Source organism: Cricetibacter osteomyelitidis (assembly GCF_004340985.1).
GTDB lineage: Bacteria > Pseudomonadota > Gammaproteobacteria > Enterobacterales > Pasteurellaceae > Cricetibacter > Cricetibacter osteomyelitidis.
Map to the genome: position 1 here is coordinate 115,344 of NZ_SLYB01000003.1, position 48,805 is coordinate 164,148.

The following is a 48,805-nucleotide window of genomic DNA, read 5'->3' on the forward strand; positions in this document are numbered from 1 at the left end:
CTATGGCTTTAAACGCCTAAGATCAAAAGTGCGGTCAATTTGACCGCACTTTCTCATTTTGTCGAATAAATCACACCAAATTCCACCCGCCATTTGCATTAATCTGCAAACATTGCTGATGATGATTTTGTAATGTCGAACGATGTCCCACACTGATAATCGTGGTATGTTTTAACTGTGCCCGAATTAAACGATACATTGCCTCTTCCAGCCCTTCATCCATGCTGGCGGTGGCCTCATCCAAGAAAACAACCTGAGGTTGTTGCAACAGTAATCGGGCAAATGCCAAACGTTGCTGTTCGCCTAACGATAATACGCGAGTCCAATCATTTTCCTGTTCCAGCTTATCGGTCAAATGACCTAATTGTACCGTTTGCAAAGTTTGAGCGGCAGAGGCCAAATCAATATCTTCCGGCACAACTTCCGGATAAAATAACGCATCCAATAATCGTCCTTGCGGAATATAAGGTTTTTGAGATAAAAACAATGCTTTTTCCGGACGTGATACCGAACCTTCGGAATAAGGCCATAATCCAGCAACCGTTCGTAATAACGTGGTTTTACCCACACCGGACGGCCCCTGGATTAAAACGCTACTTCCCTGCTTGAACGTCAAATTCAGATCTTGAATCAAATGTTTGCCATCGGGTTTATTCACCGTCAGATTACTAAAAATCACATCGGTCGGATGGCTGTGAATGTCCGTTTTAGACACTTCTTTTGCTACATCAATCGCTTTATTGAAGCCGGTTAAACGATCTAAAGTTGCCTGATACTCTGCAAACGTATCATACACGTTACGGAAATAAGACAAATTACTGTGTAAACGACTGAACGCCTGTACAGTCTGCATCAAATCACCCAATTTAATTTCTTTTTGAAAATAACGTCCAACTTGAATTAAAAGCGGAAATACTACTGACACTTGAGTCACAATCAGGTTAAATCCGGAAAACTTCAACGTTCTGAAAACAATTGCCCACATATTATCAATCACGCGGTTAAATTGTTTGTACAGAACGTTTTTTTCAACCTTTTCACCGGCATAAAACGCAATGCTTTCCGCATATTCTTTAATGCGAATAAGCGAGTAACGATAGTTCGCATTTAATCGTTCGTTTAAGAAATTTAACGTAATTAACGGTCGTCCTAACCAAAATGCCACTAAGGTGGTAATTAACACGTAAGTGAATACTAAAAACACCATCATACGCGGTATTTCGAAACCAAGCACTTCCATAGGTCCAGATAATCCCCATAATAAAATGGTGAAAGAAATCATAGAAGTGACCGCACTTATCACACCTGTTGCCAGTGAAAGCGAGGTTTTGACATAAGATTGTACATCTTGCTGGATTCGTTGATCGGGATTATCCAACTGATTGAACGTCAATTGTGTTTTGTAGTAAGCCTGATCCGCGCCCCATTTTTCCACTAATTGTTTGTTCAGCCATTCGATCCAATTAATAGAAAAACGTTGTTCAACATAATAAGTAACCAACGCCGTGGTTACCGCCGCTCCGGCGATCGCACAAAACACGACCATTTGCGTCCAAAACGTCGGAGTATCAAACTCTTGCAACGCACTATACATGCTGTTATACCATGTAGAATGAAGCAAGCTGATCCGCACTTCCAGTAATGCCAAACTTACAATCAAAGTGAAAAATAATAACGGCTTTATACTCCGTTTAGGAGAAAGATAGCCTTCCGCCATCGACCAAAACTGTCGTCCCCAACGCGTATGACGAACAATCAACGTCATTGCCAAACCAAATACTATTGAGGTTGCAATTAAGGTACGTAATACCCAAAGAATAGATGCCAGAGGTTCCGGCAATTGATCCATTTTTTCTAATAATTCAGGCCAATTCATAGTTTCAATATTCCGATAGTCATAAAAGAAGTGCTATTGTTCAAAAATTTATTGATAAGTGCAAGTATTTAATGCAAAAATTTGAAGTATCTCAAATTTTTTGCTGATAAAGGTTGTTATAATTCGCAACAGTCAATTTTAAATTTAACTATAAAGAGGTAAATAATGAGTGATGTCGCATTTACCATCAGTCTTCTTGCATTAGTGGCAGTCATCGGGCTGTGGATTGGTCACTGGAAGATTCGCGGTGTAGGTCTTGGCATTGGCGGAGTATTATTCGGAGGAATTATTGTCGCCCACTTCAATACACAATACGGGTCCCATTTAGATGAGCATACGTTGCACTTTATCCAAGAATTTGGCTTGATTCTGTTTGTTTACACTATCGGGATCCAAGTCGGGCCGGGTTTCTTCGCCTCTTTGCGTCAATCCGGTTTAAAACTAAACGGCTTAGCCGTCTTAATCGTATTACTCGGCGGATTAGTGGTTATCGCAATGAATCAATTCGGCGGCATACCGCTCGATGTCATTTTAGGGATCTATTCCGGTGCGGTAACCAACACGCCATCATTAGGGGCAGGTCAACAAATTCTTGCCGAATTAGGCATGACGAACACCACCGGAACCATGGGGATGGCATACGCGATGGCGTATCCTTTCGGTATTTGCGGTATTTTGCTGACTATGTGGATCATACGTTTGGCATTCAAAGTGAATGTGGACAAAGAAGCCTACCGCTTTGCCCGCTCCTCCGGTACAGAGCGAGAAATGTTGGCAACCATGAATATCAAAGTCACTAATCCGAATATTGACGGATTAATGCTTAAACAAATACCAAGTTTTGCCCGTCACGGCATTGTATGTTCCCGTTTAAAACACGAAGATCAAGTTTCCGTACCGCATGCCGATACTCAAGTGCATTTAGATGATCTCTTACTATTGGTCGGTTCGCCGGAAGCATTACGAAAAATGCAGATTATTATCGGTGAACAAATTGATGTGGCACTTACCATCGAAGCCGGTGGCAATTTGCGTTCTGAACGCGTGGTAGTTACCAATGAAAAAGTATTAGGTAAACGCATTCGCGATCTTGGCGTACACCAAAAATACGGCGTAATGATCACGCGTTTAAACCGTGCCGGTATCGAGTTGGTGCCGAGCGGCGAATCTACTTTACAATTTGGTGACGTATTAAACCTTGTCGGCAGTTTGGATTCTATTCAAGCTGCAAGTGCCGTAATCGGAAATGCACATCAAAAATTACAACAAGTACAAATGCTGCCGGTATTTATCGGTATCGGTTTAGGTGTGCTACTGGGTTCTTTACCATTCCATATTCCCGGCATTCCAGTACCGTTAAAACTCGGTTTGGCGGGCGGCCCGCTCGTTGTCGCGTTGATTTTGGCCCGTATCGGCAGTATCGGTAAACTATATTGGTTCATGCCGCCGAGTGCCAACCTTGCATTACGAGAAATCGGTATCGTATTGTTCTTGTCTGTTGTCGGCTTAAAATCCGGCGGTAACTTTGTTGATACGTTAGTCAACGGTGCAGGTATCGAATGGATGGGTTACGGTATTCTTATCACTATCGTGCCATTATTAATTGCCGGAATCCTCGGACGACTGTACATGAAAATGAATTATCTCAGTCTATGCGGTTTACTCGCCGGCTCTATGACCGATCCGCCGGCTCTCGCTTTCGCCAATGCAATTAAAGAAGAAAGCGGAGCGGCGGCATTATCGTACGCAACCGTTTACCCGCTGGTCATGTTCCTACGGATTATCTCACCGCAATTACTGGCCATATTGCTGTGGGCATTGTGATAAATTAATCACAAAAAGTGCGGTGAAATTTTTAAAAATTTCACCGCACTTTTGCATTTCACTACTCTGTTTTTAAATCTTTACGATACGACACCATTAATTGATCGATTTTGAAATTCTCTACATCAATGATTTCAAACTTGTATTTGTCATATAACACAAAATCGGTTTTACGCGGGATTTTACGCAGCATATACATCATAAAACCGCCGATAGTTTCGTAATTTTTCGAATCAGGGAATTCATAAATATCTAACGCACGTTGTACATCTTCCAGTGGCGTGGCGCCGTCAATAAGCCAAGAATCCTCGTCACGACGCACAATCTGTTCTTCTTCGTTAGACACCAACTCCCCCATTACAATACTCATCACATCATTTAACGTCACAATACCCACCACTAGGGCGTATTCATTAACGATCACGGCAAAATCTTCACCGGCGGATTTAAACAGTTCCAGCACTTCATAAAGCGATAAGGTATCGGGAATAAACAATAGCTTACGTAAGATCCGTGGATTTGTCAGCGATACATCTTGTTGCTGTAAATAAAGTGTGAGCAAGGTGTGCGATTCCACATAGCCCAGAATTTTGTCTAACCCGTTGTCACAAATCAATAATTTCGAATGGGAATTTTTTGTCAGCGTTTCCAATACGGTATCGCGATCCCAAGTGCGGTCTAAAAAAACAATATTTTCCCGTGTCGTCATGGTCGACGTAACGGTGCGTTCCTGCATATCGAAAATATTTTCGATCAAATATTGTTCCTGAGCTTTGAGTACACCCGCCTGCGTTCCCGCATCCACTATTGCAACAATATCTTCCGATGTCATATTCTCTTGACGTACGGTTTGAATACGCAATAGACGGAAAAATAAATTGGCAATCCAATCTAAAATCCAAACCAAGGGTTTAAAAATAAAAATCAGAAAGGCCATAATCCGCACAGTGTGAACGGCAACCACTTCAGGTTTAGCCATGGCGAACCGTTTCGGCATTAAATCCGCAAACAGAATAAACGCTAAAGTCACAACGGAAAAAGAAATCCAAGAAGCTGCACTTTCCAACCATTCGGCTTGCGAGTATTGTGCTAAAACTTGTTTAAAATACGGACTTAAAGTACTTTCGCCGATCATACCGCCGAAAATCGCCACCATATTTAACCCGATTTGTACGACGGTGATAAATCGCCCCGGTTGCTCTTGCAGTTTCATCACTTGCAAGGCTCTCAGATCTCCGTTATTCACCATAGTTTGCAGTTTCACTTTACGGGAACCTGCCAAGGAAATTTCTGCAGACGAAATCACTGCACTGATTACAATCAGCAGCAATAATACAAAACTTGCTTCAATTAAACTCATGGTTTACTTCTTATTCTTCGCTATCAAACCAACCGCGGATAAATTGCACACAAAGAATGAAAGACAGTGCAAACAATACATAGAAAATCCAGCTTAACACCGGATAACTCTCTGTTTCTCCGGCACTTACTTCTTTCATAGATGTAGCATTACGGTATTCATCAAACATGACTAAACGCCAGCCGTAGTATTTAATTTGCACCAATTTGTGTTCGTTTTGAAAATTGGAGGCTTGGGCTTGTAAATTTGCCGAGCCGAATTTGAAATAAAATGGAAATCCCCAACGGGTATCTTCATTACGATAAACCATCGGCTTATCGCTACCATCTTTTTGTGTGTAAATATAATACACATCACGAGTCGGGCCGTCCGCCGGATTGGCTTTGGTAATCGGGCCGTCTTTGTCCACTCGTTTTACTTCTACGCCGGTAACCCGAGTCACTTCATAATGGGGAAACACATAGTTCACCGTCGCAAATAACACAATATGGAATACTAAAACAACAATCAGGGCAAAGAACTTGATCCCTTTGCGTAAAGTTGATTTTATAGCCATAAAAATTCCTTAATCAATTAAAAATTGAACCTATTGTACTTGAATTTTAAACAAACGCTCAAAATTTTCTGTGGTGATTTGGGCAAATTGTTCAAAAGGTACGCCTTTTAAGGTAGCGACATACTCGCATACTTCCCGTACATAAGCCGGTTGGTTTTGTTTGCCGCGATAAGGCACCGGGGCTAAATAAGGAGAATCCGTTTCCACCAACAAACGATCTAAGGGCACTTGGCGGATCACATCGCGAATTTCTTCGGCGTTTTTAAACGTAATAATGCCTGAACAGGAAATATAAAACCCTAAATCCAACGCATTTTTTGCCATTTCCCAATTTTCCGTAAAACAATGCAAAACTCCACCGCACTTTTCCGCTTGATTTTCGCGTAAAATCCGAATGGTGTCATCCCGGGCTTCACGGGTGTGAATGATTACAGGTTTATTTAAGTAATTTGCCGCTTGAATTTGTTGGGCGAACACATCTTGCTGCAAGGATTTATTTTCCGCACTGTAATAATAATCCAACCCGATTTCGCCGATGGCAATGACTTTCGGATCTTGAGATAACGCCAGCAGACGATCATAGTCAAAAGGCTCATCATCCAAATCCAAAGGATGCACACCGCAAGCCAAAGAGACATCATCACGATGTTGCAATGCTTCCTGCATTTTTTCAAAACGGTTCAACGTTACCCCGATGGTCAACAAGTGCCGCACACCGCGGGCTTTGGCTTTTTCCACCACATCATCAATATTTTGATGTAGTTTTTCATAATCCAATGCATCTAAATGGCAATGGGAATCGACTATAAACATAATTTATTATCCTTTTATTCTTCCTATGGTAAAACCTAGGCTTAACTTAGTATATTATCCCTTTTCCACCAACATCCGACTCAGTCCATCCATTAAAATCAGTTCCTGATTGACTGCGTTAATTGATCTCAAATCCGACCGCACTTTTTGTATGATATTGCAGTGATTCAACAATGTCAGTATGGACTGACGCTCAGCAAATTGCTGAACGGCAGTAGCGAAATCCTGACAAATCCAACCGCTTTGAATATTGAGTTTGGCTTTCACCGTATCGGATAAAAATCCTGACAGCCAATCCAACTGCTGAAAGAGAATTTCCGTTTCAAAGTGCGGTAGGATTTGTAAAATATCTGAACGGGTGTAGAACCGCCAAAATTGAGCCATTAGGGTTTTACGTTTGCTCAGTAAATCCTGTTGCAAGCAATCCAAAGCGCTGAGCGGTCGATAGTGGCAAATCTGCAGAGCGATAGAAATATCGGCAATATCGCCCTGATATTGCGATTGCAGCCAATTTAAGCTCACATCAGCTTTAGGAGCGTTGAATATCCAAGCCTGACAACGGCTGTAAATGGTTGCCAATAACGGAGCGGATAAATCGGCTTGCAATAAAAAATAGGTATTCGGTCGCGGTTCTTCCAGTGTTTTCAACAAAGCATTGGCAGCGGCTTCCGTTAAACGCTCCGCACCTTGCAGATACACCACTTTGTTGCCGTTTTGTTGGGCGTGCTGGCTGACTTTTTCATTGATTTCCCGCACTTGATCGATGCCGATATCTTTATTTTCGACAGGTGCCAACAAATAAAAATCCGGATGATTTTGTGCAACAAATAGCTGACAAGCATGACAATGCCCGCAAGGTTGCTCTGAATCTGCTTGCCGGCATAAAATACGTTGAGCCGCCACATTGATCAACTGTTCAATGCCTAACCCGCTGTCGGCTTTAAACAGCAGGGAATGATGACCGTGGCCTTGTTGAAAGGCTTGCACGATTTGCTGATACTGTGGCTGTAACCAAGGGTATAACGGGTTCATTATAGTGAATTTATCCAATTTTTGACCGCACTTTGAATATCCGCAGTCACTTGTTCCAAAGTCTGATCCGCTTTGATTAACGCGGCTTTCGGGTTATTTTGCACTAATGCCAAATAACGGGCTCTGGCACGATCAAAAAAATCAATATGTTGTTGTTCGATACGATCCAACGCTCCGCGACCTTTCGCCCGTTCTAAACCGATTCGCGGATCAATATCCAAATACAAGGTGAAATCCGGTTCAAAATCACCCAAAATCGCCTGTTTAAGCTGATTCAACAACCCGATATCCAACCCTCGACCACCGCCTTGATAGGCTTGGGTGGACATATCGTGACGATCTCCGATCACCCATTTTCCGTCGGCTAATGCAGGTTGGATCACAGTTTCCACCAGTTGCGTGCGGGATGCGTACATCATCAACAATTCCGCTTTATCCGTGGTATGTTCGCCATCAATACCTTCTTTCCATAAGGTTCGCAAAGCTTCTGCAATCGGTGTACCGCCCGGTTCGCGGGTGCTGATAAACTCAATATGTTGTTGTTGCAAAATCTGCTGCACCGCTTGTAATGCCGTGGTTTTCCCCGCCCCTTCCAAGCCTTCGATCACAATAAATTTTCCGTTCATTTTATTTTCCATTATTCTGTTATTACTTCTTTTTTTGGCTGCGATACCAACGCAAATAGTCCTGCACGGCACGATTATGTTCATCTAACGTTTTACTGAACTTATGTCCGCCGCTGCCGTCCGCCACAAAATACATAAATGCGGTTTTTTCCGGTTTCGCCACCGCCATTAAGGATTTTTCGCTCGGCATGGCAATTGGGGTCGGCGGTAAGCCGTCAATAACATAGGTATTGTAAGCCGTTGGTGTTTCTAAATCTTTTTTGCGGATATTACCTTTGTAATCATCCCCCATTCCATAAATCACCGTGGGATCCGTTTGTAACTTCATCCCTGTTTTCAAACGGTTTACAAATACGGAAGCCACTTTGCCCCGCTCACTATCAAGGGCAGTTTCTTTTTCCACAATGGATGCCAAAATCAACATTTCATAAGGTTTTTTTAACGGTACATCCTTATCTCGTTGCTGCCAAGCCATATCCAGCGTTTTTTGCATACGATCCGTTGCCCGTTTTAACAAAGCTACATCAGTGGAATTGGGCGTGTAGTTGTAAGTATCGGGATAAATCCAACCTTCCAAACTCGTGGTTTCCGGCAAGCCTAATAAGGTAATGATTTCTTTTGGATTTTTCTCTTTCAAGGTATTTTCTAAGTGCGGTGCGTTTTCTAAGGATTTCAGTACCTGTTTCACGGTTTCGCCATCGGTAAATCGTAAGGCAAATTGCACTTCTTTGCCGGAGTTAAACAATTTCAATAAATCTGCGGTATTTTTCACCGCACTTATATCGTAAGTCCCGGCTTTGATTTGGCTATATTTCGGATCAAATTTGATCACCCAAGGCAACGATTTTTCCAGTAAAGTGCTTTTCGGCAAAATCTGTTGTTCCGCCAAAAGTGCGGTAAGTTTTTTGCCGTTTGTACCTTTTTCAAGAGTGAATAGTTGATCTTTTTGTACGGAAATCGGTTGTTCAAGGGATTGTTGTAATTTATTAAATCCCCAAAGCCCTACGCCTGCAGCGGCAATCAGCACAATCAATAACAGAATACAAAATTTTTTCATAAGGCATCATAAATTAAAAATAAAATCCGCTTAAGTTTACCATAGCTCACTAATTACTAACAGCATGACTTACAGCTTGTTTATATAAATGTTAAGGGCTATAATTTAACCATTTATCGCTTCATTTTGAGTAAATTCATTTCTTTTTTGTTTAGCATTTCAATTAAGGATTATATTTTGGATACCCTATCAGAACTGGTTACTAATCATTCTCTCGCTATTGTCGTCGCCTTATTAGTCATCGCGATCATTTTATTTATGCAAAATAAATTACGCATGGATGTGATTGCCTTAATAGTTTTACTGGGCTTTTCGCTCAGCGGTATTCTTACTACGCAAGAAGTCTTTGCCGGTTTTAGCGATACCAACGTTATTTTGATCGGTTTACTGTTTATTGTGGGCGAATCCTTGGTACGCACAGGAATTGCCTATCAAGTCAGCGAAAGTATTATGCGGCTGGCAAAAAACAGCGAAGTTCGGGTATTAATCTTGCTGATGTTGGCTGTTGCCGGTTTAGGGGCGTTTATGAGTTCCACCGGTGTGGTGGCGATTTTTATTCCCGTTGTTATGGCTATTTGCCGTCAAATGAATGTGTCGCCGAAACGTTTGATGATGCCGTTGAGCGTGGCGGGATTAATCAGCGGTATGATGACTCTGATCGCAACCGCACCGAATCTTGTGGCTAATGCCGAATTAATGAAAGAAACCGGACAACGCCTGCACTTCTTTTCTTTCACGCCAATCGGTTTATTGATTTTATTGTTGGGTATTGGTTATATGCTGCTCACGCGTCATTGGCTCGGTGCGAATGACGAAGCTACTGAATCGCATGATAGAAATCGTTCCATTAACGACCTTATTACCGAATATCAACTTACCGGCAGGAGCAAAAGTTTGGTTATTCGAGCCGGTTCACCGCTTATCGGTAAACAGCTGGATGAGATTCATCTACGCTCTCAATATAATATTAATGTGCTCACCATCGAGCGTTGGCAACATTTTCGTCCCGTGTATATCAGTCCGCTCGGTACCACGGAACTCAAAGAAAAAGATATTTTGCTCATTGATTTCACGAATAGGGAACTTAATTTAGAAGATTTTTGTAATGAATATTCACTTGCTATCGCCCCGCTGCGGAATCATTCCTTTACCCGTCAAGTCAAATCCATCGGTATGGCGGAAATCACTCCGTCACCGGAATCTAACGCTCTCGGCAAAACAGTGCGTGATTTACATTTACGCTCTGAATCCGGTATCAATATTTTAGGTATTAAACGACCGGATGAAATTATTAGCGAAAAACTTTCCGATGCGGAATTTAAAGCCGGTGATTTGATGTTGGTGGTCGCCGAATGGAAACAATTACAACAATTTCGTGCACAAAATAAAGATTTCTTTATCGTCAATTATCCGACGGAAGTCGCCCAGGCATCGCCGGCACAAAGCCAGGCTCCGCATGCTATTTTTTCTATTTTACTGATGGTGCTTTTGATGGTGACAGGATTAGTGCCAAATGTGGTTGCCGCTTTAATCGGCTGTTTATTGCTGGGGAAATTTCGTTGTATTGATGCAAAAGCCGCATATGAAGCGATTCATTGGCCAACGATTATTTTAATTGTGGGAATGATGCCGTTCTCTATCGCACTGCAAAAAACCGGCGGAGTGGATTTGATTGTACAAAATATGTTGCATTTAGTGGGCGAATGGGGACATCATGCGATTCTCGCCAGTTTATTCGCTCTGTGTGCGATAGTCGGATTGTTTATTTCTAACACGGCAACGGCAGTATTAATGACACCTATCGCCATTGCATTGGCAACGCAATTACATTTCTCGCCCGTACCTTTTGTGATGACCATTGCTATTGCCGCATCAGCTGCCTTTATGACTCCGATTTCATCGCCGGTCAATACTATGGTGCTCGGTCCCGGCGGTTATAAGTTTATGGATTTTGTTAAAATCGGCATACCTTTTACTTTTATTGTTATGCTGATCACTATTTTTGTCGTGCCACTATTATTTAAGCTTTAAAGATTAATAAGAATGCCGCAATACGGCATTCTTATCTTAAGTTTCATCCACATCCCCTAACAATCCCGCATAATGAATGGTTTTAGGATTGGATTCCAAGATAATTTTCACTGCCATAGTCAACGGAACGGAGAGTAGCATCCCCACTGTGCCGAGCAGCCAGCCCCAAAATAAAAGGGAAAGAAAAACGACCAAGGTGGAAAGCCCGAGATTCCGCCCCATCATACGGGGTTCTAATATATTCCCGATAATCATATTGATGGCAATCACGCCGATCAATACCACAAAGCCCATAGAAAAGCCATTTAATAATAAGGCTTGTACCACAACAGGCACACCGGCAATAATTGATCCGATATTAGGAATATAATTAAGTAAAAATCCTGTCACTCCCCACAATACCGCATATTGCACACCAAGTGATTCCAATAAAATATAAATACAAAAACCGGTCAGGGCACTGACTATGGTTTTGATCCCTAAATAGTTGATCACGCCTTGCAATACGCGGTCAATATAATGCTCTTCTCTGCTCACTTCCCGTTTATTCGCTCCGCCGATGGCTAATGCCAATTTATGTTTTGCCGTAGGCGCTTCCAATAACATAAACACCACAACCAGCAATAACACAAATACATTGCTGAGCACATTAGAAAATCCTAACAAAGTATTACTGATAAAATTCATCAAAGTGCTCGGATCGAAATGCTCTAACACTGTTTCACGGGAAATATCCAACTGAATATTCCAACGATTGGCTAAAGCGGTGATTTCGCTGATCCGCATATTAAGCAATTCCGAATATTGTGGCAAAGATGCCCGAAATTCCCGCACGGTACTGCCGATCAAGCCGGCTAAAAAGAAAAAGATCAGTAGAATCAACCCTAAAAGCAATGTAATTGCAAGCCATTGCGGAATTTTCCGAGAAGTCATGGCTTTAATGACCGGAGAGCAAATAATAGCGATAAAAAGTGCAAGCAAAAATGGCACAACAATTTCACCTGCCGATTTTACGCCTGCCAAAATAATCACCAAACAGGCTAGCGTGATAAAAATACGATTTACTGAATTTTGCATAAAATCAACCGCACTTTTATTAAATTGCCTCTTCATTTTCTTCGCCGGTGCGGATACGGATCACCCGTTCTACATCATAGACGAAAATTTTTCCATCACCGATTTTGCCGGTTTGAGCGGTATCCATGATGGCTTCAATACATTGATCTATTTGTTCATCAAGCACCACTACTTCCAGTTTGGTTTTCGGCAGAAAATCAATCATATATTCCGCACCGCGGTATAATTCCGTGTGTCCTTTTTGGCGACCGAATCCACGCACCTCGGTGACTGTCATTCCACTAATGCCTATGTCAGATAACGCTTCACGCACGTCATCTAATTTGAATGGTTTAATAATGGCTTCAATTTTTTTCATTATTATTTTCTCGCTGATTTTGGTCTAAAACTGGTAATCACTTCCGGCTTGGTATCAATATAAATTCCATTGATCAACTGCAAACAGTAAGGCACGGCAGAAAAAATACCTTTGACTAATACATTGCCGTTTTCATCTTTCACCCCTTCCAAGGTTTCTTTGATGGCTTTTGGTTGTCCCGGCAGGTTTAAAATTAAACTGTCTTTACGAATCACGCCCACTTGGCGGGATAAAATGGCGGTGGGAACAAAATGCAAGCTCACTTGACGCATTTGTTCACCGAATCCCGGCATTTCTCGATCCGCCACTGCTAACGTGGCATCGGGAGTTACATCCCGTTTTGCCGGTCCCGTTCCGCCCGTAGTCAACACTAAATGGCAATGGCAATCGTCCACCAATTCACATAAGGTTTTCTCAATTTCCGTTTGTTCATCAGGGATCAAACGGGTTTCCAATTCAAAGGGAGCGACTAAGGCCTCTGTCAACCATTTTTCTAACTCCGGAATACCTTGATCTTGATATACGCCTTGCGATGCCCGATCAGACACAGATACCAAACCGATCTTTAAAAGTGCGGTCATTTTTGTTCCTTTTTGCTGTTTGAATGTAAGAAAGGTGGCGTAAGTATAAGGGATTTCGCAGGAAAAAACTAAAAATTTATCAAATAAAAATAAAAGACAGGTGGAGCCTGCCTTTTTATTCGAGATTATTTAATTTGCTTCATGGCATCGGAAATAATTTCCGCTTCCGGTCCTAAAATAACTTGTAAACCGTTATCACCTAATTTTACATTGCCTTTAGAACCCAAGCTTTTTAATTGTGCTTCATTGATTTTACTGCGATCAACCAGCGTCAAACGCAACCGCGTAATACAAGCATCGATATTCGCCAGATTATCTTTACCGCCTAATGCCGCCATAAAATACTCAGCGCGTTCAGCCACGGTAGAAGAAATTTCCTCAGAATCCACCGCACTTTCAGCCTCTTCCCGTCCGGGTGTTTTAAGATCAAAGGCTTTAATTGCGACACGGAATACCACATAATAAATCACCGCAAAAACCAGACCTTGTACAATCAACATATACCATTGCGTTGCTAACGGATTGCGGGAAGATAGCACTAAGTCTACTAAACCGGCACTAAAGCCGAATCCCGCCATCCAGTGCATTGCTGCCGCAATAAATACGGAAAGTGCGGTCAATAATGCGTGAATAACATAAAGCACAGGTGCCACAAACATAAAGGCAAATTCTAGCGGTTCGGTGATACCGGTGAAAAATGAAGATAACGCTGCCGCCATCATAATGGAAGCTACTTGTACTTTTTTCGCCGGTTTGGCACTGTGATAAATCGCTAATGCTGCTGCCGGTAAACCAAACATCATCACCGGGAAGAAACCTGCTTGATACATGCCGGTAACGCCTAACACCGCCTTGCCTTCGGCTAAAGATTTCGCTCCGCCGAGGAAATTAGGAATGTCATTGATCCCAGCCACATCAAACCAGAATACGGAATTGAGTGCATGGTGCAAACCAACCGGAATCAATAGCCGGTTAAAGAAAGCATAAATTCCTGCTCCTGCCGGCCCCATACTGGTAATGGATTCACCGAAAGATACCAAAGAATTAAAAATAATCGGCCAAACATAAAGTAAAATAAAGGCCATTACAATCATCACTAATGAGGTCACAATTGGCACCAAACGTTTCCCGCTGAAAAACGCCAATGCTTTACCCAATTCCACCTGATGGAAACGATTATACAATTCCGCTGAAATCACACCGACTAAAATACCGATAAACTGGTTGTTGATTTTACCGAATGCCGCCGGTACTTGATCCAACGAAATGCCTTTTAATTGAGCGACAGCCCCCGGAGAAAGCAATGTAGTCAATACCAAAAAACCGACTAAACCGGACAATGCCGCCGAACCATGTTGATCTTTTGACATACCGAAAGCAACCCCGACAGCAAAGAGAATTGCCATATTATCAATGATCGCTCCACCTGATTTAATCAGTAACGCTGCAAGTTGACTGTTTGCCCCCCAGCCATCGGGATCAATCCAATAACCTATTCCCATTAAAATTGCGGCAGCAGGCAATGCGGCAACCGGTACCATTAATGCCCGACCTATTTTTTGTAAATAATTGAGAATACTCATATTAACTCCTTTGGGATCAAAAAATTTTTATTATTCAACGATTTAATAAAATACACTAATATTGAACGAAAGTGTATGAAAATTGTTTTTCATATGCAATTTAAATATATTTAATTTGTGATAAACATCACGTATTTAAAGCATATTCTTTAATTATTTAGTCTATTTTTCAATCAATTCCAGCATTAAAACGATAAAAAAGCACCTGTGATAGGTGCTTATTTGGTAGATATTTTTGAATTTCTTTTGTTAGTTTAAGCTTTAATTAGAATATCCGCACTAATTCCCATTTCATGATTGATACGTCTAATCATATTCAATGTTAAAGGACGGGTTTTATTAAAAACTTCGTATACTCAATTAGGCTTGCCTATAATGTTTTCCATATCTTTAACCTGTAATCCTTCCTGTTCCATTCTGAATTTTATTGCTTCGATTGGGTCAGGTGGATCTATCGGGTAGTGTTTGCTTTCGTAGTTTTCGATTAAAGCTAACATAACCTCGAAAAAGTCTGCTTGCTCTGCTGTTAATTCATCTTCAATATCAAACAATGGCTCAATTTCTTTTAATGCTTGTTTATAATCTTGCTCTGTTTTAATCGGTTTAATTGTTAACATTATTTCATCTCCACTGTGTCAGCGCTAATTTTGTCGTATTCTTCATGTGTACCTATAAACTTAATATAGATCGCACCGAATTTAAAAGCTACCGCCACTATTAAGCGGTGTGAATTACCTTTAATATTAAATACAACTCGTCTATTCTTCAAAATACTGGCATTTTTATATTGTGCCTTTATGTCATTGGTTGCATTGGTTGATTGCCAAGGCTGGCTGTCTTTGATGTTTCCCGCGGTCGCAAATGTGTCTAAAATGATACCGCACTTTCCATCAACTATGCGGTGGTCCAAGTAGAAAGTCAGCAGTTTGAAAAGCCATTCAAATAATGGCTTTAGGGTGTTAGATAAATAGAATACAAGTTGGACTAGCATTTTGTAATATAATACCTGTCGGTTCTAAATATCCATTGTCTTCATTAATCCTGAATTCCACAATATTATCACTATCTTCATTGGCACTGTAAAAATAGAGATTATCCGGACTAAGCGTGGTAAATCGTGGAGTTTTGCCTTGGCAATCAAAGTATTGCTCAAATTTCAGCTGACCATTCGCTAATACGTAAAATAATGAAATACTATTGTGTACTCGGTTTGATACATAAAGATATTTGCCGTTATGATGTAGATTGATTTCGCTGACATCATATTTTTGCGTAATCTCATCCGGTAGCGTGCGGAGTTCTTGTAATTGAGTTAAGTGTCCGGTTTGTTGATTAAAAGCAAAGACTGTGACCGTACAACCAAGCTCATTAACACAATAGATAAACCGGTTGCTTGGATGAACACAAATATGTCTTGGCCAACAGCCTTCTATCATTTCTACACTACAAACTAAGGAATATTCCTGTCCATCAATACGATAAACCTGAATCATATCAATGCCATTGCCTGCTTTACGTCCTTGGTTCGGTACAAACATATAGTTTTGTGTACAATCAAACACCATTTGATGAGGTCTGGATAAACTTTTATCGTGATAATCCGGAGAAGATTTGCCAAGAATCTTAATAAAATATTGTGGTATCTGTAGTTTATCATTTGAATCAAAATCCAATTTTGCAATATTACCCGCTTCGTGATTGGCGATAAGCAAGCTTTGTTGATCAGGCGACAATTCTGCACATACCGAATTATTTTTACGTTCTAGCTGTAATTCTTTGTTCGGGTGTCTTGGACCGGTAGAAACGGATTGTAAGCAGGTTAATTTACCGTCTTTCCGATTAAAACGATATTGGGTAACATTCTCTCCGTCCCCGTAAATTACATAAAGCTGTTGGCGTTTGTGATCAAATGTCAACCACGATGGATTATCAAATTCAGGCATCACGGTATGTAGATACTGCCAGTGATTATTTGCTAATATTTCATACACTTCAATACCTTTTCCGCGAGCATTTCGCCACGCTGAGGTGCGACAGCCTGTTAAAACGTATTTTGTCATTATTGTACTCCTTATCCCCATAATCCTAACATATGCCACCAGCTCGGACCGACTAAGCCGTAAATTGCAAGATTAATTACCGAAACAACAAAACCGATTACCCACCAGGTTTTAAGCGAAGTATAACCGGAACCGTAATAAATCGGTGCACACCCCATTGAATAATGGGTTAAACCTTGAAAAATCGGTGCGACAAAGCTGAATGTAAGTACGCCCAACATTGACGGCACACCTGCAGAAATAGATACTGTTAAAAATGGAATATACATTGCTACAACATGGGCCGTACCACTCGCAAAAGCATAGTGAGAATACATATAGACCACAGCTAATGAAATTAATACCATTGGCCAAGAGAAACCTGTTAAATATTCAGAAACTGCGGAGGCAAACCACGGGATTAATCCAAATTTAGTCAATAAGCCAGCTAAACCGATAATACCGCCCATCCAAATGAAGGTATCCCACGCATCTTTATCTGTACAAGCATCTTGTTTCCAATTCAATAATCCGGTGATAATTGATAAAATTACTGCCAGCATTGCAATCGCTGTAATATTGAAACCTATAAGCGAAGCGGTTGACCATAATAAGATCGCTAATAAGAAAATAAATAAGGTAATTTTTTCATTTAGTGATAATGAACCGCATTGTTTAAGCCCTTGCTCCGCTAATTCTTTCGCAAACGGTGTTTTTTTGATATTCGGTGGGTTAAGTTTATAAATTACGAAAGGTACAACCAACACGGCAATCAAACTTGGGATTAATGCAGCCAAGAACCAACTTCCCCAAGAGATAGACACGCCAAATGCATCTTGTGCTAATGATAATGACAGCGGTACACCGGCCATCGCAGTCATAAACATTGCTGAGCTAATACAGTTTCCTTGGAACTCACACAACATTAAAAATGAACCGAAACTACGATTTTCATTGTCCGGTTTGGCATCGAACGCATCACACAAACTGCGTACGATCGGATAGATAGAGCCGGCACGAGCGGTATTAGATGCCATTGCCGGACTTAAAATAATATCCGTAATCACAATGATATAACCTAAAGACAACGAGCTTTTACCAAAATATTTAATCAGCAAATAAGCAATCCGAATACCCAAACCTGTTTTAATAATCACTTTAGAAAACAGGAATGCCGATAATACCAACCATACTGTACTACTGTTATAGCCACTGAGAGCCTCATTCAATTTTAATACATTAGTAAACACTGCAGTAGTAAGTGAAATTAAAATCACTGTTCCCATTGGAAATGGCTGTAAAATAAAACCAAGAATAGTGGAGGCAAAAATTGCAAATAAATGCCATGCTTTTGCTTCAACACCGGTTGGTGGCGGCATAAACCAAATAAGCATCCCTATAAAAATACAAATTAAGGAATGAATGACTTTTTTATTACTGAATAAAGAATTGACCCCCATTATACACCCCATGAATACTTTTTATGCTGAGAGAAAAACAACGTATCAGGATTATTCACAAAAACTTGCTGTCTAATCGCATCGTTATCTAGCCATTCATAAATTTTGGCTAAACAGTATTTATCATCAGGCATTGGTTTATTAGCGGAAATTAAATTCGGATGCGGCCAATCCGTTCCCCATAACAAGCGTTCAGGGGCTAACTGAACCAATGCTTTAGTTATTTGTTCCATATCGGAAAAATCTGTTGTTTTAGAATTATGGTAAAGTGCGGACAGTTTTACCCAAGTTTTACCTTTTTCTAATAAAGCAACCAAATGTTTCCACATAGGATGATTTACCCCTTGAGGTTGCGGAATTCTGGCGAAATGGTCAAACACTAAATTATTTTTAATTTTCATTAAGTGCGGTACGATTTCCAGTAGAAAATCTGCGGGGGCGTGTAGCTGAATATGCCAGTTGTAATCCAATACTCGATCTGCAAGAGAACACAGCGAATTAACATCCGCATAATTACCTGCTCCAAAATTAAAGCGAATACCTACAATTCCTCGTTCCGCTAAGTCGGTAAGCTGTTGATCACTGAATGAATTATCAATCACCGCTTCACCGCGACACTGCTCACCGCCTTGTTGCAGGGCATTTAATAAACAATTGTTATCCACACCGTATGAAGAAGGTTGCACAATAATATGCTTAGAACAGCCCAAATGCTGTTGTAATGCAATATAGTCTTGCACAGTGGCATTAGGTAGATTACGGTCGTCATCGGGAGCATAAGGGAATGCTCGGTTAAAAATATGATGATGTGAATCACAGCTTCCTTCAGGTAGTTGTAGATTGTCAATGTCATATTCTGTTGAAGTAAATTTAATTGATGTCATCGCTTATGCTCCCATAATTACACGAATATCGGTTTACTAGGCAATCAACCCAAATACAATACTAGATAACAGCAACACAATCGCTCCACCAATTCGGGAAGAGATTTGTGCATAAGTCATTAAATCCAGACGTTTACCGGCACTTAGCACTTGCAAATCACCAGAACCGCCGCGGTCAGCCATACATAAACCTGCTGTCATTGCTGCTTCAACAAAGTTGAAACCAACCATATAACCCACTAAACCGGCACCCAATGCTGCACCTAACACAATAAATGCAGAGACAACGAAAGTTTGCCATTGTAAAACTTCCAAGAAATCAGCAAGATTGGTAAACGCAATACCGATACCGCACATACACATACACATTAACGGTTTAGTAAAGAATGCAGAGGCTTGTTTTGCTCCTTGTTTTAATTCATCGGACACAATATTTGATAAATTCAAAATAGCCGTGATCACCACTAAGTAAGCATACATATGTAAGGTAATAGAACCGATATTCGGTAAGATGACGTCGGAAAACAGACGAGCTAAAGTAAATAATCCGCAAGTCAGTAATAAACCACCGGCAATTTCATAAGGACCTAATTTGAATGACGGTTTTTCTTTTTTCTCACTGTCAGTAACATATTTATCAGGATTGCGTAGTAACTCGCCATTACCGGTTAATTTAGGGAATTTTGCACCAAGTGAGTTAAGTAATACTGCACCTAAAATCGCAAAATTATTGGCAATATTAAGAATAGCAAATGCGACGGAATAAAATTCTTCCTTACTTTGTCCAGTGCTGGCTTCCCACATTTCACTAATTGGAATAGCACCGGCTCCGTTACCACCGCCCATAATAGGTAATACATAATGGGTAATGATTTTGGTTACATCAATGCCACAGATCATTGCACCGAGCAAGCCGAAGACACCTGCCAGAATCAAACCGCCAAAAATTGTCGGAATATAACCGGAAAAAGCTTTGATTAATTGTTTACGATTTACGGTTAATACCGCAGACACAATTAACAAGGAAATAAATAAGTTTTGGAAACCGAAATCATCGTAGAAAAAGGTAATTTGTTCGGTATATTTGAGGGGGATAATATTGTAATATTCTAAAACGGCAGCACCGAAAAACGCCATTACCGGACCACCTCCGATATAGGCATTCCAAATCGGTAACCGTTCACCGATTTCATACAATAATAGCCCGACTGCAAACATTACCGTAATTACCGAAACTAAGTTTTCAGCAGGCAACCAACCGAAGAAAATTGAAATATAAATTATTGCTAATGCGACAGCTAAAAACCAAACAGGAAAGCCGTAAAATTTTTTAGTCCAAATATTTTCAGTTTTGATTTCTGATGTTGAAATATCCATAACACACCTCAATAGTTAAACTTTTAACGTTGATTTAGTAAGTCGATATTTTCTTTTGAAATATAATTAATACTGCTGTTTTTCAAAATGAAAAAGAGTTTAGCTATTTCTTCTTCCCTTAAAATGATCGATCAAACAAAATGTTTGATCGATCAGACAAGCATCTAATTAAAGTCCTTTGACTACATCAACAACCGCTTCACTGAAAGCATTACAGCCAAGATTACCGCCTAAATCAGCAGTGCGTAATGCAGGGTTTTCCAAAACTTTATCCACTGCTTGCACCATAATTTGTGATGCTTTTAAGAAACGTTGATCTTGAGTTTTATTACCAAACCATTCGATCATCATAGCCACAGATAAAATCATTGAAACAGGGTTTGCTTTATCTTGACCCGCAATATCAGGTGCTGATCCGTGTTGAGCTTGAGCACAGCAATGTTCATCGCTTGCCATCATTGAACCTGCAAGTCCGAGACTACCTGATAATTCGCTAGCCAAATCACTGATAATATCGCCATAGAAGTTGGTTGCTACGAGAACATCAAAACGTTCCGGTGTTCTGACCAAATGAGCGGTTGAGGCATCAACTAATAAATCGTCCAACTGCACTTCAGGAAACTCTTTTGCTATATCACGCACGGCTTCCAAGAATAGACCGTCAGTCATATGAAAACTGTTAGCTTTATGAATCGCTGTCACTTTCTTACGACGAATCATTGCTAATTCAAAGGCTTTACGAGCAATACGCTCACAGCAGTGACGAGTGATTTTGCGAGTCGATAACGCCATATCCGGAGACGGCATTACTTCTCCCCAGCCTTGAGTCATATTGCGATCCGGATAAAATCCTTCGGTAGCTTCACGCATAATGACTAAATCAATGCTTTTACCTGCACTCATATTTGTCGGAAGGAAAGGGCGGGAACGGGCAGGACGGACATTAGCATATAAATCCAATCCGATACGAAAGCCTGCTGAAACATTACGACCGCCTTTTTCCGGTTTCGGATAATCAGCGTGCGATTGCGTACCTAAAATAATGCCATCGTAGGTTTTGGCTTTCTCTAAGGTTTCTTGGCGTAATGTTGTGCCGTATTTTTCTAAACTGGCAAAACCTACATCATCATAATCAAATTGTACATCTAGCGAGTATTTATCACTAACTGCCTGTAATACCTTTACTGCACCGCTAGTAATTTCAGGACCGATACCGTCGCCGGGTAATACAATAATTTTCATAATAAACTCCTTGAGTAGTTGATTAATTTGCTTTGATTAAAATTTCTTTCAATAAATCCACCGCACTTTTTGGGCTGGTTAAGATCGGCTTACTACAAAGTGCCGAAGCCTCAGGTAATGCAGTTGAAGAGGAAAAGTGAGCAAGCAGAATAATGTCTTCATCATTAAATTGCTTAACTGCTTCTGCCATTAAGCGATTATGGGTTTCAATATCGCCTTTATTTAAAGCCGCTTTTGCCTCACTGACACAAACTGTGCGAATAGTTGCAGCCGGGTTAAGTGCTTTGGCTAATTCATCAAATTCCTGCTCCATTCCGGCCACAGCCGGTTGGAAAGAGGCAATCATTCCAATACGTTTACCTTGCTGCAAAGCTAATCGAAACATTCCTTCATTCGGTTTTAGTACAGGAATAGGGCTATTTTTTGCGACCTCATCAATAGCTTCTCCGAAAGCAGAACAGGTAAATAATATTGCATCAGCATTAAGAGAAATGGCATATTCCGTTAAATCGGCAATCCGTTTTTTCAATTTTGGTGTTAAATTTTGTGATTTTGCTCTTTCGCTGGACAAACCTTCATCTAACACATTCAAAATTTCCGCTTTAAACCAATATTGCTTAAATGCGTTAATAATAGGTTGCATTGCCGCTTGTACTGCGTGAATCAATACGATTTTCATAAAATCATCTCCTGTTTATGATGTAACCTCATCATATACTGATAATAAATGTTGTAAAGTGTTATTTTTTGTTAAATCTTAACAAAAAATTTTCAATTTTAAAAAATTATTATTAAAAAACAAGTAGTTGCTACTTAAAGCAGGTATTTTCCCCATAAAAACAAATGTTAATATTTGTGATATAAATCACATTTTTTAACGAAATTTAAATCAGTTCAAATTTATTGTAGTATAAGTCTCATAATAGAAAATATCGCGACTAAAATTGGTTCTAATCATGCGTATTTGAGCTAAAGAGATTTCGGATACTTGCCTAAGCCTAGTAATATAAGCTTCTTAGTAATCGGTTGAAGATAGTTGAAACGCCAAAATTTACCGCCATTGACTTTTATCAGCAAATAAAGCTCCTGACTGTCCAAAAATATGTAATCTTTCGCTTTTGGTTTAGATTTTTCTACTTCGGTATTTTTAAAGGTTTAGTTGTTCGTGACATAAAATAGCCTTTTTAGAGCGTTAAATCGTAAAGTTATGATGTTTTTAGTTATACGATTTTTTTATATTTTTATTCCATATAACTAAAATCTGTGGCTGTCAACGTATCAAATTTTATTAAGACGTAAGAGAAAACAAAACAGAATACAGTAAAATCAAGAGTTAAAGAGATTAGATTTATTAAAACGTATGGGAAAATATGAGGAAAAAAGGTGAATTGGTGCCCCCAACAGGACTTGAACCTGTGACCAATCGATTATGAGTCGACTGCTCTAACCGACTGAGCTATGGGGGCGGTTAGATTTGAAATGAGATATCAAAAACTTGGTTATTTTAGCGGAAGTTTATCCCTAAGTCTATAAATTGCTAATCAAATGTTTGAATTTCAGACAAAAAAAGAAGCCCTTCAGAATATTGAAGGGCAAAGCATATTTGTATTTGGAGTCATACTTTTTAGGGTATGCGTGCTCATTATACATTCTCAGATCTTACTTGCAACATTTTTTTTACATTTTTTTAATTATTTTGTAAATTTATTTCGTTGCATGAGGATTACGTGTATTTGCATCCACTAAATTACGCATCAATAAAGCATATTCCAATTCCATATCTTGCGGAATATCAAGGAATACGAAGTGTCCGTCACCTTTTGCAGCATCCACTTCTTGATTTTTGCGGTTTAGCATTTTTTCGATTTTAAACACAATGTTCCCTTTCGGGGTCATCATTTCCACTTCATCGCCTAATAGGAATTTATTTTTCACTGCAACTTCCGCCATCCCTTGTTCGTTGCGTTTACCGGTAAATTCGCCGACAAATTGCTGACGTTCGGAAATGGAATAGCCGTAATCATAATTTTGATATTCATCATGAGTATGACGGCGTAAAAAACCTTCCGTATAACCGCGATGCGCAAGGGATTCCAAGGTATCCATCAGGCTTTTGTCAAACGGCTTGCCTGCCGCTGCATCATCAATAGCTTTGCGATACACTTGAGCGGTTCGGGCACAATAATAGAAAGATTTAGTGCGGCCTTCAATTTTTAAGGAATGCACGCCGATTTGTGTCAATTTTTCCACATGTTGAACCGCACGCAAGTCTTTAGAATTCATAATATAAGTGCCGTGTTCATCTTCAAAAGCAGATATTTGTTCGTCCGGACGTTGTGGTTCAGTGAGTAAAAACACTTTATCCGTTGTTTCGCCTTCGCCTAAAGTGGGAGCGACATTTTTCACCGGAATGGTTTCCCCCACGATATTACCCACTTCATCTTCTTTGCCTTCTTTTACTTTGTATTCCCAACGACAAGCATTGGTACAAGTGCCTTGGTTCGGATCCCGTTTATTGATGTAGCCGGAAAGCAAACAGCGGCCGGAATAAGCCATACATAACGCACCGTGCACGAAAATTTCGAGTTCTATATCCGGCACTTGTTTACGGATTTCGGCGATTTCATCAATAGAAAGCTCACGGGATAAAATCACACGGGTTAAACCCATTTGTTTCCAGAATTTTACCGTTGCCCAGTTCACTGCATTCGCTTGAACCGACAAATGGATAGCCACATCGGGAAAATGTTCGCGTACCAGCATAATTAAGCCCGGATCAGACATAATCAAGGCATCGGGATTCATTGCCACAACGGGCTCTAAATCTTTAATAAAGGTTTTTAATTTGGAATTATGCGGAGCAATATTCACCACCACATAGAGTTTTTTCCCTAAGCTGTGTGCTTCATCAATCGCAATTTTAAGATTGGCGTGATTAAATTCATTATTACGTACACGTAAACTGTAACGCGGTTGGCCGGCATAAACGGCATCCGCTCCATAAGCAAAGGCGTAACGCATATTTTTAAGGGAACCGGCAGGCGATAGTAACTCCGGTTTAAAAGTTGATGTGGTCATAATAGTCTCTTAGTCTGATTACAGGTCAGTCGCTTTCACAAGGAAAACTTTTCAAAATATGACCGCACATTTTAAGAGGATTTTAGAATTTGTAAAGAAATTATACGAATTACGGATGCCATAACGGTAATTTTATCACGACACGCAAGCCGCCCAACAGGCTTTGTTCCGCCCACACATCTCCGTGATGCTGATTAACAATATTCGCCACAATAGCCAAACCTAAACCGGCACCGCCGGTAGAACGGGTTCGCATTTCATCAACACGATAAAAAGGTTTGAAAATTTCTTTATATTTATCCAGCGGCACGCCCAACCCATTATCATCCACAGAAATTATCACATCATCATTATTTAACTTCACTTCGACCAACACATAATGTTGTGTATATTTCAATGCATTTCGCACAATATTTTCCACTGCACTGGATAACAATTTCAAATTACCGTTAAATTGAAATTGTTCCGGTCGAGAAATACTATACAGTACATCAAATTTAATATCTCGTTGTTCCGCTTCAAATTTGGCATCATCAAAAATTTCGTCCCAAACTTCGTTTATATTGAATATATCCCGCGATAAATGATTGTTTAACTGCTGACGGGAAAGAAGCAATAAATCATTAATCATTTTATCCAAACGTTCTATTTCCGTTTCGATTCGTTGAAGCTCTTTGCTTTCACCGACCCGTCGGCGTAAAATCGATAAGGCGAGCTGTAAACGCGTAAGTGGTGTACGAAGTTCATGGGAAATTGAAGACAATAAATTCTGTTGCGAACTCACCAATTCATTAATCGCATTGATCATACGATTAAAGCTGCTTCCCATCAATCGCATTTCCAATGCACCTTGGTTTTCCAATTTTTTATTGGTCTGAAAGTTACCTAATGACACCGCGTTAGCCGCAATTTGCAGATCGCGAGCCGGTTTAGCAATAGAGCGAGCAAGCCAAAACAAAATCGGGCTGGATACCAACATAACTAAAAATAACACCCACGCAGTGTTTTGTTCAATATAATTAAAGATAGCTTCTTGTACATTGATCGGATTTAAAAGATACAGTTGATAAACTACTTGGGAATTAATGTCCGTATTAAAAAAAATTTTGAATGGGCCGACAACTTCAACATCAGATATCATTTTTTTGAGCGGTTCTTCAAATTCACTCGAAGCATGAGCAATAAATTCATGCACGAGTTGTTCATCGGCGGCTAATGCACAAACCGTTTCATTACGACTATTTAACACCACCGACCGAGTGCCCGACATAAGGGTAATTAAAGAGCTTTTATCACAGGCATTTCCATCTTCATAAAGCAGACTGCCTAAACGATGATCACGAATTAATTGCGATATTTCACGCTGAAAAGACTGGCGTTCTATTTCATTAAGCGGATGATAATTTGAAATATTTAATCGAGTGATTAGTAATACGGCTACCGACATTAACGCAAAACTCACCCAATACATCGCAAAGATCTGAGTTGACAGCGTATAAAGCAGTCGAAAAAAATTACGTAACATAAATTAAGCCCAATAAAATCAATAACAAGACTATTTTATAGCCTTGTTATTTCGTGCAATTATTCATTTGTAACCAATAAATACCCTTTGCCCCGCAAAGTTTTAAACCAAGGCAAACCATTTGCCCGCTGCGGTAATTTTCTGCGAATGTTGGACATATGCATATCAATCGCCCGATCAAATGGCGTTAAGCGTTTTCCCAGCACCTCTAAACTTAACATTTCACGAGATAAAATCGTTCCGGGATTGCGAATAAGAATTTCCAGCAACGCATATTCAGTGCCGGTGAAATCTAAAGACTCTCCGTTATACATTACTTGTTGATGACCTTTGTGCAAAAGCAATCCGTCAAACAAAATTTCTTTACGGTTATCTTCTTTATTTGAATTTAATTCGGGTCTCAGTGAGGATTTCACATTAAAACGACGTAAGATGGCTTTTATACGTGCAATTAATTCTCTATCATTGAATGGTTTCGGTAAGTAATCGTCAGCGCCTAATTCCAATCCTAATACGCGGTCAATATCATTGCCTCGAGCCGTCAACATTAACACCGGTATATCGTATTTTTGACGCAATTTCTTAAGTGTATCAATACCGTTAAGTACCGGCATCATCACATCAAGCAATACAATATCATAAGATTTTTGTTCAAGTTTTTGTAACGCTTCCATACCATTATAGGCAATATCCACATTGAAACTTTCCAAACCGAGCAGTTCGGAAAGTAATTCGGTTAACTCCACATCATCATCAACTAATAAAACATTTGACATCTCATTATCCTTATTACAATTACGTATGATTATGCTTATTTATTATTGCTTCTGTACCGATATAATATTAATCAATACATGTAGTTAAGACAAATTTTTTTAGCTAAATTCCATATAAAATCGAATTCAGCGTATTTATAAACATTTTACCGGTTTCGGCAACCCGGCCAATTTAGTGGCCTGTTTCGCAGGACCGTCGGGAAATAAACGTTGTAAATATCGGCTATTACCTTTTTCCGGACCGAATTTTTCCGCCATGGCTTTCACTAACATTCTGATGGCGGGCGAGGTGTTATATTCTTGATAAAATTCACGTACAAAATGAATCACTTCCCAATGCAATTCGGTCAACTCAATGCCTTCTTTTGCTGCAATAGCCTGTGCTACGTCTTGATCCCATTGGTTGTAATCCATTAAATAACCGGCAGGATCCGTTTCAATTTGTTTTTGATTGATTTCTAACATATTTATTCCTGAATACTTACAATACAAAAGTGCGGTCAAATTTTTGAAAATTTAACCGCACTTCCTTGATTAATCAAATATGATTAATTTAATATTTTATCCGATGATTAATCATTACCACGTAAAATGGATAACAAATTCAATAAGCTGATAAACAAGTTATACAATGACACGAAAATGCTGATAGTTGCACGGATATAGTTGGTTTCGCCACCGTGAATGATCGCACTGGTCTGATATAAAATACCCAAGGTAGAGAACACCACAAATAAAGCACTGATACCTACGTATAATGCAGGAATCTGTAAGAAAATCGTTGCCACCATACCGAGCAATAACACAATAAATAACGCGAACATCGTGCCGGATAAGAAGGACATATCTTTCTTAGTGGTCAATACATAAGCAGAACAGGCAAAGAATACTAACGCCGTGCCCGCTAATGCCAGCATAACGGCATCACCTAAACCGGCACCGATATACAGATTTAAAATCGGTCCGATGGTATAGCCTAAGAAACCGGTAAACGCAAAAGCAGAAAGAATGCCTAAACCGCTATTTGCCGTGGCATTGGTTAAGAATAATAAACCATAAAAACCCACTAAAGTCACAATAATGCCCGGACGCGGCAAATTCATCGCCATTGCTACATAAGCCACTACTGCGGAAAACGCTAAAGTCAATGCCAATAAAAAGTAGGTGTTACGCAGCACTTTATGAGTGCTAAGTAACGAAGTAGAACCTTCTCTAGCATTTGTCACTAAACGAGATTGCATAAAAACTCCTTTCAGTTTTTGTGTAAATAAAGAATAAGAACGAATATTGATAAAGTAAGGTTTAGCTATAAAAAAGTCAATGGCAAATCATCGATTTTCTAAAAATAACATTCCTTTAACAATCATTTGAATAAATTATAAGCACTCAAAAATAAATCATGAATATTTTGTTTACTTCATCTCCCCGCTATATTATATTAAGCTCCGTTTTCAACGGAGGAATGGTCGAGTGGTTGAAGGCACCGGTCTTGAAAACCGGCGAGGGTTTACGCCCTCCGTGAGTTCGAATCTCACTTCCTCCGCCATTAAATTCAAAGAAGTCGTAAACTAAATGCAGTTTACGGCTTTTTGCTATTTTACACTTTGAAATCTCTAGAAAAAACGAGAAAATGCACCGCACTTTCTCATTTTTCTGTTTCAACACTTAATTATTTTTGATAAATAATTTCCACGCCTTCTTCGTCTTCTTCATCCCAATCATCGTCCCAATCTTCATCGTCTTCATCAAATTGGTGTTCGGCGATTTGTGATTGATGATAGTCTTCCCACTTGAATTTCACTTCTTCGGTCTCTTTGTTTTCATCTTCACTTTCACGCGGATTCGCTTCGATGAAATCCATAATATCACGGGTCAATGCCGGCACGTTTTTACCGGTAGCGGCAGAGATCAAATAATAATCTTCATCCCAACCTAAGCGTTCAGTGATCTCTTTGGCTAAAGCCGCTGCTTCCTCATCAGACATGGTGTCGATTTTATTAAACACCAACCAACGCGGTTTATCTGCAAGGGCTTCGCTATATTGGAATAATTCGCTTTCGATAATGGCGATATTGTCTGTGGGATCCGTTTCATCAATGGGGGCAATGTCCACTAAATGAATCAACACGCGGCAACGTTCCAAGTGTTTTAAGAATCGGATACCTAAACCGGCACCTTCAGCGGCTCCTTCGATCAAACCCGGAATATCAGCAACCACAAAGCTGCGATTATTATCCACACGAGCCACGCCCAAACTCGGTACTAGAGTCGTAAACGGATAGTCCGCCACTTTCGGTTTGGCTGCGGATACCGCCCGGATAAAAGTAGATTTACCGGCATTTGGCAGGCCTAACATACCTACATCAGCTAACAGCATTAACTCTAGTTGCAAATCACGTTTTTCGCCCGGTGTTCCCATGGTTTTTTGACGGGGTGCTCGGTTGACGGATGATTTAAAACGTGTGTTACCCAAACCGTGATAACCGCCTTTTGCCACCAGCATTTTGGCACCGTGCTTGGTAAGATCGCCCAAAACTTCTTTTGTATCATTATCAATAGCACGAGTTCCGACCGGCACACGTAAAGTAATATCTTTACCGCGACGACCGGTACAATCGGAACTGCGACCATTTTCACCACGTTGAGCGGCAAAACGTTTTTCAAAACGATAGTCAATCAGCGTATTTAAGTTTTCGTCCGCAATTAAATACACATCACCGCCATCGCCGCCGTCACCGCCGTCCGGCCCGCCTTTCGGAATAAATTTCTCACGGCGGAAACTTACGCAACCGTTACCGCCGTCGCCTGCCTCAACACGAATTAATGCTTCATCAATAAATTTCATTATTATTACCTGTAAAAATTTTAAAAAAACGACCGCACTTTTGCAGTCTAATTAATGGGATTTAAATAATTTGTGCCCTACCGCAGACAACATTGCCCCTAATACTACAATAAATGCTCCGATATAACTAATAGTATTTAGTGCCGGATTGGCAAAATGCTCCGGTGAAAACGCATGGGCAATGTGGGAAAATAAAATAGTAAACAAGGGTACAAGCGTAATCACCACACTGACTTTCGACACATCCCAACGGTTCAGGGCTTCGGCATAAGCGCCATAGCCGATTAACGTATTTAAACAGCAATAAATAAAACAAGCGAGAACAAAACCGTTTGCTGTCTGCACTTGAGCAAATTGTGCAAACGGCATAAAAACCAACGCACACCCCGTATATATCATTAATAAAATTTGTTGGGAAGTGAAACTACGTAACATCAACTTTTGTGCCATGCCGTAAGCCACCCAAACCAACGCTGCCGTCACGCTTAATACTACGCCGATAAAATATTGATTCAAACTTAAAAAGAAACTCAATTTATCATTAAAAAACAAGATCAAACCAATAATTAAAATTAACAATCCTATCTTTTGATGCAATCCTAATTTTTCTTTAAATACAACGACACCGCAAATCAACATTAAAAATGAAGAAAGATGAATAAATATTTGTGCAACCGAAGGCTCGATATAATTTAACGAGGAATTAAACAAAAAGAAGTTCCCCGCCAAACCAAGCACACCAAAAATGACCAACCAACGGTAATTAAATACGATACTTCTCAAAGACGGCAATTTTTTGCTAAAACCCAACAACAGCAACAGGGCTAAAGAGGCGACCACAAAACGATAAAAAACAATCGTTTGGGCATTCATCACCGCCAACACTTGTTTGAGTGCGATAGGCAATGAGCCCCAAGCCATGGTTGTGATCATTGCCAAACAAAATCCGAGTAAAGGTTGCTGTTTCATTTATTGTCCTTATTTCATCTTAATCAATTTATGTCCGATAGAAGATACCATTGCGCCTAAAACCACAACGATAGCGCCCAAATAACTCACCCAATTTAACGCTACGTTAGCAAAATAATAAGGAAAAAGTGCGGTGGCTAAATGAGAAAATATCAGTGTAAATACCGGAATCTGTGTCAGAATTGTACTGACTTTTGCCACATCCCAACGTTTCAATGCTTCCGCATAGCACCCGTATGCCATAATGGTATTAACGCCGGAAAAAATCAAACAAACTAATTGAAAACGATTTAAGCCTTGAATCTGCGATATATCGGCAGAAGGTAAAAATACCACACTACAACCAATATAAATGATTAACAGAATTTGTTGTGAATTTAACTGACCTAATAAAAGTTTTTGTGCGATTGCGTAAATAACCCAGATAAAACTGGAAGCAATAGTAATTAAAACCCCTTTGAAATATAAATTCAATTGTAAAAAATCGTCAAATCGCTCATTAAAGAATAATACTAACCCTAAGGTTAAAATGATTAACCCCATTTTCTGATGTAATGCTATTTTCTCTTTAAATAAAAGGACACCGGTAAACAGCATAATAAAAGAAGATAGCGGGCTTAATACCTGACTCGTCGTCGGAGGAATATATTTTAATGCTAAATTATATAAAAAAAAGTTAATGGATAATCCGGCTATCGCTAAGAGAAGTAATAACGTATTTTTCCCATTAATCGGCTTCAAGCGAGGAAAATTACGACTAATAGCTAATAAAAAAAGCAATCCTAGTGCGGAAAAGGCAAAACGATACCAAACGGAAGTTTGAATATCCATCACTTTTACCACCTGCTGCACAAAAAGCGGCAATGTACTCCACATAAATGCAGCGATTAAACTAAAGGTAAAACCCAGTACAGCTTGTTGTTTCATCGTTATTTATTACCGGAAAACGAAAATGCCCTACATCACGTAGGGCATTTAAAAATGATTATATTGAAATTATTCAGCAACAATACTTACGTATTTACGGCTTTTTTCGCCTTTTACTTCAAATTTCACTTTACCGTCTGCGGTTGCAAATAAAGTATAATCACGACCCATACCAACATTTGTACCTGCGTGGAACTTAGTACCACGTTGACGAACAATAATGCTACCTGCTAAAACAGATTCACCACCGAAACGTTTAACACCAAGGCGTTTAGCTTCAGAATCACGACCGTTACGAGTTGAACCACCCGCTTTTTTAGTTGCCATCTTTAGTTACTCCTCTGAATTATGCTTGAATCCCAGTGATTTTCACTTCTGTGAACCACTGACGATGACCTTGTTGTTTACGACTGTGTTTACGACGACGGAATTTAACGATTTTAATTTTATCGCCACGACCGTGAGAAACCACTTCAGCCACTACTTTGCTACCGGCAACAACCGGTGCACCAATTTTAACATCTTCACCATTAACGACCATTAACACTGAATCAAATTCAACTGTTTCACCAGTAGAAACTTCAAGTTTTTCTAAACGAACAACCTGACCTTCACTTACTCGGTGTTGTTTGCCGCCACTTTGGAAAACTGCGTACATAAATACTCCGCTTAAATTTGTGCCTGTAAATTATTAGGCACATCAAATTCATATAAATAGGTCGCAAATTCTACGCAAAAATCGTAAAGAGTGCAAGTGCATTTTTACAATAAAATACAAGAAAACAAAAAATTTTAGATTTTTACGCGGTTTCCTTTTAGAAAAACGGAAAAATCAGTTACAATCAACCGCACTTTTGTTTATAACACTAAAACAATATTATAGCGATGATGAGTAACTTAATGGATATCAACGCCATTCACGCCCTTGCTGAAAATGATATGCAGGCAGTGAATGCAGAAATTTTACAACAAATGAATTCCGATGTGGTATTGATTAATCAGCTTGGCTATTACATCGTGCAAAGCGGCGGCAAACGCATTCGCCCGATGCTTGCGGTGCTGACGGCACATGCGTTGAATTATCAAGAAAAAGCGAAATATATCACTTGCGGCAGTTTTATTGAAATGATCCACACAGCGACATTATTACATGATGATGTCGTGGATGAATCCGATATGCGCCGCGGCCGCGCTACCGCCAATGCGGAATTCGGCAATGCGGCAAGCGTGCTGGTAGGAGATTTCATTTATACCCGCTCATTCCAGATGATGACTGCCTTAGGTTCAATGCGGATTTTACAAATTATGTCCGATGCGATTAATGTAATCGCGGAAGGTGAAGTGCAACAGTTGATGAATGTCAATGAGCCGAATACTACCGAAGCCAATTACATGAAAGTCATTTACAGCAAAACCGCCCGCTTATTTGAAGTGGCAACTCAAGCTATCGCAATTCTTGCGGGAGCCGATGAAAAAATAGAAAAGGGATTGCAGGATTACGGGCGTTATCTCGGTACCGCATTTCAACTTGTCGATGATGTATTAGATTACAGTGCCAGTGCGGCGGCATTAGGTAAAAATGTGGGCGATGATTTGGAAGAAGGTAAACCGACCTTACCCTTATTACATGCCATGCAAAAAGGTTCACCGGAACAGGCCGCACTTATTCGCTCGGTTATCGAACATGCCGGACAACGTGATAAACTCGATGAAGTGCTGGCAATTATGCAACAACACGGTTCATTAGATTACGCCATGCAGCGAGCCAAAGAAGAAGCACAAAAAGCGGTCGATGCTATCGCTATCCTACCGGAAAGCCAATATAAACAAGCGTTGATTTCATTGGCTTATTTATCCGTTGATCGCAATTATTAAGATGTCCTAACGTAAACATTAATATGACTGAACAAATTAACATTCAACAACACACGCGAGCACAAAATCGCAAACAAAAAGTAAAAAAAGATCCTAATGCACCTTTTGTACGCCCGAAATTAGAACTGCCGAACGGACACCACAAATTATTGCTACATTCCTGCTGTGCTCCTTGTTCCGGCGAGGTGATGGAAGCGATTCACGCATCGGGCATTGAATTTACCATTTATTTTTATAATCCGAATATTCACCCGCTAAAAGAATATTTGATTCGTAAAGAGGAAAATATCCGTTTTGCCGAAAAATGGGGTATCCCTTTTATTGATGCGGACTACGACCGCCAGAATTGGTTTGATCGTGCCAAAGGCATGGAAAACGAACCGGAACGTGGCATCCGCTGCACCATGTGTTTTGATATGCGGCTTGAAAAAGCCGCCGAATATGCACATGAACACGGTTTTCCGGTGTTTACCAGCTGTTTGGGTATTTCCCGCTGGAAAGATATGAACCAAATTAACGGTTGTGGCCACCGTGCGGCAGAAAAATATGATGATGTGATCTATTGGGACTACAACTGGCGTAAAGGCGGCGGTTCCCAACGCATGATCGAAATCAGCAAACGGGAAGGATTCTATCAACAAGAATACTGCGGTTGCGTGTATTCATTGCGTGATACAAACCGTTGGCGGGAAGCAAACGGACGAGAAAAAATTGAAATCGGTACCCTATTTTATTCGGCGGGCTAGCTATTTTGACCGCTCCAAAAAAGGGCGTAAAATGACCGCACTTTTCCCATTTATCCTGTTTATATCCAAATCCCATAAACCATAAAAATTAACTATTTGCTTTTATGCGGATAATCATCATAATGAATAGAATTGATCATTGTAACCAAAAAAATGGAAGCACCGCCAATGAAGATTCAAGACACAATTAAACAAAACCAACTCGGTTTATTATTCCAACAAGGTACATTCGGCATTGAAAAGGAAAGTCAACGTGTACACGCAGACGGTTCGATTGTTACAACGCCGCACCCTAAGCCATTCGGCAATCGCTCTTATCACCCTTATATTCAAACGGATTTCGCCGAAAGTCAGTTAGAGCTGATTACACCGCCACAGCAAAAACTGGAAGATACATTTCGTTGGTTATCCGCCATTCATGAAGTCACCATCCGTTCAATGCCGGAAGATGAATATATTTTTCCCATGAGCATGCCCGCCGGTTTACCGAATGCGGATTTAATCCAAGTGGCACAGCTCGATAATCCGGCAGATGTGGCCTATCGCGAGCATTTAGTGGGTACTTACGGTAAAAATAAACAGATGGTGAGCGGTATTCACTACAACTTCCAACTATCACAGGATTTAATTCAAACCTTATTCAACGCCCAAACAGAATACAAAAGTGCGGTGGATTTTCAGAATAATTTATATCTCAAAATGGCGAAAAACTTCCTGCGTTACCAATGGGTTTTAGTCTATTTATTAGCCGCCACGCCGACGGTACAGGATAATTATTTTAAAGACGGTTCGCCGCTGAAAGAAGGTCAATTTGTCCGCAGTTTGCGTTCCAGTCGTTACGGTTATGTGAATGAACCTGAAATCAAAGTGTCTTTCGACAGTTTAGAACGCTATGCCGACACCTTAGAACATTGGGTGAATAACGGCAAACTGATCGCCGAGAAAGAATTTTATTCCAACGTGCGTTTCCGCGGTGCAAAAAAAGCCCGTGAATTATTGGACACCGGTATTCAATACTTAGAATTCCGCTTATTTGATCTCAACCCGCTGGAACCTTACGGAATAAATTTAGCCGACGCGAAATTTATTCATTTATTTGCCTTGTTAATGGTGTGGTTGGATGAGACTGCCGACCAAAGTGCGGTGGAATTAGGCAAAGAAATGCTGGAAAAAGTCGCCTTTGAAGCCCCGAACAGCGAAACCCAGTTTCGTGCGGAAGGTGAATGGTTATTAACGCAACTTATTACAATGGCTCAGGAAATTAATGCCGATGCAGAATCTATCGCGGTGGCACAAGATAAACTCAGCCAATTTGCCGATCCCAATAAAACCTTAGGTGCTCGCGTGCTGCAAGCCATTCAACAAGCAGGCGACTATCAAAAACTCGGCGCGACATTGGCTCAGCAATATAAAAAGCAAGCCTATGAACGTTTCTATGCATTGTCCGCCTTTGATAATATGGAGCTTTCCACTCAGGCTTTGATGTTCGATCTCATTCAGAAAGGCATCAAAATCGAGATTTTGGATGAACAAGATCAGTTTCTTTGTTTGCAATTCGGCGATCACATTGAATATGTGAAAAACGGCAATATGACCGGCCACGACAGCTATATTTCCCCGTTGATTATGGAAAATAAAGTGGTTACTAAAAAAGTGCTGGCAAAAGCCGGATTCAACGTGCCGCAAAGCATGGAATTTCGTTCGCCGGAAAGTGCAGTGGCAAATTATCCGCTTTTTGAAGGTCGTGCTGTGGTGATTAAACCGAAATCCACCAACTTCGGTTTAGGCATCACCATTTTCCAACAAGGCGTACAGGATAAAAATGACTTCGCTAAAGCCATTGAAATCGCCTTCCGTGAAGACAAAGAAGTGATGGTAGAAGATTATTTAACAGGTACGGAATACCGTTTCTTTGTGCTGGGCGATGAAACGTTGGCGGTGCTGTTGCGGGTTCCGGCTAATGTCATCGGCGACGGCAGGCATACAGTCGCAGAATTGGTGGCAATGAAAAATGATCACCCGTTACGCGGCGACGGTAGCCGCACACCGTTGAAAAAAATCGCTTTAGGCGAAATCGAACGGTTACAGCTGAAAGAACAAGGTTTAACCGTGGACAGCATTCCGACAAAAGATCAGCTTGTGCAACTGCGTGCCAATTCCAACATCAGCACCGGCGGCGATTCCATAGATATGACCGACGAAATGCACCCAAGCTATAAACAGCTGGCAGTCGATATTACCAAAGCCATGGGAGCAGCGGTATGTGGTGTGGATCTGATTATCCCCGATCTCAAACAACCGGCACAGCCAAACTTGAAATCCTGGGGTGTCATTGAAGCCAATTTCAACCCGATGATGATGATGCATATTTTCCCTTATTCCGGCAAATCCCGCCGCGTCACGCAAAATGTGATTAAAATGCTGTTTCCCGAATGGAAATAATAATCCCTTAAAGTGCGGTCGGTTTTGACCGCATTTTCTTACTCGGCATATATCTATTAAATCCGGCAAAAATCAAGTACAATTCACACAATTCAACAAAACATAGGAAACAATTTTGTACACCGAAACTTTCACCCTTGAACCGCAGGATAACGGTCGTTTGCAATCCCTTTGCGGGGCATTTGATGCACATATGGAGCTCATTGAAAAATCATTTAATTTAGTGATTTCACGGCGTAATTTTACTTTTACCCTGCAATCTGCCGATGAACAGCCGAAACCCCATCACGAAAGTCTGATCAAAAGTGCGGTGAAATTAATTCAGGATTTATATTTGGAAACCGCACCGATTCAGGGCAAAATCAAAGAACTGGATTTGGAAGACGTACATATCGCCATTCAGGAAAGTCGCTTATTATTGCAGAATAATGATGAAAATGAGCGTGATGAAAGCAAAGTCTATGCCACCACCATCAAAACCAAACGCGGCTTGATTAAACCGCGTGGGGCAAATCAAATTCAATATCTGCATAATATCTTGCGTCACGATATCAGTTTCGGTATCGGCCCGGCGGGAACGGGAAAAACCTTTTTGGCGGTAGCTGCCGCGGTGGAAGCCTTGGAACGCCAAGAAACCCGCCGTATTTTGCTGACCCGCCCGGCGGTGGAAGCCGGTGAAAAATTGGGTTTCTTACCCGGCGATTTAGGGCAAAAAATCGAACCCTATTTACGTCCGTTATACGATGCGTTATTTGAAATGCTTGGCTTTGAACGGGTACAAAAACTGATGGAACGCAATGTAATTGAAATCGCACCATTGGCTTATATGCGCGGCCGTACGCTGAATGACAGCTTTATTATTTTAGACGAAAGTCAAAACACCACCATCGAACAAATGAAAATGTTTTTAACCCGTATCGGTTTTAATTCCAAAGCAGTGATTACCGGCGATGTCACCCAAATCGACTTACCCCGCAGCCAAAAATCCGGCTTACGGCATGCAATGGAAGTGTTGGGCGATGTGCCGGAATTAAGTTTTAATTATTTTGAAAGTAAAGACATCGTCCGCCACCCGGTTGTCGCAAAAGTCGTTCAGGCTTACGAAAAATGGGAAGCCGCCGACGAAATCCGCCGCCAAGAACGCACGGAACAACGCAAATTAGAAAAACTTAATGCGGAACAGGAAAAATTAGAAAGAGAATTATTGAAATGAAAATCGTCAATATCGATCTACAAATCGCCTGTGAAAATGAACAAGGCTTACCCACACTGGAACAAATCGAACAATGGGCGATTACTGCCGTTCGACCTGAAATTCAAGATCTGGATATGACCGTCCGCATAGTGGATGAAGCGGAAAGCCGCGAACTGAATCTCACCTATCGCGGTAAAGACAAGCCCACCAACGTACTGTCTTTCCCTTTTGAAAGCCCTGCGGAAGTGGAGCTGCCGCTACTCGGTGATCTGATCATCTGCCGCCAAGTGGTTGAACAAGAAGCAAAAGAACAAAACAAACCGCTGATGGCACATTGGGCTCATATGGTGGTACACGGCAGTTTACATTTGCTTGGCTACGATCATATTGAAGATAACGAAGCGATCGAGATGGAAAGTCTGGAAACTGAAATTATGCAATCTCTCGGCTTTGAAGATCCTTACATTAGCGAAAAATAATGCCGAAATTGCCTGACCGTCAAATTTATCTGATTGAAAATGAAAAACTTTCAGAAATCCTACCGCACTTTAATCATTCCCAAAATACGGTATGGATTGGCGATATTTCCCCCGAATTTAAAATTTCTTATTTCTCTTTTAAAAAAGCTGCCAATCTGCTCGGTCAGGAATTTGACTGCATTATTTGTGATGCCCGCACCGCATTAAATTTAGAGGCCTTAGCCATTGCAGGCGGTACATTAAAAGCCGGTGGTTCGTTATTTTTATTGGTACAGGATTGGGCGGATTGGGAACACCAAACTGATTTGGATTCCCTGCGTTGGAGCGGTGAACCGCAAACCATTACAACGCCGAATTTCCGCAGATATTTTAAAGAAATAATGTCGAATAATCGCATTAATGAACCTTCCCCCGTAAAAGTGAAAGAGTTAAACCGAGCTGATCAAAAACCAACTCAATCGCAACAACAAATCATTACAGAAATCCTAAAACAACAATTCGATCTCTATTTTCTCACCGCCAAACGTGGACGTGGTAAATCTGCGTTGGCGGGATTATTGGCAAATCAGCTGAAAGCAAAAATTTATCTCACCGCCCCCAATAAAAGTGCGGTGAAAATTCTACAAGATTTTGCTCAAACGCAAATTGAATTTATCTCTCCCGATGCCTTATGCGGGCAAATCCGTCAATCACCGCAGCAGTTTCAGGATTGTTGGTTATTTGTAGATGAAGCGGCGATGATCCCCTTGGAATTATTGCATTGCTTTTGCAGCACTTTTTCCCATATTTTATTTACCACAACCATTCACAGCTATGAAGGCACAGGGCGGGGATTTAAGCTGAAATTTATGCAAAATACCCACCGCACTTCTGAATCCTTTGAATTAACCGAACCATTACGCTGGGCGGATAATGATCCGTTGGAAAAACTGATTGACGAATTATTATTGTTAGATGCGGAAGATCATTTGCCACAAGCAGAATTATCAAAAAAACCGTCAAAAGTGACCGCACTTTCGCAAACTGATTTGATTAATCAACCGGTATTATTACACCATTTTTACGGCTTACTGACACAGGCACATTATCGTACATCGCCCATTGATTTACGCCGATTGTTTGACGCGCCGAAACAGCAGTTTTGGTTCGCACAGAATGATAATCTACTCGGATGTGTATGGACAGTGATTGAAGGTGGTATGCAAGATGATGAACTGATTTCCGCCATTCCCAAAGGCACACGCCGTCCGCCGGGGAATTTAGGCTCGCAATTATTATGTTATCAATATCATTTAGCCGACGCGTGCCGATTGAAATCCTTGCGGGTTTCCAGAATTGCTGTGCTACCCAAACTGCAACAGAACGGTATCGGACAACTGCTCATGAATCAAATAGCAAAAGACAGCCAAGCTGAATATGATTATTTATCCGTCAGTTTTGGTTACACGCCTGAGCTTGCCCGATTTTGGCAAAAATGCGGCTTTAATTTGGTGCATTTTGGCGAACACAAAGAAGCCACTAGCGGCTGTTATCCTGCATTGGCGGTGCGACCGCTTAATGCACTAGGAAAATATTTATGTGAATCGGCACAACAACAATTTTTACGTAATATCCCTTTGCAGAATCATCCGCTAAGCAGTCAATTTGCCGCATATCCCATAGACTGGCAATTATCCGCACAAGATATGGAAAGTTTACAAAATTTTGCTGATTTTCACCGCACTTTTGCTGCCGCATTACCGGCTATTCGTCGGTTAATTCATCGTTATGAATTAACAAATTTGGAAAATATGCTGAATAAAAAAACCAACCAATATTATAAAGAATGGTTGGCTTCTTTACGTTTAGAAATTAAGGATTTGCTTAATACCCTTCTTCCTTAAAATCCGGCAAAAATGCCTTTTGCCGAATCCGTTTTACACAGGTTTTGATTTCGCCGTTCTCATAGAGCTCGATTTCACGCCAGCCCGGCTGTAAAGTATCCAAAGCAAAATGATGAGAATCCGGTTTAAACTGAATACAGGTAGAAGGCGTAGCCATCACTTGATAGCCGTTCCATTGCGTATCCACCTGTTGGTGAATATGCCCGTATAAAATACCTTTCACATTATTAAATGGTGCCAGCACTTCCGAGAGTTCCTGTGCATTACGTAAATTATGCTGATCGAGCCATTCGGAATTAGTGGAAACAATATGGTGATGCAACACAATCAAAGAATAACGTTGCGGGTGATCCTTTAATTTCGACAACAACCAATCCAATTGATAAGAAATCAACTGACCGTGCGGCACGCCATATACCTGGCTGTCTAACATAATGATTTGCCAACGTTTTCCGGCCAATAAATGTTTTACTGCACTAATTCTGTTATCCGCTTGATTTAGGACTTCAAACATCGTCGGCTGAAAATCATGATTGCCCGGAATCCAATGAACGTTTTTACCTAAAGTCTTTATTTGTTCGGCAAAACGCTGATAGGCTTCTTTACTGCTGTCTTGCACCAAATCGCCGGTGGCGAGTACAAAATCATAGTCAAAATCAGATTGTTTTACTTCTTTAAGCACTTGCTCAAAACTGGCTTGCGTATTAATTCCCAGTAATTCGGTGTCTTCATTTTTAAATAAGTGAGGATCCGTGATTTGAATGAATCGAACCACAAGATCTTTCGCTTCATTTTTTCGTGCATCATAGATTAATGTATTTAACACATCTCACTCCCGGGAAATACTTTATTAATTAGAGAATTATAACCATTCTCGTTGTAATTGTTGATAATTTAACTGCAACCACTGTAATCCTATCACAGCAATTCCATTGTCGATTTTACCTTCGCACAACCATTCATAGGCTTGCTCGCGTTTTAACACTCGTACACGAATATCTTCGTGCTCATCCGCCAATCCGTGCAATCCTTTGGCTTTATCAGAATCCACCTGACCGGCATACACATAAATGCGTTCTAATTGTCCACCCGGACTATCCCAAAAACTCAGTGCATATTTCAAATTATGTACTTCAATACCGGCTTCTTCTTCGCTTTCCCGTAAGGCAACCTCTTCCGGCTCTTCCCCTTCTTCCACCATACCGGCGATAAGTTCCAGCAACCAAGGTGAATAAGGTGAGTCCGGATCATAAGCACCAATTCTCACCTGTTCCACTAACACTACGGTATCTTTCTGCGGATCATACGCAACGACTGCCGCCGCACGCCCTTTCATTAACAACTCTCGAGTAACCATATCGCTCATTCCGCCGGCAAACAATTTATGGCGAAATTGAATTTTTTTTAATGTAAAGAACCCCTTATATAGAATTTCTTCGTTTAGAATTTCGATATCTTGTTGGGTAAATGTTTGAATATCTGTCATTTAATACTGCCTTATAAAATTCGTGTTGATAGCATACAGCTTCATTTAGTAAAAAAAAATTCAAGAATTCCACTTTTTTTTTAAAATTTGAACTATATCACATAAACTCATGATACTTGCTCAATATTCAACCAAAATTTACGTGATAATCAACCGAACTTTGTAATTGAATTTCATTCAGTTTTTCAGAATGCCAATGAAAATATCGTGCATCATTGAGCGCGTTTCCCGCCGCAAAAACTGCAAGATAAAAAGGCAATTCATCAGTAAAAATAAACTGTCCTTGAGGACAATATGCAGAATAAATACGATGCTTTATCGGTTGATGATCCACTTCGGAAAGCTTGAGAATACCCACACCTTGAGATTTTAAAACCGCCTCCCGAAGACACCAACAACGATAAAAAGCACTGCTTTGATCCTGTTGTTGTCGAAACCATTGAATTTCCTCCTGCGGAGCGAAATGCTGCAATAAACGGATAAAATCCCGCTGTTTATGCGGTGATTCTATATCAATTCCCACCGCACTTTTCTCTCTTGACATACCCGCTTCCCGAATATTGACAATCACCGCCACCCAATTACCGGAATTACTGATATTAAATTCGATATGCTCTGCGGGAAATTGAGGACGACCGCTGTCAGTGGTATAAATCTCGCTCAAAAGTGCGGGATCAATTCCGTACATTTTCAGACTTCGCCATAATAAAAAATGAGCCAGACGACTATGTTCATAACGACGTAAGATCCGCGTATTGCCAGTGGCCGGTTGTCGTAACTTAGCGGTTAATAACGCCGCAGGAATTTTATCAAAGGGATAAAATTCATTAATATTGCCAAATACGATGATGGTGGGCATAAAATCTTCCTAAATAGTGCTGGCTTTTAAAATCACAAGTCATTATACTATCGTTCTAGTGCCAATGTAGGAACTAGATACTGATGTTATTAATTAAAAATCCGAGAATTTTTCATAACATTCCCCATTTATCGCCTGATTTTACTCTAAATTCAGGTGTCTATGCTCCATTTTTGATTAAATACAGTTTCTTCTCTTTTCTTCTCCCCATTTTGGCAGTATCGACCTTTCCGTTTCACCTGAACAATTAATTTATTGGAGCAATTATGAGCAGCCTGATACCAACTCTAAAAAGCTATGTGCGTGATGAAATCATCAAAAAAGGCGGTTGGGTAAACGCACATGCACATGCCGACCGTGCATTCACCATGACACCGGAAAAAATCGGTATTTATCAAACAGCCAATTTACAGCAAAAATGGGATTTAGTGGATGAAATCAAACGTACTTCCACAGTAGAGGATTATTACGCCCGTTTCAGCCAAGCTATTGAATTAATGATTTCTCAAGGGGTAACCGCATTCGGTACCTTTGTCGACATCGACCCTGTTTGTCGCGATCGGGCCATTATCGCCGCTCATCGCGCCCGCGAAATATATAAACACGATATTACCTTAAAATTCGCTAATCAAACCTTAAAAGGCGTTATCGAACCGGAAGCCAAAGAATGGTTTGATATCGGTTCCGAAATGGTGGATATGATCGGCGGCTTGCCTTATCGTGATGAACTGGATCACGGTAAAGGTTTGGAAGCCATGGATATTTTACTGGATAAAGCAAAATCCCTCGGCATCATGTGCCACGTTCACGTAGACCAATTCAACACACCGACGGAAAAAGAAACGGAACAGCTTTGCGATAAAACTATCGAACACGGTATGCAAGGTCGAGTGGTTGCCATTCACGGAATTTCCATCGGCTCCCACACAAAAGAATACCGTTATCGTTTATATGAAAAAATGCGTCAGGCCAAAATGATGATGATCGCCTGTCCGATGGCATGGATCGACAGCAACCGAAAAGAAGAACTAATGCCGTTCCACAATGCCTTAACCCCGGCAGATGAAATGATTCCGGAAGGTATCACCGTAGCAATCGGTACTGATAATATCTGTGACTACATGGTTCCGCTATGCGAAGGCGATATGTGGCAAGAACTCAGTTTACTCGCCGCCGGAACCCGCTTCCCGAACTTAGATGCAATGGTGAATATCGCCAGCATCAACGGACGCAAAGCCTTAGGACTAATTGAAGTCTAATCATCCGAAATATAAAGAAAAGTGCGGTGGAAATTTTAAAAATTTCACCGCACTTTATTTTTTATGAGGTACTTTCCAATCGTTCAAATGCCAGCACTTTGCGTTCCAATCGTCTTAACAACAATGTCGCCAATCCGGTAATGACCAAATAAATCACACCTGCAATGCCATAAATTGTTAAAGCATCGTATTCCGTGCCGTAAAGTTGTCTGGCGTAGCCCATAATATCCATAATCGTGATGGTGGATGCCAGGGATGTGCCTTTGAACACAAGGATAATTTCATTGCTATAAGACGGCAATGCACGTTTTAAAGCATAAGGAATCAAAATTTTTAAAGTTTGCCAACGGCTTAAACCCAACGAAGCACAGCTTTCCCATTGTCCTTTCGGAATCGCTTTCACCGCACCGTGGAACAATTGAATGGAATATGCCGCACTGTTTAATGCCAAAGCCAACATGGCACAAAACCAAGCGTTTGAAAACAGAACCCATAGTGGACTTTCCGTCATCCAGCTAAATTGTCCCGGCCCGGCATAAATCAGGAAAAACTGCACCAATAGCGGCGTGCCGGTAAATACCATGACATAGGCACGAATCACACATTTTATGATTCGGTTTTCCATGGAAAGCAGGAAAGTCAAAAATACCGCAATAATAAATGCAATCAGCAGAGATACCACTGTCAACGCCAAACTGGTTGGTACGCCTTGTAAAATGGTCATAAAATAATCTTGATACATTATTTCACTCCCCGTTCAAAGCGGGTAAACCGCAATTCTAAGCGATGAATGATTAGTTGGCTTATTAAGGTAATTACCAAATAAATCAATGCGGCAAAGCCATACCACGTAAACGGTTGATGCGTGTTTGAATTGACTAACTCAGCTTGACGCATTAAATCTTCTACTCCGATTAATGAAATCAATGCGGTATCTTTCAACAATACCAACCATTGATTACTTAATCCCGGCAAAGCATGACGCCATACTTGCGGCATAACAATGCGTACGAATGTTTGAGCACGGTTTAAACCTAAAGCCGCACCGGATTCCCATTGTCCGATCGGAATCGCTTGAATCGCACCGCGTAAAGATTGAGAAGCATAAGCGGCAAAAATGATGGATAACGCCACCACACCACAGCTAAATGCACTGAATTCCACATAATCACCGGTAATAAATTCCAATAATTCCGTAGAACCGAAATAAATTAAAAAGACCACCAAAATTTCCGGTAAGCCACGCAATAGCGTAACCACAACTGAAGTCGGTTGGCGAATACAACGAAGTTTACTGGTTTCCATAACCACAAATACCAGTGATAACAGCAACCCGCAAAGCAACGAACAAACCGCTAACCCTAAAGTAATCAGGGTAGCGGAATACATTAAAGGAAGATAATCGACAAACATAACAATTATTTGCTATTGGTCATCCATTTATCATAGATTTTTTGATATTCGCCATTAGCTTTAATCACGCTTAATCCACTATTCAAATCAGCCGCTAATTGTTTGTTGGATTTATTTACCGCGATACCTAAACCATTACCGAAATATCTTTTATTATTTACTTTTTCGCCGCTAAATTCTAATGAATCATCGGTTTTCATCCAATCAGCCAATACAGCGGTATCACCGAAAATCAAATCGATACGACCGTTTTTCAAATCTAAGATCGCTGATTGCAATGAAGCGTAAGGTTTCGCATCATATTGTTTCGCTTCAGCTACAATATATTGTTGGAAAGTCGTGCCGTTTTGTACGCCAACATTTTTTGCCGTGGTTAAATCCGCTTTACCTTTCACCGAAATAAAGCTGGCTGAGCTGTCATAATACGGGTCGCTGAATAACACTTGTTTTGCACGGGCATCCGTAATATCAATAGCTGACATCGCTACATCAAATTTTTTCGCTTTTAAGCCCGGAATTAAACTGTCGAAACTTTGACTGATAAATTTGCAGTTAGCTTGAATTTCTTTACAAATAGCCATTGCCACATCCACATCAAAGCCGATAATCTCGCCTTTTTCATTGGTATTTTCAAATGGCGGGTAAGACGGCTCTGCCGCAAAAGTAATATCTTGTGCTTGAGCCGCAAAGGCAGTACCTGCTAAAAGTGCGGTTAGAAATAATTTTTTCATGTTATGTTCCTTAATCAATGAGATAAATACTGTTTAAACTGTTCGGTTTGCGGATTCATAAAGCATTCCGCCGACCCTATTTCAATAATATGACCTTGTTCCATATACACGACTTTTGTTGCGACTTTACGTGCTACATTCACTTCGTGCGTAACAATAACCTGCGTGATACCGGTTTCTTGCAATTCTTGAATAATGGATACGATCTGTGCGGTAATTTCCGGATCCAATGCTGCGGTCGGTTCATCAAACAATAGCACTTGCGGTTTCATCATCAATGCACGGGCGATGGCGACACGTTGTTGTTGACCGCCGGAAAGTTGCAGCGGAAAGCGATCCTCATAGCCTTCCAAACGTAAACGGGATAATAGCTCTTTCGCTTGTGCTCTCGCCTCGCTTTCACTTACGCCCAACACTTTCATCGGTGCTTCAATCAGATTTTCCATAATGGTGAAATGCGGCCACAGATTATATTGTTGAAATACCATGCCCACATCCTGACGCAATTGACGCATTTGTTTCGGATCGAGCTTTTTACCCAAATCAAAGGTATTATTTGCGACGGAAAGCTCGCCGGAACGAGGCATTTCCAATAAATTCATAGTACGGATAAGTGTACTTTTCCCGGCCCCGCTCGGCCCGAGCAATACGATTGTTTCGCCCGGTTCGGCACTCAGGCTAATATCAAATAAGGCTTGATTATCGCCATAAAAAAAATTAAGGTTTTTAATACTTATTGTCATTTTATTACATTATCGCCTAAAAAATTGCAATAATATTAATATTATCTGCATAATTATGCAAATTTATTTTGCGATAAAAATAAAAAATCCTTGAGTTACGCTACTCAAGGATTCCATAAATAAAAAGTGCGGTGTTTTTTTATGCTGTTTTTGCCATTTCAAATTCAATTAACATCATTAAAATATGAACTACTTTAATGTGAATTTCTTGAATACGATCTGCATAACGGAAATGCGGCACGCGAATTTCCACATCCGCCAAACCGGCCATTTGACCACCATCTTTGCCGGTCATAGCGATCACTTTCATACCTTTTTCTTTCGCCGCTTTAATGGCATTCAATACATTTTTCGAATTGCCGGAAGTGGATAAACCGAACAACACATCGCCTTTCCGCCCAACCGCTTCGATATAACGGGAGAACACATAATCATAGCCGAAGTCATTGCTCACACAGCTCAAATGGCTGACATCGGAAATGGCAATCGCCGGATAACCCGGACGATTTTCACGATAACGCCCGGTCAATTCTTCCGCAAAGTGCATAGCATCGCAATGCGAACCGCCGTTACCGCAAGAAAGCACCTTGCCGCCTTGCTTGAAACTGTCGGAAATCAATAACGCCGCTTGTTGGATCAATTTTATATTATTTTCATCATTGACAAATTTTTCCAACACATCTTGTGCCTCCAGCAACTCTGCTTTAATTTGTTCTAAGTACATAATTTCTCCTTTTGAAACTAAAAATAATGTTCGCTACTATAACAAGAATTTTTTGTCTTTGCGATTATATTTCTAAAATAACTAATTTAATTGCCACCAATTTTCTAATCGTAGCCCTGCGATCCGTTCAAATTCTTTTGTATTATTCGTTACGCAAACCAGTCCCAAGCTTCGAGCATGTCCTGCAATCATACTATCATAAGAACCGACGGGCGTTCCCTTTGCTGCAAGATCTGCCCGAATTTCTGCGGTATGCGCTGCCGCTAACGGGTCATAATCTAAAACGACTAAATTCGCTACAAAATAGTCAATATCATAACGATTACGTTCGGGAGCAGATGATTTTTCAGCACCATAGTATAATTCCATTAATGTTACCGAACTAATACAAACCTGATCTTGATGTTTTATTAATTGTTCTACAACGGAGATCGGCTTACGTTTAATCGCATAAATACAAATATTGGTATCAAGCATATATTTCATAGGCTAAAATCCTTCTCGCTCTTGCTCGACAGGTTGCTCTCTTTCCATAAAACAATCATCCGTTAATTGAGAAGGCATTTTGGCCCAAGTTTGCCAACGCTCACCGATGGGAGTCAAAATCCGAGTATTACCTATACACACCACTTCTACCTGTTTAATATGTTCCGGAAATGCCGCCGATTGCGGCAAACGAATCGCTTGGTTGCGATTATTTTTAAAAATACTGGCTTTTTGCATATCATTCTCCTTAAAATCAATAAAGGCATATATTACTAGTATATGCCTTATGTTTATTGATTACAATAGCCTTATTATCAAACTTTCTATAACTTTCGAATCTGATTAATCACGTTACTTGGTTTCGATGAAAAAAATATCAACCATTAATTTCACCCAACCCGTCTATGTATCACATAGACGATCAGACCGCTGACAAACCTCTAGACATCCATCTAGAGGTTTAATCTAATAGGCATATCGAAAAAGGAAATGTCTATGCTCAAAAATACCGTCTCTCCACAATATGAACTCGAGATGATAAGTCTCGAACAACTCGTTCCCAAAGACCATCTTGTCCGCAAAGTGGCT

General features: G+C 40.5%; 49 protein-coding genes, 2 tRNA genes and 1 pseudogene (1 of these 52 running past the window's edge). 11 read left to right on the forward strand and 41 right to left on the reverse strand.

Translation table 11 applies throughout. From position 1 onward, the window contains the following. On the forward strand, positions 1-20 hold the end of the coding sequence (gene glpC / locus EDC44_RS02445; RefSeq protein ID WP_131975032.1) for an anaerobic glycerol-3-phosphate dehydrogenase subunit GlpC. 1,255 nt of this gene lie to the left of the window's left edge; only the last 20 of its 1,275 coding nucleotides appear in the window; its start codon lies beyond the left edge, outside the window; its stop codon occupies positions 18-20. Between the two features lie 50 nt (positions 21-70). Here the strand turns inward: glpC and EDC44_RS02450 are convergent, their stop codons facing one another. Beyond that, entirely contained in the window at positions 71-1,849 is a 1,779-nt protein-coding gene (locus EDC44_RS02450; protein WP_131975125.1) for an ABC transporter ATP-binding protein/permease, read from the reverse strand. Between the two features lie 192 nt (positions 1,850-2,041). On the opposite strand from EDC44_RS02450, the gene EDC44_RS02455 reads away from it, so the two are divergent. Then, positions 2,042-3,700, forward strand: a complete 1,659-nt coding sequence (locus EDC44_RS02455) for a putative transporter (RefSeq protein WP_131975034.1) — start codon at positions 2,042-2,044, stop codon at positions 3,698-3,700. Positions 3,701-3,761: 61 nt separating this feature from the next. Here the strand turns inward: EDC44_RS02455 and paeA are convergent, their stop codons facing one another. From paeA to mltG, 6 genes are read right to left on the reverse strand one after another with little or no spacing between them, the layout of a single operon-like run. Further along, on the reverse strand, positions 3,762-5,060 hold the full coding sequence (gene paeA / locus EDC44_RS02460; RefSeq protein ID WP_131975036.1) for a polyamine export protein PaeA: 1,299 nt from the start codon (positions 5,058-5,060) through the stop codon (positions 3,762-3,764). Between the two features lie 10 nt (positions 5,061-5,070). Continuing rightward, on the reverse strand, positions 5,071-5,616 hold the full coding sequence (locus EDC44_RS02465) for a DUF1523 family protein (RefSeq protein ID WP_131975038.1): 546 nt from the start codon (positions 5,614-5,616) through the stop codon (positions 5,071-5,073). Positions 5,617-5,646: 30 nt separating this feature from the next. Further along, complete coding sequence (locus tag EDC44_RS02470; protein ID WP_131975040.1) at positions 5,647-6,429, reverse strand: TatD family hydrolase; 783 nt, start codon at positions 6,427-6,429, stop codon at positions 5,647-5,649. A 54-nt stretch (positions 6,430-6,483) separates the two neighbouring features. Beyond that, on the reverse strand, positions 6,484-7,461 hold the full coding sequence (locus EDC44_RS02475) for a DNA polymerase III subunit delta' (protein ID WP_131975042.1): 978 nt from the start codon (positions 7,459-7,461) through the stop codon (positions 6,484-6,486). After that, positions 7,461-8,087, reverse strand: coding sequence for a dTMP kinase (gene tmk, locus EDC44_RS02480; RefSeq protein WP_131975044.1), 627 nt, complete (start codon positions 8,085-8,087; stop codon positions 7,461-7,463). Before tmk ends, EDC44_RS02475 begins: the two co-directional genes overlap by 1 nt. A 22-nt stretch (positions 8,088-8,109) precedes the next feature. Further along, positions 8,110-9,144: an endolytic transglycosylase MltG gene (gene mltG, locus EDC44_RS02485; protein WP_131975046.1), complete on the reverse strand. Its 1,035-nt coding sequence runs from the start codon at positions 9,142-9,144 to the stop codon at positions 8,110-8,112. Positions 9,145-9,321: 177 nt separating this feature from the next. On the opposite strand from mltG, the gene EDC44_RS02490 reads away from it, so the two are divergent. After that, the gene (locus EDC44_RS02490; protein ID WP_243647879.1) at positions 9,322-11,175 is read left to right on the forward strand and encodes an SLC13 family permease; all 1,854 of its coding nucleotides are present in this window, start codon (positions 9,322-9,324) and stop codon (positions 11,173-11,175) included. A gap of 36 nt (positions 11,176-11,211) precedes the next feature. Here the strand turns inward: EDC44_RS02490 and EDC44_RS02495 are convergent, their stop codons facing one another. The 19 genes and pseudogenes from EDC44_RS02495 to EDC44_RS02580 form a co-directional block, all read right to left on the reverse strand. After that, positions 11,212-12,252 carry an AI-2E family transporter gene (locus EDC44_RS02495; protein WP_131975048.1) on the reverse strand — a complete coding sequence of 347 codons (1,041 nt, stop codon included), beginning with the start codon at positions 12,250-12,252 and terminating at the stop codon, positions 11,212-11,214. A 19-nt stretch (positions 12,253-12,271) separates the two neighbouring features. Beyond that, entirely contained in the window at positions 12,272-12,610 is a 339-nt protein-coding gene (gene glnB / locus EDC44_RS02500; RefSeq protein WP_131975050.1) for a nitrogen regulatory protein P-II, read from the reverse strand. Positions 12,611-12,612: 2 nt separating this feature from the next. Next, positions 12,613-13,191: a molybdopterin adenylyltransferase gene (mog, locus tag EDC44_RS02505; RefSeq protein ID WP_131975052.1), complete on the reverse strand. Its 579-nt coding sequence runs from the start codon at positions 13,189-13,191 to the stop codon at positions 12,613-12,615. 125 nt (positions 13,192-13,316) lie between these two features. After that, complete coding sequence (gene nagE / locus EDC44_RS02510; RefSeq protein WP_131975054.1) at positions 13,317-14,774, reverse strand: N-acetylglucosamine-specific PTS transporter subunit IIBC; 1,458 nt, start codon at positions 14,772-14,774, stop codon at positions 13,317-13,319. A gap of 356 nt (positions 14,775-15,130) precedes the next feature. Further along, entirely contained in the window at positions 15,131-15,391 is a 261-nt protein-coding gene (locus tag EDC44_RS13140; RefSeq protein WP_243647880.1) for a helix-turn-helix domain-containing protein, read from the reverse strand. Further along, a pseudogene (locus EDC44_RS13145) lies at positions 15,391-15,690 on the reverse strand (type II toxin-antitoxin system HigB family toxin); the annotation flags it as partial. The pseudogene EDC44_RS13145 and the gene EDC44_RS13140, both read right to left, overlap by 1 nt. Before the next feature lie 43 nt (positions 15,691-15,733). After that, on the reverse strand, positions 15,734-16,834 hold the full coding sequence (locus EDC44_RS02525; protein WP_165870214.1) for a lactonase family protein: 1,101 nt from the start codon (positions 16,832-16,834) through the stop codon (positions 15,734-15,736). 11 nt (positions 16,835-16,845) lie between these two features. Then, positions 16,846-18,273 (reverse strand): DASS family sodium-coupled anion symporter, encoded by a 1,428-nt coding sequence (locus EDC44_RS02530; protein ID WP_131975058.1) that lies wholly within the window; start codon positions 18,271-18,273, stop codon positions 16,846-16,848. Next, positions 18,273-19,157: an amidohydrolase family protein gene (locus EDC44_RS02535; RefSeq protein ID WP_131975060.1), complete on the reverse strand. Its 885-nt coding sequence runs from the start codon at positions 19,155-19,157 to the stop codon at positions 18,273-18,275. Before EDC44_RS02535 ends, EDC44_RS02530 begins: the two co-directional genes overlap by 1 nt. A 36-nt stretch (positions 19,158-19,193) precedes the next feature. Beyond that, positions 19,194-20,534, reverse strand: coding sequence for a 2-hydroxycarboxylate transporter family protein (locus EDC44_RS02540; RefSeq protein WP_131975062.1), 1,341 nt, complete (start codon positions 20,532-20,534; stop codon positions 19,194-19,196). Between the two features lie 168 nt (positions 20,535-20,702). Further along, a complete protein-coding gene (locus EDC44_RS02545) occupies positions 20,703-21,776 on the reverse strand; it encodes an isocitrate/isopropylmalate dehydrogenase family protein (protein ID WP_131975064.1) in 1,074 nt (357 codons plus the stop codon). A 22-nt stretch (positions 21,777-21,798) separates the two neighbouring features. Continuing rightward, positions 21,799-22,455: an aspartate/glutamate racemase family protein gene (locus tag EDC44_RS02550; protein ID WP_131975066.1), complete on the reverse strand. Its 657-nt coding sequence runs from the start codon at positions 22,453-22,455 to the stop codon at positions 21,799-21,801. A 290-nt stretch (positions 22,456-22,745) separates the two neighbouring features. Continuing rightward, entirely contained in the window at positions 22,746-22,874 is a 129-nt protein-coding gene (locus tag EDC44_RS13365) for a hypothetical protein (RefSeq protein ID WP_341538948.1), read from the reverse strand. 291 nt (positions 22,875-23,165) lie between these two features. Beyond that, positions 23,166-23,242 (reverse strand) — tRNA-Ile (locus EDC44_RS02555). Positions 23,243-23,480: 238 nt separating this feature from the next. Next, positions 23,481-24,854 carry a prephenate-dependent tRNA uridine(34) hydroxylase TrhP gene (trhP, locus tag EDC44_RS02560; protein ID WP_131975068.1) on the reverse strand — a complete coding sequence of 458 codons (1,374 nt, stop codon included), beginning with the start codon at positions 24,852-24,854 and terminating at the stop codon, positions 23,481-23,483. A 109-nt stretch (positions 24,855-24,963) separates the two neighbouring features. Further along, positions 24,964-26,379, reverse strand: a complete 1,416-nt coding sequence (gene cpxA / locus EDC44_RS02565) for an envelope stress sensor histidine kinase CpxA (protein ID WP_131975070.1) — start codon at positions 26,377-26,379, stop codon at positions 24,964-24,966. A gap of 59 nt (positions 26,380-26,438) precedes the next feature. Then, entirely contained in the window at positions 26,439-27,155 is a 717-nt protein-coding gene (locus EDC44_RS02570; protein ID WP_131975072.1) for a response regulator, read from the reverse strand. Between the two features lie 135 nt (positions 27,156-27,290). Further along, entirely contained in the window at positions 27,291-27,620 is a 330-nt protein-coding gene (locus tag EDC44_RS02575; protein WP_131975074.1) for a TusE/DsrC/DsvC family sulfur relay protein, read from the reverse strand. Positions 27,621-27,727: 107 nt separating this feature from the next. Then, a complete protein-coding gene (locus EDC44_RS02580) occupies positions 27,728-28,396 on the reverse strand; it encodes a Bax inhibitor-1 family protein (protein WP_131975076.1) in 669 nt (222 codons plus the stop codon). 215 nt (positions 28,397-28,611) lie between these two features. On the opposite strand from EDC44_RS02580, the gene EDC44_RS02585 reads away from it, so the two are divergent. Next, positions 28,612-28,701: transfer RNA gene (locus EDC44_RS02585), tRNA-Ser, on the forward strand. A gap of 123 nt (positions 28,702-28,824) precedes the next feature. On the opposite strand, the gene cgtA is transcribed toward EDC44_RS02585, so the two are convergent. The 5 genes from cgtA to rplU all read right to left on the reverse strand — a co-directional run bounded on the left by cgtA (position 28,825) and on the right by rplU (position 32,554). Continuing rightward, a complete protein-coding gene (cgtA, locus tag EDC44_RS02590; protein ID WP_131975078.1) occupies positions 28,825-30,000 on the reverse strand; it encodes an Obg family GTPase CgtA in 1,176 nt (391 codons plus the stop codon). Positions 30,001-30,051: 51 nt separating this feature from the next. Then, positions 30,052-30,969, reverse strand: coding sequence for a DMT family transporter (locus EDC44_RS02595; protein WP_131975080.1), 918 nt, complete (start codon positions 30,967-30,969; stop codon positions 30,052-30,054). Positions 30,970-30,978: 9 nt separating this feature from the next. Beyond that, complete coding sequence (locus tag EDC44_RS02600) at positions 30,979-31,896, reverse strand: DMT family transporter (protein ID WP_131975082.1); 918 nt, start codon at positions 31,894-31,896, stop codon at positions 30,979-30,981. Between the two features lie 69 nt (positions 31,897-31,965). Beyond that, complete coding sequence (rpmA, locus tag EDC44_RS02605; RefSeq protein ID WP_131975084.1) at positions 31,966-32,223, reverse strand: 50S ribosomal protein L27; 258 nt, start codon at positions 32,221-32,223, stop codon at positions 31,966-31,968. Between the two features lie 19 nt (positions 32,224-32,242). After that, complete coding sequence (gene rplU, locus EDC44_RS02610) at positions 32,243-32,554, reverse strand: 50S ribosomal protein L21 (RefSeq protein WP_131975086.1); 312 nt, start codon at positions 32,552-32,554, stop codon at positions 32,243-32,245. Positions 32,555-32,796: 242 nt separating this feature from the next. Between rplU and ispB the strand changes: the two genes are divergently transcribed. From ispB to EDC44_RS02640, 6 genes are all read left to right on the forward strand, one after another. Continuing rightward, positions 32,797-33,771, forward strand: coding sequence for an octaprenyl diphosphate synthase (gene ispB, locus EDC44_RS02615; RefSeq protein WP_131975088.1), 975 nt, complete (start codon positions 32,797-32,799; stop codon positions 33,769-33,771). Between the two features lie 23 nt (positions 33,772-33,794). Then, entirely contained in the window at positions 33,795-34,517 is a 723-nt protein-coding gene (locus EDC44_RS02620; protein WP_131975090.1) for an epoxyqueuosine reductase QueH, read from the forward strand. Between the two features lie 168 nt (positions 34,518-34,685). Next, positions 34,686-36,959, forward strand: coding sequence for a bifunctional glutamate--cysteine ligase GshA/glutathione synthetase GshB (gene gshAB / locus EDC44_RS02625; RefSeq protein WP_131975092.1), 2,274 nt, complete (start codon positions 34,686-34,688; stop codon positions 36,957-36,959). 115 nt (positions 36,960-37,074) lie between these two features. Beyond that, on the forward strand, positions 37,075-38,172 hold the full coding sequence (locus tag EDC44_RS02630; RefSeq protein WP_243647881.1) for a PhoH family protein: 1,098 nt from the start codon (positions 37,075-37,077) through the stop codon (positions 38,170-38,172). Next, the gene (gene ybeY, locus EDC44_RS02635) at positions 38,169-38,633 is read left to right on the forward strand and encodes an rRNA maturation RNase YbeY (protein WP_131975096.1); all 465 of its coding nucleotides are present in this window, start codon (positions 38,169-38,171) and stop codon (positions 38,631-38,633) included. The genes EDC44_RS02630 and ybeY overlap by 4 nt, the downstream gene beginning before the upstream one ends. Continuing rightward, positions 38,633-40,516, forward strand: coding sequence for a tRNA(Met) cytidine acetyltransferase TmcA (locus EDC44_RS02640; protein ID WP_131975098.1), 1,884 nt, complete (start codon positions 38,633-38,635; stop codon positions 40,514-40,516). Before ybeY ends, EDC44_RS02640 begins: the two co-directional genes overlap by 1 nt. On the opposite strand, the gene cpdA is transcribed toward EDC44_RS02640, so the two are convergent. The 3 genes from cpdA to EDC44_RS02655 all read right to left on the reverse strand — a co-directional run bounded on the left by cpdA (position 40,497) and on the right by EDC44_RS02655 (position 42,861). Continuing rightward, on the reverse strand, positions 40,497-41,342 hold the full coding sequence (cpdA, locus tag EDC44_RS02645) for a 3',5'-cyclic-AMP phosphodiesterase (protein ID WP_424276051.1): 846 nt from the start codon (positions 41,340-41,342) through the stop codon (positions 40,497-40,499). The two genes, EDC44_RS02640 and cpdA, sit on opposite strands and share 20 nt — an antisense overlap. Before the next feature lie 36 nt (positions 41,343-41,378). Continuing rightward, positions 41,379-42,002, reverse strand: coding sequence for an ADP-ribose diphosphatase (gene nudF / locus EDC44_RS02650; protein ID WP_131975099.1), 624 nt, complete (start codon positions 42,000-42,002; stop codon positions 41,379-41,381). A gap of 127 nt (positions 42,003-42,129) precedes the next feature. Beyond that, positions 42,130-42,861, reverse strand: coding sequence for a 4'-phosphopantetheinyl transferase family protein (locus EDC44_RS02655; protein ID WP_131975101.1), 732 nt, complete (start codon positions 42,859-42,861; stop codon positions 42,130-42,132). 266 nt (positions 42,862-43,127) lie between these two features. Here EDC44_RS02655 and EDC44_RS02660 point away from each other — a divergent pair, with 266 nt between their 5' ends. Then, complete coding sequence (locus EDC44_RS02660) at positions 43,128-44,120, forward strand: amidohydrolase family protein (RefSeq protein WP_131975103.1); 993 nt, start codon at positions 43,128-43,130, stop codon at positions 44,118-44,120. 61 nt (positions 44,121-44,181) lie between these two features. On the opposite strand, the gene artM is transcribed toward EDC44_RS02660, so the two are convergent. The 7 genes from artM to vapB all read right to left on the reverse strand — a co-directional run bounded on the left by artM (position 44,182) and on the right by vapB (position 48,454). Then, positions 44,182-44,862 carry an arginine ABC transporter permease ArtM gene (gene artM / locus EDC44_RS02665; RefSeq protein ID WP_131975105.1) on the reverse strand — a complete coding sequence of 227 codons (681 nt, stop codon included), beginning with the start codon at positions 44,860-44,862 and terminating at the stop codon, positions 44,182-44,184. Further along, on the reverse strand, positions 44,862-45,533 hold the full coding sequence (artQ, locus tag EDC44_RS02670) for an arginine ABC transporter permease ArtQ (RefSeq protein WP_131975107.1): 672 nt from the start codon (positions 45,531-45,533) through the stop codon (positions 44,862-44,864). Before artQ ends, artM begins: the two co-directional genes overlap by 1 nt. A 5-nt stretch (positions 45,534-45,538) precedes the next feature. After that, a complete protein-coding gene (locus EDC44_RS02675; RefSeq protein WP_131975109.1) occupies positions 45,539-46,264 on the reverse strand; it encodes a lysine/arginine/ornithine ABC transporter substrate-binding protein in 726 nt (241 codons plus the stop codon). A 14-nt stretch (positions 46,265-46,278) separates the two neighbouring features. Next, on the reverse strand, positions 46,279-47,007 hold the full coding sequence (gene artP, locus EDC44_RS02680; protein ID WP_131975111.1) for an arginine ABC transporter ATP-binding protein ArtP: 729 nt from the start codon (positions 47,005-47,007) through the stop codon (positions 46,279-46,281). 139 nt (positions 47,008-47,146) lie between these two features. Further along, positions 47,147-47,731 carry a D-sedoheptulose 7-phosphate isomerase gene (lpcA, locus tag EDC44_RS02685; protein ID WP_131975113.1) on the reverse strand — a complete coding sequence of 195 codons (585 nt, stop codon included), beginning with the start codon at positions 47,729-47,731 and terminating at the stop codon, positions 47,147-47,149. A gap of 81 nt (positions 47,732-47,812) precedes the next feature. Continuing rightward, positions 47,813-48,217 (reverse strand): type II toxin-antitoxin system tRNA(fMet)-specific endonuclease VapC, encoded by a 405-nt coding sequence (vapC, locus tag EDC44_RS02690; protein WP_243647882.1) that lies wholly within the window; start codon positions 48,215-48,217, stop codon positions 47,813-47,815. Positions 48,218-48,220: 3 nt separating this feature from the next. Then, on the reverse strand, positions 48,221-48,454 hold the full coding sequence (gene vapB / locus EDC44_RS02695) for a type II toxin-antitoxin system VapB family antitoxin (RefSeq protein ID WP_131975115.1): 234 nt from the start codon (positions 48,452-48,454) through the stop codon (positions 48,221-48,223). Positions 48,455-48,805 lie beyond the last annotated feature (351 nt).

What these genes read in the sequence shown, in the direction of transcription:
- EDC44_RS02455 (WP_131975034.1), top strand. Translation starts at nt 2,042, where the DNA reads ATGAGTGATGTCGCATTTACCATCAGTCTTCTTGCATTAGTGGCAGTC.
- ybeY (WP_131975096.1), top strand. Translation starts at nt 38,169, where the DNA reads ATGAAAATCGTCAATATCGATCTACAAATCGCCTGTGAAAATGAACAA.
- EDC44_RS02545 (WP_131975064.1), bottom strand. Translation starts at nt 21,776, where the DNA reads ATGAAAATTATTGTATTACCCGGCGACGGTATCGGTCCTGAAATTACT.
- nagE (WP_131975054.1), bottom strand. Translation starts at nt 14,774, where the DNA reads ATGAGTATTCTCAATTATTTACAAAAAATAGGTCGGGCATTAATGGTA.
- EDC44_RS02540 (WP_131975062.1), bottom strand. Translation starts at nt 20,534, where the DNA reads ATGGATATTTCAACATCAGAAATCAAAACTGAAAATATTTGGACTAAA.
- EDC44_RS02535 (WP_131975060.1), bottom strand. Translation starts at nt 19,157, where the DNA reads ATGACATCAATTAAATTTACTTCAACAGAATATGACATTGACAATCTA.
- glnB (WP_131975050.1), bottom strand. Translation starts at nt 12,610, where the DNA reads ATGAAAAAAATTGAAGCCATTATTAAACCATTCAAATTAGATGACGTG.
- artP (WP_131975111.1), bottom strand. Translation starts at nt 47,007, where the DNA reads ATGACAATAAGTATTAAAAACCTTAATTTTTTTTATGGCGATAATCAA.
- EDC44_RS02450 (WP_131975125.1), bottom strand. Translation starts at nt 1,849, where the DNA reads ATGGATCAATTGCCGGAACCTCTGGCATCTATTCTTTGGGTATTACGT.
- ispB (WP_131975088.1), top strand. Translation starts at nt 32,797, where the DNA reads ATGGATATCAACGCCATTCACGCCCTTGCTGAAAATGATATGCAGGCA.
- EDC44_RS02475 (WP_131975042.1), bottom strand. Translation starts at nt 7,461, where the DNA reads ATGAACCCGTTATACCCTTGGTTACAGCCACAGTATCAGCAAATCGTG.
- EDC44_RS02470 (WP_131975040.1), bottom strand. Translation starts at nt 6,429, where the DNA reads ATGTTTATAGTCGATTCCCATTGCCATTTAGATGCATTGGATTATGAA.
- artQ (WP_131975107.1), bottom strand. Translation starts at nt 45,533, where the DNA reads ATGTTTGTCGATTATCTTCCTTTAATGTATTCCGCTACCCTGATTACT.
- tmk (WP_131975044.1), bottom strand. Translation starts at nt 8,087, where the DNA reads ATGAACGGAAAATTTATTGTGATCGAAGGCTTGGAAGGGGCGGGGAAA.
- mltG (WP_131975046.1), bottom strand. Translation starts at nt 9,144, where the DNA reads ATGAAAAAATTTTGTATTCTGTTATTGATTGTGCTGATTGCCGCTGCA.
- lpcA (WP_131975113.1), bottom strand. Translation starts at nt 47,731, where the DNA reads ATGTACTTAGAACAAATTAAAGCAGAGTTGCTGGAGGCACAAGATGTG.
- EDC44_RS02595 (WP_131975080.1), bottom strand. Translation starts at nt 30,969, where the DNA reads ATGAAACAGCAACCTTTACTCGGATTTTGTTTGGCAATGATCACAACC.
- vapC (WP_243647882.1), bottom strand. Translation starts at nt 48,217, where the DNA reads ATGAAATATATGCTTGATACCAATATTTGTATTTATGCGATTAAACGT.
- EDC44_RS13140 (WP_243647880.1), bottom strand. Translation starts at nt 15,391, where the DNA reads ATGTTAACAATTAAACCGATTAAAACAGAGCAAGATTATAAACAAGCA.
- EDC44_RS02675 (WP_131975109.1), bottom strand. Translation starts at nt 46,264, where the DNA reads ATGAAAAAATTATTTCTAACCGCACTTTTAGCAGGTACTGCCTTTGCG.
- trhP (WP_131975068.1), bottom strand. Translation starts at nt 24,854, where the DNA reads ATGACCACATCAACTTTTAAACCGGAGTTACTATCGCCTGCCGGTTCC.
- EDC44_RS02570 (WP_131975072.1), bottom strand. Translation starts at nt 27,155, where the DNA reads ATGTCAAATGTTTTATTAGTTGATGATGATGTGGAGTTAACCGAATTA.
- mog (WP_131975052.1), bottom strand. Translation starts at nt 13,191, where the DNA reads ATGACCGCACTTTTAAAGATCGGTTTGGTATCTGTGTCTGATCGGGCA.
- EDC44_RS02525 (WP_165870214.1), bottom strand. Translation starts at nt 16,834, where the DNA reads ATGACAAAATACGTTTTAACAGGCTGTCGCACCTCAGCGTGGCGAAAT.
- EDC44_RS02550 (WP_131975066.1), bottom strand. Translation starts at nt 22,455, where the DNA reads ATGAAAATCGTATTGATTCACGCAGTACAAGCGGCAATGCAACCTATT.
- cpxA (WP_131975070.1), bottom strand. Translation starts at nt 26,379, where the DNA reads ATGTTACGTAATTTTTTTCGACTGCTTTATACGCTGTCAACTCAGATC.
- rpmA (WP_131975084.1), bottom strand. Translation starts at nt 32,223, where the DNA reads ATGGCAACTAAAAAAGCGGGTGGTTCAACTCGTAACGGTCGTGATTCT.
- artM (WP_131975105.1), bottom strand. Translation starts at nt 44,862, where the DNA reads ATGTATCAAGATTATTTTATGACCATTTTACAAGGCGTACCAACCAGT.
- vapB (WP_131975115.1), bottom strand. Translation starts at nt 48,454, where the DNA reads ATGCAAAAAGCCAGTATTTTTAAAAATAATCGCAACCAAGCGATTCGT.
- gshAB (WP_131975092.1), top strand. Translation starts at nt 34,686, where the DNA reads ATGAAGATTCAAGACACAATTAAACAAAACCAACTCGGTTTATTATTC.
- EDC44_RS02580 (WP_131975076.1), bottom strand. Translation starts at nt 28,396, where the DNA reads ATGCAATCTCGTTTAGTGACAAATGCTAGAGAAGGTTCTACTTCGTTA.
- cgtA (WP_131975078.1), bottom strand. Translation starts at nt 30,000, where the DNA reads ATGAAATTTATTGATGAAGCATTAATTCGTGTTGAGGCAGGCGACGGC.
- EDC44_RS02655 (WP_131975101.1), bottom strand. Translation starts at nt 42,861, where the DNA reads ATGCCCACCATCATCGTATTTGGCAATATTAATGAATTTTATCCCTTT.
- nudF (WP_131975099.1), bottom strand. Translation starts at nt 42,002, where the DNA reads ATGACAGATATTCAAACATTTACCCAACAAGATATCGAAATTCTAAAC.
- EDC44_RS02575 (WP_131975074.1), bottom strand. Translation starts at nt 27,620, where the DNA reads ATGTTAGAAATCAATCAAAAACAAATTGAAACGGATCCTGCCGGTTAT.
- rplU (WP_131975086.1), bottom strand. Translation starts at nt 32,554, where the DNA reads ATGTACGCAGTTTTCCAAAGTGGCGGCAAACAACACCGAGTAAGTGAA.
- EDC44_RS02660 (WP_131975103.1), top strand. Translation starts at nt 43,128, where the DNA reads ATGAGCAGCCTGATACCAACTCTAAAAAGCTATGTGCGTGATGAAATC.
- EDC44_RS02495 (WP_131975048.1), bottom strand. Translation starts at nt 12,252, where the DNA reads ATGCAAAATTCAGTAAATCGTATTTTTATCACGCTAGCCTGTTTGGTG.
- EDC44_RS02465 (WP_131975038.1), bottom strand. Translation starts at nt 5,616, where the DNA reads ATGGCTATAAAATCAACTTTACGCAAAGGGATCAAGTTCTTTGCCCTG.
- EDC44_RS02640 (WP_131975098.1), top strand. Translation starts at nt 38,633, where the DNA reads ATGCCGAAATTGCCTGACCGTCAAATTTATCTGATTGAAAATGAAAAA.
- EDC44_RS02530 (WP_131975058.1), bottom strand. Translation starts at nt 18,273, where the DNA reads ATGGGGGTCAATTCTTTATTCAGTAATAAAAAAGTCATTCATTCCTTA.
- paeA (WP_131975036.1), bottom strand. Translation starts at nt 5,060, where the DNA reads ATGAGTTTAATTGAAGCAAGTTTTGTATTATTGCTGCTGATTGTAATC.
- EDC44_RS02620 (WP_131975090.1), top strand. Translation starts at nt 33,795, where the DNA reads ATGACTGAACAAATTAACATTCAACAACACACGCGAGCACAAAATCGC.
- EDC44_RS02600 (WP_131975082.1), bottom strand. Translation starts at nt 31,896, where the DNA reads ATGAAACAACAAGCTGTACTGGGTTTTACCTTTAGTTTAATCGCTGCA.